This is a genomic window from Janthinobacterium sp. SUN100, from assembly GCF_030397705.1.
GTDB lineage: Bacteria > Pseudomonadota > Gammaproteobacteria > Burkholderiales > Burkholderiaceae_D > Janthinobacterium > Janthinobacterium kumbetense.
Window position 1 is genome coordinate 2,177,685 of record NZ_JAPUBU010000001.1, and the last position, 57,671, is coordinate 2,235,355.

Consider the following 57,671-nt stretch of genomic DNA (forward strand, 5'->3'; position numbering starts at 1 on the left):
CTTCCTCGCGGAAGTCGCTCTTCACGCGCAGCCAGGCGCGCGCCAGGATGGCGTTGCGCGAATCGAAGCGGTGATACACGGAGCCGATGGGCGCACCGGCCTTGACGGCGATGGCGGCCATCGAGACGGCGCCCACGCCGCACTGGGCGGCGACGGCAATCGCGCTGTCGATGAAGTTGTTTTCGTTGAATTTGGCTAGTCTGACCATTCAAATAGAATACAGATTCTATTTGAATCCGTCAAGCGGCTCCGTTCGCTGAAAAACGCGTCCAACGCGACTTGCCTTGCTGCCTTACAATGGTATGCACGAACCGCTACAAGGAGAATCCGCTTGCTTACGCCCCCCTTCATCGCCTCCTCCCGCTTCGATGATCCACGCCTGGCTTTGGCCCAAGTGCAAGCCATTTACCGCAGCAGCATCGAACACTTGCGCGATGCGCTGCAGCGCTTTGTCGCCGGCGAAGACATGCACGAACGGGTGCGCGCCTGCTACCCCTTCGTGCGCATCCAGACCGACACCGTGGCGCGCGCCGACTCGCCGCTGGCCTACGGCTTCGTCGCCGGCCCCGGCGTGTTCGAGACCACCCTGACGCGCCCCGACCTGTTCGGCGACTATTACCTCGACCAGTTCACCCTGCTACTGAAAAACCATAACAGCGGCCAGAAGGTGCACCTGGAAGTGGGCGTGAGCGCCCAGCCCATCCCCGTGCATTTCTCGTTCGCCGAGCATGACCATATCGAGGGCAATATGGATGCGGGCCGCCGCCTGGCCATGCGCGACCTGTTCGACCTGCCCGACCTGTCGGCCATGGACGACGGCATCGCCAACGGCACGCACGAACCGGCGCATGGCGAAGCGCAGCCGCTGTCGCTGTTCACGGGGCCGCGCGTGGATTACTCGCTGCAACGTCTGCGCCACTACAGCGGCACCTCGCCGCAGCATTTCCAGAACTTCGTCCTGTTTACCAATTACCAGTTCTACATCGACGAATTCATCCGCCTGGGCCACGCCCTGATGGACCGCGCGCCCGACGCCGCCGCGCCCTCGGACGACGACGGCTACATCGCCTTCGTCGAACCGGGCAACGTGGTCACGCGCCGCGTGGGACAGACGGTGGAAAGCGAGGATGCGCTGGGCGCCGCCCCGCCGCGCCTGCCGCAGATGCCCGCCTACCACCTGCTGCGCGCAGACGGCAGCGGCATCACCATGGTCAATATCGGCGTGGGACCGGCGAATGCGAAGACCATCACCGACCATATCGCCGTGCTGCGCCCGCACGCCTGGCTGATGCTGGGCCATTGCGCCGGCCTGCGCACCACGCAAAGCCTGGGCGACTACGTGCTGGCGCATGCGTATGTGCGCGAAGACCATGTGCTCGACGAAGACTTGCCGCTGTGGGTGCCGATCCCGCCGCTGGCGGAAATCCAGCAGGCGCTGCAAACGGCGGTGGCGGAAATCACCCAGCTGACAGGGCATGATTTAAAACACATCATGCGCACGGGGACCGTGGCCAGCACGGACAACCGCAACTGGGAACTGCTGCCGCAGCGTACGCCGGAGCGCCGTTTCAGCCAGAGCCGCGCCATCGCGCTGGACATGGAAAGCGCGACGATCGCCGCCAACGGCTTCCGCTTCCGCGTCCCGTACGGCACCCTGCTGTGCGTGAGCGACAAGCCGCTGCACGGCGAAATCAAGCTGCCCGGCATGGCCAACCACTTCTACCGCGAACGCGTCGACCAGCACCTGCGCATCGGCATCCGCGCCGTGGAACTGCTGCGCCGCCAGGGCGTGGACAGGCTGCACAGCCGCAAATTGCGCAGTTTTGCCGAGGTGGCGTTTCAGTAACTGTCAATCCGGATCGCATCATGGCTCGCCATGATGCGATCCGGGAATAGCTTAATGCTCAGGTGCGATCACGGAATGTTACAGTCGGTTCCGTATCTTCCACCGCACTTCTTGTCCCAAGTCCACTCCAAATCGTCTTTTTCCTGCAAATCAACAGAAAATGAAATGGCTGGCGAGGTCAGCGTCAACTTTACGATATTGGCGGTAGCGGACCATGTCTTCTCATCAGTCAACTCAGACAAGATGACGCCTTTGTCTATCTGCATGGTGATTTTACTGTTCGCCAGCAAATATGCCAGATTATCCTGAACGTATTGGCCGATAGGGAAACTTCCGCCGCCTGGCAAGGATACCGATTTATCTCGCGGTATCAGATTATTGAGTGCCGTCAGATAATTTTGATCGCGCTTGAAAAATGGAGTTGCGACACCGGCAATGCTCTGATTCAAGCCAGCAACGATGGCGTCATCTATCTTCGAACTACCAAGATTTACGATATAGTCTCCGATCACTGGCAATATCCAGCTAAGATTGGAGTCGCAATCGGTCGAAGAAGAAGGGTTTCCTGAAACTCCCATTCCTGGCAATATCTGCCCCGAGCCTTGCGGAGATCCCATCTGTGCATTGATGGTGAAATTATCAATGGCTGCACTATTAGTGCAGCGGAAACTGATGCCATATTTCTTACCGGAATACCCCATCAGAGTTTGATAACGTGGTGCCTGCACTGTGATACCAACAGTACCATCTGCCGCTGGTGCCAGCGTAAACAGCAAGCTACCTGTCACTTTACCGGAGTAAAACTGCACGCCATTATTCGTCGCCTGTTGTTTCAGAAAGGTATTCAGCGTTTTTTCCAAGCTATAGGGACCATTGGTAACCTGATCTGCAAATCTGGTTACCGGCCCTTGGTCCATCCGCTTCTCTGAATAGGCGACACTGCCACCTGCATAATGGACAGTGGCGATGTACGTCACGGCCGTTACCCGTGGCACCCATGCTGCATGCGCACTGCCGGCAATTAACAGGCAAGACAACAAAGCATATTTCTTCATTCAATTTCCTCAATGTGAAAAATTCATGAATTCAGGTCGCAAGCCGTATTCCCCATAGCCATACAGTCTCCGATAGAAAAAAGCGGCCTGCACTACATCACCTGACAGGATAAGTCGCACAAAATTTTAATGAATTGACATCCAATTCAAAGATAGAAATGTATCATGAAAATAACTCATCCCCTTTCTCGTGCATCTTATCTAATGAAATTTCAATGAACAGACGAATTGCAGTACCAGAGGAGTCAAAAAAATAAAAAGCCGAGGTCTGCGCAAGCAGCCCCGGCCCCTTTGAATATTTCGAGAAAAATAGAATAAATGAATTTTAGTGCATCAAGAAGTTTTTCGTTTACAGTATGCAGGCCTTGAATAGCACGAACAAATGATGTACTGCATGGCATGAAAGAGAAAAAGCATCAATTACCATATAGCAATTGATGCTTTTTTCACAGACGCCCCATGTCGGTGTTACAGGAAGCGATCCAAAATTTTCCGCGTCGTCTTGTCAATATTGAACATGTCGCGGATCAAAAAGTGAATGCCGTGGTTATCGGCGATCAAGAGCGACGCGGCGCCGATGCGGCGGATGTCTTCCTCGCCCTTCAGCACGAACTGCGTCTCGCCCCGGTCCGTGTCGACGTACCAGGTGCACGGCGTGGCGAAACTGGAGACGCTTTTCACGCGCGCGATCTCGGGCATGAATTCGCGCCCTTCCAGCTCTTCCTGCAGCAGGCTGCGCGCCGGCTCGGGCAAGGTGTCGACATGGTCGATCCACGCCACTTCCTTGCCATTGCCCAGCACCAACGAAATGCCTTCGTCGGGCGACTGGATGGGAAAGGCGCGCACGGGCGCCACGCCTTCAAAGACCTGGCCGTCCGCGTCCGTCATCACCAGCTTGCCGAAGGTGTCGCGGTGTAATGTAAAAGTTGTACTGGCCATGCTTATTCCTTGTCATCCAGGGCGAGTTCGTTGTTGCGCGCCTGTGCTTCGTAGAGGCGGAAATAGGCGCCCTCTTTCGCCATCAATTCATCGTGGCTGCCCACTTCGACGACCTGGCCGCGGTCCAGCACCACCAGGCGGTCGGCGCGGTGCAGGGTCGACAGCCTGTGCGCGATGGCGATCGTCGTGCGGCCCTGCACCAGGTTGTCCAGCGCCTTCTGGATTTCTTTTTCCGTTTCCGAGTCCACCGACGACGTGGCTTCATCCATGATCAGGATGCGCGGGTCGATCAGCAGCGCGCGGGCGATGGAGATGCGCTGGCGTTCGCCGCCGGACAAGCCCTGGCCACGCTCGCCCACCATCGAATCGTAGCCTTGCGGCAGGCGCAGGATGAATTCGTGCGCATGCGCGGCACGCGCGGCGGCGATGATTTCCTGGCGCGTCGCGTGCGGCTTGCCGTAGGCGATATTTTCCGCGATGGTGCCGAAGAACAGGAATGGCTCCTGCAGCACCAGGCCGATATTGCGGCGGTAGTCGGAGACGGCGAACGAGCGGATATCGACGCCGTCGAGCAAAATGGCCCCTTCCGAGACGTCGTAGAAACGGCAGATCAGGTTGACCAGGGTGCTCTTGCCGGAACCGCTGTGGCCCACCAGGCCGATCATCTCGCCGGCCTTGATATTCAGCGTGATGCCGCGGTTGACGGCGCGGTTGCCATAGCGGAAACCGACTTCGCGCAAGTCGATGCGGCCTTCGATCTTCTCCAGCTTGACCGGTTGCGCCGGCTCCGGCACGCTCGACACGTGGTCGAGGATGTCGAAGATGCGCTTGGCGGCGGAGGCCGACTTCTGCGTCACGGAGACGATGCGGCTCATGGAATCAAGGCGGCCATAGAAGCGCGTGCTGTAGGCGATGAAGGCGGTCAGCACGCCGACGGTGATTTCGCCGCGCGACAGCTGCCAGATGCCGAAGCACCAGATGACCAATAAACCCATCTCCGTCAGGAAGGACACGGTGGGCGAGAACAGCGACCAGACCTTGTTCAATTTGTCGTTGACGGCCAGGTTGTGCGCGTTGGCGTCGCGGAAGCGGGCCGCTTCGCGTTTTTCCTGCGCAAACGCCTTCACCACGCGGATGCCGGGAATCGTATCGGCCAGCACGTTGGTCACTTCGCTCCACACGCGGTCGATCTTTTCAAAGCCCGTGCGCAGGCGGTCGCGCACCAGGTGGATCATCCAGGCGATGAAGGGCAATGGCGCCAGGGTCATGATGGCCAGCCACGGGTTCATCGACCACAAAATGACACCGGTCATGATAATCATCAGCACGTCGGAAGCGAAATCGAGCAAATGCAGCGAGAGGAAGACGCAGATGCGGTCGCTGCCGCTGCCGATGCGCGCCATCAGGTCGCCCGTGCGCTTGCCGCCGAAAAATTCCAGCGACAGCTTCATCAGGTGTTCATACGTGGCCGAGCGCAGGTCGGCGCCCATGCGTTCGGACACCAGCGCCAGCACATAGGTCTTGCCCCAGCCCAGCAGCCAGGCCAGCAGGGCCGAACCGAGCAAGCCGCTCATGTAATACACCACCAGCCACGGATCGATGTGCTTGCCGTTTTGATATGGGATCAGCACATTGTCCATCAGCGGCGCCGTCAGGTAGGGCGGAATCATGTGCGCGGCCGTACTCAGCAGCATCAACAGGAAGCCCAGGGCCAGTTGTCCACGGTAGGGGTGGGCGAAGCGCCACAGGCGGAACAGGGTCCAGGTCGATGGCGGCGTGTACAGCACCTTGGCGCAGATCGGGCATTCTTCCTGCTCCGGCTCCAGCGGGGCCTTGCAGCTAGGACACACTTCCTGCTCCGCTTCCAGCACGGGCTGGCCCGTCAGGTGGCTGTCGAGGCGCTCGACGAACTGTTCCAGCACGCGGATGGCGTGCAGGTTCTGGCCCAGGGTGAAGCGCCACGAAGCCAGGCGGCCGTGGTCGTCGAACAGTTCCAGGTGGCCGACACCGGCGTGGTCATGGTGCGTCAGGCGCAATCCAGGGCGGAAAGACCAGCTTTTCCAGGCCGTATCGCCCGGCGAACGGGCCAGTAAACGCTTCTCGGTGACAACAATTATGCCTTTTGTGAAACGTAATCGCGCATCGAGGTCAACCTCAACGCTACTTAAAACGTTCTCCCCTGGAGAAAGGTTGCTCTCGACTTCCGCCAGCCAGTGTTCAGGCAGCGAGGTGAGGGGAATAGTTGTTGCAGGAACACTCAGTTCAGTTGTCATCGTAAAGCATACTCCGGCTCGAGGCCAAGCCCTTCAGGGCGGGATTTGGGGGATGGGGCAGACGCCCGATCAATGTTTGTGTACTGCGCGATGGCGAGGTGGATGCACCAGTGGCAATTTCCTGTATTGTATCGAATGGATGCCTGCCGGTAAGGAATGATGGCAAAACGGCGCAAAAAAAATGCGCGGCTGTCGCAGGAAGTGCCAGGCAGGCGCGGCGCTTTTGCAACGCGGCCGCGATACGGAGCAAGTATACAACAGCCCGCTGTTGCGCAAATGCTCCAGCTTAGCCCAGAGTCGGTATCTTTATAACAAGTATGGCAACAATTAGTAACAATTAGAATGACAACACCAGCAGAATACGAGAAGCAAACGCGACAAGAGGCCTCTAAAAGTGGCACACTGCGCATACCCGGGATAAAGAACCAAGCACGAGCCTGAAAAGACTCTGTAGAGCCAACATAAAGTATCTGGCGCCCAGACGCCTGGCTTGTTATCAAGAAACCACTTACATGATCAAGAAGAAGAACATCGAATTTGCCCGCGTCACCCACTTGCGCGGCCCCAACATCTGGACTTACCGCCCGGTGATTGAAGCCTGGGTCGACATCGGCGAACTGGAAGACTATCCATCCAATACCCTGCCCGGCCTGTACGAACGCCTGGTGGCGTGGCTGCCTGGCATGATCGAGCACCGCTGCGGCGTGGGCGAACGGGGCGGCTTTTTCGAGCGCCTGCGCGAAGGCACGTGGTCGGCCCACATCCTCGAGCACGTGGTGCTGGAACTGCAAAACCTGGCAGGCATGCGCACGGGCTTCGGCCAGACGCGCTCGACCAGCCAGCGCGGCGTCTACAAGATGGCCTTCCGCACGCGCGAAGAGCACGTGGGCCGCGCCGCCCTGGCCGCCGCGCGCGAACTGCTGATGGCCGCCATCAACGATGAAGCCTACGACCTGGAAGCGGCCCTGGCGCCCCTGCGCGACATGGTCGATTCGCGCTGCCTGGGCCCGAGCACGGCCAGCATCGTCGATGCCGCCACCGAGCGCCGCATCCCTTCCTTGCGCCTGAACGACGGCAACCTGGTGCAGCTGGGCCACGGCGCCGCGCAGCGCCGCATCTGGACGGCCGAAACGGACCGCACCAGCGCGATTGCCGAAGGCATCGCCAGCGACAAGGATCTGACCAAATTCCTGCTCAAATCGTGCGGCGTGCGCGTGCCCGAGGGCAGCCTGGTGCGCAGCGCCGAGGCGGCCTGGGAGGAAGCGCAGGACATCGGCGTGCCCGTCGTCGTCAAGCCGTATGACGGCAACCATGGCCGCGGCGTGTCGTTGAACCTGATGACGGAAGCGGACGTGAAGGCAGCCTACGACCTGGCCGCGCGCAAGGGCGACAGCTCGGCCGTGCTGGTGGAAAGCTTCATCACGGGCGACGAACACCGCCTGCTCGTCGTCGGCAACAAGCTGATCGCGGCCGCCAAGGGCGAATCGCTGTGGGTCGACGGCGACGGCGTTTCCACCGTGCTGGAACTGGTGAACACGCAGATCAATACCGACCCGCGCCGCGGCGAAGGCGAGGATTTCCCATTGGGTACCGTCAAGCCGCATGAATCGGGCGAAATCGTGCTGGAACTGCAGCGCCAGGGCATGACCGCCCTGTCCGTGCCGCAGGCGGGCCAGAAAGTGCTGATCCAGCCGAACGGCAACGTGGCCATCGACGTCACGGACGACGTGCATCCGTCCGTCGTGCATGCGGCCCTGCTGGCCGCGCGCGTGGTTGGCCTGGATATCGCCGGCATCGACCTGGTCACCACCGACATCACGCGTCCGCTGGAAGAACAGCGCGGCGCCATCATCGAAGTCAATGCCAGCCCCGGCCTGCTGGCGCACATCAAGCCGGGCGTAGGCCAGCCCCGCCCTGTCGGCGCGGCCATCGTCGACCACCTGTTCGCCGCCGAGGAAACGGGCCGCATTCCGCTGATCGGCGTGACGGGCACGCGCGGCGCCAGCCTGATCGTGCGCATGCTGTGCAAGCTGCTCAACCTGTCGGGCCTGCACACGGGCGCCGTCTGCAGCGAAGGCATGTACCTGGACCAGCGCCGCGTCGTCAGCAGCGATTGCGTGAACTGGGATGCGGGCCAGCGCCTGCTGCTCAACCGCACCGTGCAGACGGCCCTGTTCGAAAGCAATCCGCGCATGATCCTGGCCGAAGGCCTGGCCTACGACAAGTGCCAGATCGGCGTCGTCACGGACATGGGCAGCCTCGATAGCGTCAAGGAGTTCGACGTGCTGGACGAAGCGGGCCTGTACAAGGCCGTGCGCAGCCAGGTCGACGTGGTGGTGCCGACGGGCGTGGCCGTGCTGAACGCCGCCAACGCGCACGTGCTGGAACTGGCCGAGCTGTGCGACGGCAGCGTGACGCTGTATGCGCAGGATGGCAGCCTGGCCGCCATCGCGGCGCAACTGGCCGCCGGCCAGCGCGCCGTGTTCGTGCGCGGCAACCACATCGTGCTGGCCGAAGGCGGCATCGAAACGGTCCTGCTGTGCCTGGACCTGCTGAAACCGGCCACGGCCGGCAATGTCGACAGCGTGCTGGCCGTCGCGGCCGCCGCCTGGGCCCTGAACCTGCCCGTCGACCTGATTTGCGCGGGCCTGCGCACCTTCGACGCGGCCCCCGGCTGCATCGGGAACTGAAAACCAGAGACGTCAAACCAAACCTACTGCGCGGCGCGATTTGCGGCCTCCGATGCTCACTGTGCATCCGCACAGCTCCGCTTCTCGGCCACAAATCCCATCCGCTCGCTACGGTTTAATTTGACGTAAAAGCCCGGCTTCGGCCGGGCCCACAAGAACACAACAGGATTACGGTTTAATTATGGAAGTATCTCGCGTACGGGCCTTGCGGGGCCCTAACCTCTGGAGCCACGACACCGCCGTGGAAGCCATTGTTTCCTGCACCACGCAGGAACTCGACATCGCCCAGCTGCCCGGCTTCGAAGCCCGCCTGCGCGCGCTCTTCCCGCAACTGAGCCCGCTGCAACCGCTGGGCAACTACAACGCCGCGCCGATGGCGCAGGTGCTGGAACTTGCGGCGCTGGGCCTGCAGGCGCAAGCCGGCTGCCCCGTCACCTTCAGCCGCACCACGCCGACCCTGGAAACGGGCATCTTCCAGGTCGTCGTCGAATATTCGGAAGAAGCCGTCGGCCGCCTGGCCCTGGAACTGGCGCAGCAGCTGTGCCAGGCCGCCCTGGCCGATGCGCCGTTCGACCTGGCCGGCGCCCTGCACCAGTTGCAGGAACTCGATGAAGACGTGCGCCTGGGCCCCTCGACGGGCGCCATCGTCAACGCCGCCGTGGCCCGCAACATCCCGTTCCGCCGCCTGACCGAAGGCAGCCTGGTGACGTTCGGCTGGGGCAGCAAGCAGCGCAAGATCCAGGCCGCCGAAATGGACGGCACCAGCGCCATCGCGGAAGCCATCGCGCAAGACAAGGAACTGACGAAAAAACTGCTCGATTCTGCCGGCGTGCCGGTGCCGCACGGCCGTGTCGCCATCGACGCGGACGACGCCTGGGCCGCCGCCTGCGAGATCGGCCTGCCCGTCGTCGTCAAGCCGAAGGATGGCAACCAGGGCAAGGGCGTGACCGTCAACGTCACCACGCGCGAACAGCTGACGGCCGGCTTCCTCGCGGCGCAGGAATTCCGCGACGATATCCTCGTCGAGCGCTACCTGCCGGGCCACGATTTCCGCTTGCTCGTCATCGGCAACAAGATGGTGGCGGCGGCCCGCCGCGACCCGCCGCAAGTGGTGGGCGACGGCCAGCACACGGTGCGCGAACTGGTCGACCAGGTCAACCTGGACCCGCGCCGCGGCAGCGGCCACGCCACCTCGCTGACGAAAATCCGCTTCGACGACATCGCCCTGGCCAGCCTGGCCAAGCAGGGCTACGTGGCCGAATCCGTGCCGCCCGTGGGCCAGCGCGTGATCTTGCGCAATAACGCCAATCTGTCGACGGGCGGCTCGGCCACCGACGTCACCGTCGACGTACACCCGGAAGTGGCGGCGCGCGCCGTCGCGGCCGCGCACATGGTGGGCCTGGACATCTGCGGCGTGGACGTCGTCTCCGAAAGCATTTTGAAACCGCTGGAAGAGCAGAACGCCGGCATCGTCGAAGTGAACGCCGCGCCGGGCTTGCGCATGCACCTGGCGCCGTCGTTCGGCAAGCCGCGCCCAGTGGGCGAAGCCATCATCGCCGCCATGTTCGCCGAAGGCGACGATGGCCGCATTCCCGTCGTCGCCGTCACCGGCACCAACGGCAAGACCACCACCGTGCGCCTGATCGCCCACCTGCTGACGGCTTCCGGCCTGCGCACGGGCATGACGAACACGGATGGCGTGTACATCGAAGGGCGTCAGATCGACAGCGGCGACTGCAGCGGCCCGCGCAGCGCGCGCAACGTGCTGCTGCACCCTGACGTGGACGCGGCCGTGTTCGAGACGGCGCGCGGCGGCATGCTGCGCGAAGGCCTGGCATTCGACCGCTGCCAGGTCGCCGTGGTGACGAATATCGGCGCGGGCGACCACCTGGGCCTGAACTACATCACCACCGTGGAAGACCTGGCGGTCCTGAAACGCGTGATCGTGCAGAACGTGGCCGACAGCGGCGTGGCCGTGCTGAACGCCACCGACCCTGCCGTGGCGCGCATGGCCAAGAATTGCAGCGGCACGGTGACCTTCTTCGCCGCCGACAAGACGCATCCCGTGATGGCCACGCACCGCGCGCAAGGCAACCGCGTGGTGTACGTGGAAGACGGCAAGCTGGTCGCGGCGCAAGGCAACGAGCGCCACGAAATCGCCCTGTCGCAAGTGCCGATCACGCGCAACGGCGCCATCGGCTTCCAGGTCGACAACGTCATGGCGTCGCTGGCCGCCGCCTGGGCCGTGGGCCTGGACTGGAAAACCATCGCGCTGGGCCTGAAAACCTTCGCCAATGAAGCCGACAATGCGCCGGGCCGCTTCAACGTCTTCGATTATCGTGGAGCCACCCTGATCGCCGACTACGGCCACAATCCGGACGCCATCCTGGCGCTGGTGCAGGCCGTGGAAAGCATGCCGGCCAAGCGCCGTTCGGTGGTCATCAGCGGCGCCGGCGACCGCCGCGACGAAGACATCCGCCAGCAGACGGAAATCCTCGGCGCCGCGTTTGACGACGTGCTGCTGTACCAGGACCAGTGCCAGCGCGGCCGCGCCGACGGCGAAGTAGTGGCATTGCTGCGCCAGGGCCTGGACGGCGCCAAGCGCACCAGCCATATCGATGAAATCAACGGCGAATTCGTCGCCATCGACAAGGCCCTGGCACGCCTCGGCGAAGGCGATTTGTGCCTGATCCTGATCGACCAGGTGGAAGAAGCGCTGGCGCACATCGCCAAGCGCGTCGCCGAAGCCTGAGCGCTGTAACAGTGCACACAAGGGCGGCCTGCGGGCCGCCCTTTTTTTATCGTCCACCGTCTCCCGCCGCGCACCTGCATGGTGCAAAAGTCCCCTTGCAAGCTTGTAAATTCAGGCATGAAAATTGCTCATAAGAAAACATAAATGGGCTGACGAGAAGGTGGGGCACGCATGGTGGGCAGAATCTCGCGCATGATCGGGAAATTGACGGTGGGGCGCAAACTGGCGCTGATCTATTTGCTCGACCTGTCCGCCGTGATCTTCATTTCCGGCATCCTCATCAACGAAAAATACATCGCCATCGACTTCTCGCGCAAGGAGATGGCGGGCAATGACTACATTGCCACGATCCGCGATGCGCTGCTGCCCCTGGCGCGCAGCACGGCGCAGCCGGGCGCGCAGGCAGCGGCCGTGGAGCAGGCCGAAAGCCGCTTCGGCGCCGGCATGCGCAGCGCCGAACTGAATGCGCAATTTGCCGCCCTGCTGCGCCAGGCCGGCAGCATTTCCGCTACGCCGGACAGCATCGCGCCCTCGCCCGCCTTCGTGGCCGGGCGCGCACTGCTCACGCGCGTGGGTAACCAATCGAACCTGATCCTCGACCCGGACCTGGACAGCTACTACACGATGTCGCTGGTGATCCTGCGCTTCCCCGAACTGCTGGAAGTGATCAACAGCACGCGCGCCCTGGCCCTGCAATTGGCGACGGCCGAAGGCGCGCAGCGCCAGCGCCTGCAGACCCAGTTCCTGATACTGGAGGGGCGCATGGACGCCACCATGGCCGGCATCGGCAGCGACTACACGGAGGCGTTCGCGGCCAGCACGCCGCTGCTGCGCCAGCACCTGGACGGCTCGCGCGCGGCCCTGCGGCAGGCCGTGGCGCAGTTACGCGCCAGTACCCAGGCGCTGGCCGGCGCGCAAGCCAACCCCGCAGGCACGCAGGAACTGCTGCGCCGCGATGCGGTGGCCGCCGCGGCCCTGCAGCGAGCCTGGCGCGCGGCGGAAGGCCAATTGCACCGTCTGATCCAGCTGCGCGTGGACGGCTTCTTCACGCGCATGTGGCTGCACCTGGGCACAGCCGTGCTGCTGCTGGTGATGATACTGGGCCTGGTGTTTTTCGTCGCGCGCCAGATCGCCCTGCCCATCCGCCGCCTGGCGCGCGTGGCGCAGGAAGTGCGCGAAACGGGCGACCATAGCCTGCGCGCCGTCTGGGACAGCGAGGATGAAACGGGCCGCCTGGTCGGCGCCTTCAATACCATGCTGCAGCAGCTCGACTTCCAGCGCATGGCGCAGCAGGAGCTGGTGGCGCGCGCCAGCGCGGCCGATGCGCAGCGCCAGCTGGTCGACGCCATTCCCATCCCGCTGATGGTCACCTCGATTCCGCATCACCAGGTGCTGCACGCGAACCAGGCCGCGCACGCGTGGCAGGGCGGCCTGGAACTGGACCCGTGGGTGGGCGGCATGCATCCGCAAGCCCGTTCGCGCTTCTTCCAGCGCTTGAGCGACCTGGGCGCCGTCGATGAATTCGAGGTGTGCTGGAGCGGCGGCGGCACGCCCACGTGGGCCTTGATTTCCGCGCGCCTGATCGACTACCAGGGCCAGCGCGCCGTGCTGTCGACCTTCACGCCGATCAACAAGATGAAGCTGATGGAGTCGCGCCTGGAACTGTGGGCCAAGGTATTCGAGGCATCGGCCGAAAGCCTGATCGTGATGGACGCCGGCATGCGCATCATCACCGTCAACCAGGCCTTCCGCCGCCATTCGCTGTACGACATGGTGGAGCTGATCGGCAAGCGCCCGGCCTTCCTGCTCGCGCCGGAGAACCCGCCCGAGCAGCTCGACAGCCTGCGCCAGACCCTGGCGCGGCGCGGTTACTGGCAGGGAGAGATCCGGGTGCAGCGCAAGTCGCTGGAAAGCTATCCCGCCTGGCTGGTGATGAACGCCGTGCGCGACCTCGACGGCGTCACCACGCATTTCATCGCCAGCTCGCTCGACATCAGCGAACGCAAGGCCAGCGAGCGGCAGATCGAGCACATGGCCCACCACGATGCGCTGACGGGACTGGCGAACCGCCACGTGTCGAAAGTGCGCCTGGCGGCCGCCATCGCGCAGGCGCGCCGCAGCGGCGAAAAGGTGGGCGTGCTGTTCGTCGACCTGGACCGTTTCAAGCACGTCAACGACGCGCTGGGCCACCACGTGGGCGACGCGCTGCTGCAATCGGTCTCAAAGCGCCTGCTGCAGCTGGTGCGCGAAGGCGATACCGTCAGCCGCCTGGGCGGCGATGAATTCGTCGTCATCCTCAACGGCGTCGGCGATGCCGCATCCATCGCCGCCCTGCTCGACACGCGGCTGATACCGGCCATGCGCGAGCCGCACCAGGTGGAAGGCAACGAGCTGTATGTCTCGTGCAGCGTGGGCGTGGCCATCTACCCGGACCACGGCGGCGACATGGATACCCTGATGCGCCACGCCGATGCGGCCATGTACCAGGCCAAGAGCGGCGGGCGCGATCACGCGCGCATGTTCACGCCGCAGATGCAGGAACAGCAGCTGCAACAGCTGCACCTGGAAAGCGATCTGCGCCACGCCATCGAGCGGCAGGAACTGGTGCTGTACTACCAGCCGCGCATCGATGCGAAAAGCAGCCGCCTGAATGGCGTGGAAAGCCTGATCCGCTGGCTGCACCCGCAGCACGGCCTGATCGCGCCCGACAGCTTCATTCCCGCCGCCGAGGAATCGGGCCTGATCGTCGCCATCGGCGCGTGGGTCATCCGCGAGGCGTGCCGCCAGCAGCTGGCCTGGCGCGAGGCGGGCGCGGGCGACATCGCCGTGTCGATCAACCTGTCGGCCATCCAGCTGAAAAGCGGCGGCCTGGTGGCCACCTTGCGCGAGGTGCTGCGCGAGTTTCCCGTCACGCCGGGACAGATCGAATTCGAACTCACGGAATCGATCCTGATGGACAACGTGGACGACACCATCGCCACCCTGCACGCCATCAAGGCGCTGGGTTTCGCGCTGTCGATCGACGATTTCGGCACCGGCTATTCGAGTCTGAACTACCTGTGCCGCTTCCCGCTCGACAAGCTGAAAATCGACATGAGCTTCGTGCAGGACATCCACGGCTCGCCGCAAAACCTGGCGGTGACAAAAACCATCATCGGCCTTGGCCATACCCTGGGCTTGACGGTGACCGCCGAGGGCGTGGAAAGCGCGTCCGATGCGGACGTGCTGCGCCACGCCGGCTGCGATGAATTACAGGGCTACTATTTTGCCCGCCCCATGCCGCAGGCGCACTTCATGGCCTGGCTGGCGCACAGCGCCGCGCCCTGCGCCGCCTGACACTTGCTGTGGAGCGTCCGCAACGCGCCCGCGCCAGGTTCGACAACGCGCGGAGCGCCGCCAGGGCGCATGAATGCAGCAGGGATACCGGAATTGGTATTGACATCGCAAAAGAAGTCATTTGTGGGGCAAAGTCATTCCCACCTACCATGTTTCTGAGCAAGTTCCAGCTCTGGCGGCGACTGCCGCGGCGTTCTCAACATAACTAAAATACAGGTGGAGACAAGATGAAGCAATCGATGGCAACGGGCACCCGCACGCCCAAGCAAAACACACGGCTGACCTTGAAGGCCACGGTGGCCGCCCTGGCCGGCGCCGGCCTGCTGACTAGCGCTTCCGTCTGGGCGCAACAGGCGCCCGCCGTGGAAGCGGTAGCAACGGTGGAAACGGCAGCACCGGAGGCACCGGCGGCGGCTGACAATGCCGGCATCGCCGTCGTCGCCGTCACCGGCGTGCGCCGCGCCGCACAAAGCGCGCAAACGATCAAGAAGAACAACGACCAGGTGGTCGACTCCATCGTCGCCGATGAAATCGGCAAATTCCCCGACAAGAACGTGGCCGAAATCCTCGGCCGCGTGACAGGCGTGCAAATCCGCCGCGAAGGCGGCGAAGCGGGTTCCGTCATCATCCGCGGCCTGCCCGGCGTGGTGACCCTGCTCAACGGCCGTGAAATGTTCACCTCCGTGGGCCGCAGCCTGTACCTGGCCGACATCCCGACGGCCATGCTGCAGCGCGTGGACGTGTACAAATCGCAGGGCGCCGACATGGTCGAAGGCGGCACGGCCGGCGTGGTCGACGTGCGCACCAACCGCCCGTTCGACTTCAAGGGCTTTACGGCGTCGGGCAACGTGCGCGCCGAGCACCGCGACAAGTCCGGCTCGACGGATCCGAACGTCAGCGGCATGGTCTCGAACCGCTGGAAGACCGCATATGGCGAATTCGGCGCCCTGCTCGGCCTGTCCTACCAGCGCAGCAAATACTATGACGAGACGATCTGGAACGCCGAACCCGTCAAGCGCCCCGACGCGGGCAACATCACGGGACCCGATTCCGTCGGCATGATCCCCACCGTGGGCGACCGCAAGCGCTACGCGGCGAATGCCGCCTTCCAGTGGCGCCCGAACTCGCAGGTGGAAGTGTATGCGGAAGGCATGTCGACCCTGATCAAGCACGCGTTCGACAGCCAGTTCTTCGTCGGTTCACTGCCCTGGGGCCAGAACCCGGACATCACCCTGATCCCCGGCACCAATCAGGCGGCCACGGTGGGCAAGATCGACGGCCCCTGGTCGCCGTTCACGCTCGGTTCGACCCAGGCGCGGCGCGACCGCTCGATCGGTTCGCAAGGCGCCATCGGCGCGCGCTGGGACATCACGCCGCAGCTGCGCGCCACGACGGAACTGGCGCGCACGGTCAGCAACTTCGAGCGCGAATTTCCCATCCTCGACTTCCTCGCCCATCCGACCAGCGTGATCGGCAGCACGAACGTCAACGGCGGCGCGCAAATCAGCTACCCCGGCTACAACATGCTGGATCCGAAGAACTACACGCTGCTGGGCTTCTACGATAACCACAGCCACGACGAAGGCAGCTCGACCGACTGGCGCGGCGACGTCACCTACGACATGGACAGCACGGGCTTCTTCCGTGAATTTTCGGGCGGCGTGCGCCTGGCCAAGCGCAAGGCCGAATCGATCCGCGAAAAGAACGTGCAAGGCGGGCTGACGTCGATCATGACCGCGGACGCCCTGCCCGGCCTGGCATGCACCTCGCACAAGAACACGGGCAACTTCGGCCTGCAAAGCTGGCTCACGCCGTGCCGCGACTACATGCTCAACAACACGGACACCTTGCGCCAGTTGTTTACGGGCAGCAGCGAGCGCAGCCCGGACGATCCGATGACCCACTTCAAGGATGTGGAAAAAACCAATGCCGTCTACGGCAAGGCGCGCATCGGCTTTGATCTGGCGCAAGTGCCGGTCGATGGCACCGTGGGCGTGCGCGTGGTGCAGACCAAGCAGGACTTGCAAGGCAATTCTTCGCAAGATGGCATCGTCACGCCCGTGCGCGTGAAAACGTCCGATACGGACGTACTGCCCAGCCTGACCCTGAAAGCCATGCTGCGCCAGGACCTGGTCGCCCGCCTGACGGCCGGCAAGGCGGTGCAGCGCCCGAACTTCGCCGACTTCAACCCCGGCGTGACCTTGGGCAAGAGTCTGGAAATGGTGCGTCCGACGGGCAGCGGCGGCAATCCCGACCTCAAACCCGTGGAAGGCAAGAACCTCGATGCGGCGCTGGAATGGTATTTCGCGCAGACGGGTTCCGTCACGGCCACCGTATTCCGCCACAACTTCAAGAATTACATCCTGTCCGGTTCGGCCAAGGAAACGTATGACGGCATCGAGTACGACATCACGCGTCCGCGCAACACCTCGAAGGGCCATCTGCAAGGCGTGGAAATGGCTTACCAGCAGTTCTACGACAAGCTGCCCGGCTGGATGAGCGGCCTGGGCCTGCAGGCGAACGCCACCTACATGACGGGCGAGCTGGAAGAATTGAATGGCAGCGCGCATCCGTTCACGGGCATGTCGAAATGGTCGGCCAATATCGTCGGCCTGTACGAACAGGGACCGTGGTCGGCGCGCCTGGCCTACAGTTGGCGCGACAAGTACGTCGACGACTACAACTACCGCGGCAAGGGCATCCACCTGACCGTGGCGCCCACCAAGACCCTGGACGCGTCGGTCTCGTACAAGCTCAACCCGAATACCACGGTGACGCTGGACGCAAACAACCTGCTCGACTCGACCTACCGCGACTATCACGACACGCCGGACTATGTGCGCGATGTGCGGCGCTATGACAAGGTTGTAGGCCTGTCTTTGCGCTGGAGCTACTAAAAACGCCCAGGGCGTTGTTGCCGCGCCTCGCCGTACTGTGCGTACTGTCTTCGGCGCGGCGCCTAGCCCTGGACGTTTTTAGCACCGGCAGTAACGCCTGACCAAACTGGCTGCGCGGCGCGCTTTGCGGCCGGCGATGGTTTTGTCAGGCGTCGAAACGTCGTTGAAATACATATTTTTTCTTCCTTCGAGGGTTTTCAGCGCCAGCCGGCAACGGTTGGCGTTTTTTTTGCCTTGTGGAATCTATCCGACAGTGGAATTGATCTGGCGCAAAGTGGTGGCGCCGGGGCGCTTTTATGCTGGCAGCTTGACTAGCGAACCCGGCGGGGGACAGCATGCGCAATGCACGGCCCATCGACACACAGTTATTCCAACCCGACATCCCGGTACGGCTCGACATGCGTACGGCGGCGCTGGTCGAGCATGCGCTGGCCTTGCAGGAAATGGCCGGCACGGGTGCCGCCGCCCTGTTCCTGCACTGCCACGACGTGCCGCTGCCCACCGCCCTGCGCGTGCTGACAACGGGACCGCGCCGCAAACCGGCCGGGCCGCACCTGTTTGCCCGCCTGCGTCCACGCACGGCCGCCCGGGTGCAAGGCGCGCCGCTACCGGCGCGCTGACGAATCCTGTACCATCGCCGCAACCTATCAACTGAGGCACGGCGATGCAGGCAGCGACACCCCACGATTCCTATGCGGCACTGATGGACCTGATCAAGGCGCGCCATGCGCAGCTGAGCCCGCAATTCCAGGCCGGCGCCCGCTACCTGGCCGACCATCCGGACGAGGTGGCCGTCTCGTCGATGCGCAGCATCGCCGCGCGCGCCCAGGTGCAGTCGGCCGCCCTCGTGCGCCTGGCGCAGCAGCTGGGCTTTGCCGGCTGGCCGGAACTCAAGGCCATCTTCGTCGAACGCCTGCGCGCGGGGCCAAGCGGCTACGCGGCCAAGGCGGGCGCGCTGGCCGGCAAAGAGGGGAAAGAGCGCGACCTGGTCACCGAAGTGTTCACGGTGCAGCAGCGCAACCTGGCCGCCACGGAAAGCGCCAACCACGCGGCCCTGGATGCTGCCGCCAATCTGCTGCAGGCGGCGCCCCGCGTGCACGTGGCCGGCTTTCGCGCCGCCCACCCGATCGCCTACACCCTGCACTACCTGTACCGGCTGCTGCGCCCCAGCGTGCAGCTGCTGAGCGGCCAGGGCGGCACCCTGGAAATGGACTTGCGCGCCCTGCAGGCGGGCGAAGCCGTCGTCGTCGTCAGCTTCGCGCCGTATTCGAGCGAAGCGCTGCTGGTGACGCAGGCGGCGCGCCAGGCCGGCTGCCGGGTGGTCGCCATCAGCGACAGCGCCATGTCGCCGCTGGCCCTGCAGGCCGACGCCAGCATCGTCATCGCCGTCGACAGCCCCTCGTTCTTCCCCTCCATCGTGGCCGGTGTCGCGGCCGTGGAAAGCCTGGTGGAACTGCTGGTGGCGCGCGCGGGGCCGGATGCCGTCACGGCCATCGGCGCGGCGGAACAGCAATTGCGGGCGCTGGGCGCCTACGCAAAAACATCAAATGATGTAAATTAAATACAAATACATCAAACGTTGCAATATGACGTGGCGCATCCTATAATCGGCCATCTCCCCTGCCGATAAGAAAGCGACGCCATGAGCCATGTCTTCCACCGCAGCCTGACCGCCAGCTATCCCATCGCCACGGGCGGCGACGGCCCTTACCTGATCGATGCGGATGGCAAGCGCTACCTGGACGCCTGCGGCGGCGCGGCCGTCTCCTGCCTCGGCCATTCGGATGCGGCCGTGATCGCCGCCGTGCAGCAGCAGGTTGCCAGCCTGGCGTATGCGCACAGCTCCTTCTTTACCACCGAGCCGATGGAGCAGCTGGCCGATTTCCTCGTCGCCCGCGCCCCTGCCGGCATCGACAGCGTGTATTTCGTCTCGGGCGGTTCGGAAGCGGTGGAAAGCGCGCTGAAAATGGCGCGCCAGTATTTCGTCGAACGGGGCCAGCCGCAGCGCCGCCACGTCATTGCGCGCCGCCAGAGCTACCACGGCAACACCCTGGGCGCGCTGGCCACGGGCGGCAACGCCTGGCGCCGCCAGCAGTTCGAGCCCTTGCTGATCGACGTGACGCACGTGTCTCCCTGCTACGCCTGGCGCGACCAGGCAGCCCATGAAACGGACGGCGACTACGTCGCGCGCCTGGGCCAGGAGCTGGAAGAGCATATCGCCGCACTGGGCGCGGACAACGTCATGGCCTTCATCGCCGAACCCGTCGTCGGCGCCACGGCTGGCGCCCTGCCCGCCGTCGCCGGCTACTTCCAGCGCATGCGCGCCATTTGCCAGCGCCACGGCATCCTCCTGATCCTCGACGAAGTCATGTGCGGCATGGGGCGCACGGGCAGCCTGTTCGCCTGCGAGCAGGAAGGCGTCACGGCTGACCTCATCTGCATCGCCAAGGGCCTGGGCGCCGGCTACCAGCCCATCGGCGCCGTGATGGTGTCGCAGGACATCCGCGACACGATCCGCGCCGGCACGGGCTTCTTCCAGCACGGCCACACCTACATCGGTCACGCCACGGCCTGCGCCGCCGCGCTGGCCGTACAGCGGCAGATCGAGGAACGCGATCTGCTGGCCAACGTGTGCGCCATGGGCGCCTTGCTGCAAGAGCGGCTGCATGCGCGTTTCGACGGCCATGCGCACGTGGGCGACATCCGCGGCCGCGGCCTGTTCCTGGGCCTGGAACTGGTGCAGGACCGCAGTACCAAGCAGCCGTTCGACCCGGCCCGCCGCCTGCACGCGCGCATCAAGGCGCACGCCATGCAGAACGGACTGATGTGCTACCCCATGGGCGGCACTATCGACGGCCTGCACGGCGACCACATCCTGCTGGCGCCGCCCTACATCATCGACGCCAGCCATGTCGACGAGATCGTCGACAAGCTGGGCACGGCCATCGACACGAGCGTGGGCTAAGCGCGCCCGCTGTTGCCCACGGTAGACATCAGGCTGGCGCCGCAGCTGGTCTTGTGACCGTCGAAGGCCACGGGCACGCCGTCGATCAGCACCTGCGGATCACCCTCGGCGATCACGCAGCGCACGTGGCCCTTGATCGGGCAAACGCAAGGGTCGCCCTTGCGCGCCACGGCCACGCCCAGCACGGTACTCTTCGGCGCCGCGCCCACCACCTTGCCGCCATGGCTGGTGGGGTCGTTCAAGCGGATCACGCCACGCATACTGCCTCCTCTCACTGTCCAACGCATAGCGCGGCACCTGTCCATACGGGCCGCTCCCGCCTACATTATCGGATGCTACGCAACAGTCGTCATTGCGTTCGAACACATTGACGGCTTGCCGGGCGCCGAAATGGCAATCGCCGTCAATGGCAGCTTTTGTTCACTCCTTGTCAATATTAATTGACTTATTCGAAACAATCGTTTTAAATCAGGAAGTTACTCAAAATCAATCATCTTGAGCATTCCAACATCGCATTGCCCCTCTCGATGCTGGACGCCCACGTTGATGCACTCTGAAGCCAAGGTATATGGAACTGCTCGACTCCCTGCGTCAGACCCCGCCGCAAGACGACACGATCAGCGGGCACTATGAAGTGCGCCGCTTGCTGGGCGAAGGCGGTTTCGGCCATGTATTCGAAGCCTGGGATGCCAAGCTGTGCCGTAGCGTGGCGCTCAAGCGCCTGAAACCGCAAGCCGACGTGCTGCATCCGGAAAAACTCATCAATGAAGCACGCCTGGCCGCCTCGCTCAGGCATGCGGCCTTCGTGCGCATCTTCGCCATCGAGGGCCAGGGCACGAGCCAATCCATCGTCATGGAACTGGTCGAAGGCCAGACCCTGGGGCAGTTCATGCACAGCGGCAAGGCCGACTTGCAGGGGGCGCTCGACATCGCCTACCAGATCGCCGACGCCATGGACGAGGCGCACGCCATGGACCTCGTCCACGGCGACCTGAAACCATCGAACCTGATGCTGGAGGCGGACGGCAAGGTGCGCATCCTCGACTTCGGCCTGGCGCGCCACATCGACCCGCAAGCCACGCAAACGACCACCCTGTGCGATTTGCAGGGCACCATCGCCTACATGGCGCCCGAACGCCTGATGGGCCGCCTGCCCGACACGCGCGGCGACGTGTATGCCTTGGGCGCCATGCTGTACGAAATGCTGGCAGGCCAGCGCCACTTCGCCCACCTGAACGGCCTGGCCCTGGCCGCCGCCCACATGCAGGCGACGGAACCGTGGCCCGACCTGCCCGACTCCGTCCCGCCCGCCATCAATGCCCTCGTGCGCGCAATGACGGCGCACGACCCGGCCGAACGGCCGCGCACCATGCGCGACGTGCGCGAGGCGCTAGGGGCGCAGCGCGGCGAGCCGCCCACCCTGGCCACGCCCCTTGCCGACGAGATGCCTGCGAAGGAAGAACCGCCCGCCAGCGTCTCCATCCGCCTGCCCTTGCCTAGAAAACGCACATTAAAACTGGCCGCCGGGGCTATGCTGCTGGCACTTGCGGCATGGCAACTACCCAGGTCGCTGTCCACGGAACCTCGGGATGCCGCATATTCAGAAATCCAGGCCATGCAGAATGGCATGGAAAAACTCCGTCTATTCGATCACCAGGCCAGTCAACAACAGGCGATTGACTTGTTCAACAAAGTGCTGGAACACAATCCACGCAATGCAGCGGCGGCGGCCGGACTATCGTTGGCATATAGCCTACGTTATGTCGGTGATGGCCGGGATCCGACTTGGTTGCAACGCGCCGACGCGAGTGCACAGCAAGCCTTAGCTGTGGATGGCCAACTAGCCTTGGCGCATGTGGCCCAGGCATGGGTCTTGGAATTCCAAGGCAAACGCGTGACGGCATTACAGGCCGCGACGACGGCATTGAATCTGGATCCGCAAAACTTGCTGGGACTGTACGGCAAGATACGCAATCTAATTTATATGAAGCAGTTCGAACAAGCACTTCCACTGCTCGAAAACGCTACTAGTATTTATCCGCGGGAGAGATTATTCAGTTTGCAGCGAGGCATCATGCAGTTCCAGCAGGGTAACTACAAAAAAGCTGAACAGTCGTTCCGATACAGCATTCAACTGGATCCGCAGGCGGCAAACTCGTATGCCTACCTAAATGCGGCCCTGCTCCGCCAGGATCGCGGCGATGAGGCGCTGCGTGTATTGCAGCAGGGTTTGCAGATCCAACCGCACTGGGAGCTTTACACCAACTTGGGCACTTCGCTGTTTGCCCGTGGAGACTATATCGGTGCCGCCAATGCATTTGAAGATGCCGTTTCCAGCAGCAAAGGCAGCCCTGGAAATTATCTGCTCTGGGCTAACTTGGCAGATGCACAAAGGTGGATTCCAGCCCAAAAGGAAAAATCGCGGCGCTCCTACCAACGTGCAATTGATTTGCTGGCACCTCTATTAGAGGCAGCCCCGGATGAAATCACCTATAACTCGCGCATGGCGCTATACAGCGCGTATACCGGAGCACGTGAACAAGCACTGGCGATCATGCGAAAGGCGATCGCCTTGGCACCTGATACAGCCGATGTGCAGTTTCGTGCTGCCATGACACACGAACTCCTTGGAAACCGTGAACAAGCCTTAGCTGCGCTACGTCTTGCCGACAAGCGAGGCTATCCACTCAATCTGATTGAATCAGAACCGGAACTTTTAAACCTGCGACGAGATCCTCAGTACTTCAACTTCCTAACTGAAAGAGATAGTAAAAAATGACGCCTGTAAGCCCTTGGATGAAGTTATCCGTGCATTTTGATGCAGACCAGATCACCAATCAGCTCGACTACAGCTTCACCTCCTGTGACGGCACAGCAGACCCACGCCACGGCCCCTACATGGGCGGCGTGCACTTCCAGAAAGGCCAGCATGTGTACCTGGATGTCACTTGCTGCGGCTCCAGCGAGAGCGGCTTCACCTCATTCCAAATTGTCGACTGCTGCATTATCACCGTACCGCAACTGACGCAGATCGGCCCGAAAGTACCAACCATTTATTCGCCGCCATCGCCATTTTTGCAAGCTGTAGGCGCTACTTATCATTTGCCGCTGGACTTCGAGATCCAGCAGTTGTTGGGCGAACCCGATCAGACACCTCTGCACCGCATCCGCCAGGAGTGGAAACACAATTTGGACGTAGGCTATGCAGCAGGCCGTTGGGAATTGTCGTTCGTCATGACGGTACGCATCATGCGCGGCGAGGACGTCCAACCGGAACTACGCGTCTTCTCCTTCGATCCGGAAAGCTCGGTCGGCGGCTCTTCTGGCATGTAAGAACATTGGTGCGCAAATCCGTAGCGCACTTCCTCCTTCCATTGCCGCTGCATGCTTCCTGATACAGGCAATGGAAGGTACTCTACCGTCCCTGCACAATGCCCGCGCCACAGTCCCTTTGTTGATCATGAGCGGCTGTATCCATGGCAGATATTGCTCCAAGCCCTCACCCACTGCCCTATCGCTTGCGCCAACACTAGCACTCTAGATAGGAAGCAACGTACCTCCGGTCGATGCGGCTTTTTCACACCCGCACGCAATACGCCGCCCCACCCGCCGAAAGCGGTAAAATGACGGCCTTAACCCAAGCTGCGCCCACTGGCGCGGCCTGGCACGCACACAGCACCACCCACAGCCCGGCAGGCACGCATTTTCCGGCCGCCGGACCAACGACAAAGAACACATGACCACCGTCCCAAAAGAAATCAACGCCGCCGCGGCAAAGAAAAATTCGGCTGAAAAGCTTACGCCCATGATGCAACAATATATGGGCATCAAGGAAAACCACCCGACGATGTTGGTCTTCTATCGCATGGGCGATTTCTACGAACTGTTTTTCGAGGATGCGGAAAAAGCCTCGCGCCTGCTGGGCATTACCCTGACGGCGCGCGGCGTGGCCAGCGGCAATCCGATCAAGATGTGCGGCGTGCCGTTTCATTCGCTCGATGGCTACCTGGCCAAGCTGGTCAAGCTGGGCGAGTCGGTGGCCATTTGCGAACAGATCGGTGACCCGGCCACCAGCAAGGGGCCCGTCGAGCGCAAGGTCATGCGCGTCGTCACGCCCGGCACCCTGACGGATGCGGACTTGCTGCCCGAGAAGGCCGAGCGCCCGCTGCTGGCCATGTGCAGCATCACGCAGCGCAAGACGGTCACCACTGGCCTGGCCTGGCTGTCGCTGGCCAGCGGTGCTTTGAAGCTGATGGAGTTTTCCGGCGACAGCGCCACCGTGGCCGTACGCCTGCAGCAGGAGTTGGAACGCATCGTGCCGGCCGAAATCTTGAGCGGCGACAACGGCAACCTGTTCGACGATTACGCGGGCACGCACGTCAACCGCGTGCCGGACTGGCATTTCGACGTGGTGGGCGGCCACAAGGCCCTGCTCGACCAATTGGGCGTGGCGACCTTGACGGGCTTTGGCGCCGACGGCCTCGGCGCCGCATTCGGCGCGGCCGGCGCGCTGCTGCGCTATGCGCAATCGACGCAGGGCCGCGGCTTGCAGCACGTGCGCTCTTTGATCACGGAAACGGAAAGCGAATTCATCGGCCTGGATGCGGCCACGCGGCGCAACCTGGAATTGACGGAAACCATCCGCGGCCAGGAATCGCCGACGCTGTTTTCCCTGCTGGATCATTGCCGCACGGCCATGGGTTCGCGCATGCTGCGCCACTGGCTGCACCATGCGCGGCGCGACCAGAACGTGGCCCGCGCGCGCCATGAAGCGATCGCCGCGCTGGCACAAAGCGAAGCGGCCGGTCCGCTCGCCGCCACCTTGGCGCAAGTGCCCGACATCGAACGCATCACTACGCGCATCGCGCTGCTGTCGGCCCGTCCGCGCGACCTGGCCGCCCTGCGCGACGGCTTGCTGCAACTGCCGGCCCTGCGCGGCGACGTGGTCCGTTGTTATGGTCCCGGCCAGGGCGGCGAAAGCGGTTTGCTGGCCGCCATCCATGCTGCCCTGGCCACGCCGACCGCCTGCCTGGACTTGCTGGTGCGCGCCGTGGCGCAGGAACCGGCCGCCATGGTGCGCGACGGCGGCGTCTTTGCCACCGGTTTCGACGCGGAACTCGACGAATTGCGCGCGCTGTCGGAAAACGCGGGCCAGTTCCTGCTCGACCTGGAAACGCGCGAACGGGCACGCACGGGCATCGCCAACCTGCGCGTCGAATACAACAAGGTGCATGGCTTCTACATCGAAGTCACGCACGGCCAGACGGACAAGGTGCCGGACGACTACCGCCGCCGCCAGACCCTGAAAAACGCCGAGCGCTACATCACGCCCGAACTCAAAGTGTTCGAAGACAAGGCCCTGTCGGCGCAGGACAAGGCGCTGGTGCGCGAAAAACTGCTGTACGACCTGCTGCTGGCCGAACTGGCGCCGCACATCGGCACCCTGCAGACGATTGCGCAGGGTCTGGCCCAGCTCGACACCCTGAATGCGCTGACGGAACATGCGCAGCAGCACAACTGGGCCGCGCCGCAACTGGTCGACGAGCCGTGCATCAACATCGTCGAAGGCCGCCACCCCGTGGTGGAAAAGCAGATCGAACGCTTCATCGCCAACGATTGCCGCTTCGTCAACGAGCGCCGGCTGCTGTTGATCACCGGCCCGAACATGGGCGGTAAATCGACCTTCATGCGCCAGGTGGCACTCATCACCCTGCTGGCCTACGTGGGCAGCTACGTGCCGGCCGCGTCCGCCACCATCGGCCCCATCGACCGCATCTTCACGCGCATCGGCGCCACCGACGACCTGGCGGGCGGGCGCTCGACCTTCATGGTGGAAATGACGGAATCGGCCGCCATCCTGAACGGCGCCACCGAGCATTCCTTGGTGCTGATGGATGAAGTGGGCCGCGGCACCTCCACCTTCGACGGCCTGGCCCTGGCGTGGGCCATCGCGCGCCATTTGATCGACACCAGCCGTAGTTTCACCCTGTTTGCCACACATTACTTTGAGCTGACGCAATTGCCGGACAGTCATCCGAGCGCCGCCAACGTGCATTTGTCCGCCGTCGAGCACAAGGACAGCATCGTCTTCCTGCACGCCGTGCAAGCCGGTCCCGCCTCGCAAAGCTATGGCTTGCAGGTGGCGCAGCTGGCTGGCGTGCCGCAGCCCGTGATCAAGGCGGCGCGCAAGCACCTGGCGCGCCTGGAAGCGCAGGCGCTCGACGCCACGCCGCAACGCGACCTGTTCGCGCTGCCTTCCGCCGATCCGTATGCGCAAGAGGAAGAAGAGGAAGCGGCGGCGCCGCTGGCCGCGCTGAACGCGGCGCAGCAAGCCTTGCTCGACGCCATCGCCGACCTCGACCCCGATGCGCTCACGCCGCGCGACGCGCTGGAGCAGCTGTATCAATTGAAACGGCTGGCCGCCGCATGACCTTCCGGCGCAGCTCGATACGCTTGCTGGCCGCCGGCTTGCTCGCTGCCAGCCTGCCATGGCAAGCGGCGGTGGCGGCCCCCGCCGACCAGGCCGGCTTCGAGTTTGCCGTGCTGGGCCACTCCTTCAACGCGGGGCCGGACGATGGCCCCCTGAAAAAAGCCATCGCCGACACGAGCGCCTTCAATGCCTCCTTCGTCGTGGCCACCGGCATCAAGGCCGCCAGCGAATCGTGCAGCGACAAGCTATATGGCCAGCGCAAGGACTTGCTCGACGCCAGCGGCCCGCCGCTGATCGTCTCGCTGTCGGCAAGCGACTGGGCCAACTGCCGCAATTCGCGCGGCAGGGTCAACGCCATCGAACGCCTGAACCGCTTGCGCGACGTGTATTTCGCCGATGACCAGAGCCTGGGCCAGCACAAGCTGACCCTGTCGCGACTGTCATCGACGGCAAAATTCCGCAGCTATGCGGAAAATGCCCACTGGGAATACGGCGGCGTGCTGTTTGCCACCGTGAATCTGCCCGCGAATAACAACCATTTCCTGCCGGAAGCGGGACGCAACAGCGAATTCGAAGACCGCCTGGTCGCCAACCGTTCCTGGCTACAACGCCTGTTCGCCATGGCGCAGCGCAAGCAGCTCGACGGCATCGTGCTGTTTTCCGATGGCGACGTGGGCGTGCTGGACGAAGACGACAATTCGCTGCTGCCCAGCTTCAGTTCGAAACAGGATGGCTTTGCCGGACCGCGCAAGCAGATCCGCACTTTGGCCAAGAAGTTCAGCGGCAAGGTGTTATTGGTCGATACGCAGCGCGATGGCGACGCGGATGGCAAGGAGGGAAAAAGTAAAAAGGCCGCAGCCAGGGCAGGCGGGCCGAAAATCAGCTGGAAAGGCAACCTGGGCCACGTCAGCATCGACAACGACTGGTCCGCCATCGCCGTCCGGCCCGGCAAGACGCCCTTCTTTGAGGTACGTCAACGCGCCACGCGGCCATCGACGCAAGCGCGAACCAAGGCGTCGACTGTGCGCCGTTAATAACAGCGCACAAACGAACAGGCCGGCATAGAGCCGGCCTGGAACAAGCAGTATTAATGAATCGGATGCGTACGGAAGTGGTCGCCCTCTTCGCCTTCGCCTTCATCATCTTCATCGCCATGGTCATGGCCGTGTGCGCCATGCACGTGGCCATGGGCGATTTCTTCTTCGGTGGCTTCGCGCACGTCGGCGACGGTCAGCGAGAAGCGCAGCGCGATGCCGGCCAGTGGATGGTTGCCGTCCAGCACGACTTTGTCGTCGGCGATATCGGTGACCGTGAAGATCATCGCTTCTTCATCCGGCGAATCGCTTTCCGGCATGCCTTCGAACTGCATGCCCACTTCCAGCGGCTCAGGCAGGCGATTGCGCGGCTCGACCTTCACCAGGGCTGGATCGTATTCACCGAAAGCATCATCCGGTTCGATCTGGATCGTGTTGGAATAGCCAACTTCCTTGCCGTCGAGCTCTTCTTCGATCTTCGGCAGGGTGTTTTCATAATCACCGTGCAGGTAGACCATCGGCTGACGGCCGTCTTCGATCAGATTGTCTTGCGCGTCTGACAGTTTGTAGTTGACAGTCACGACCGTATTTTTGGCAATCTTCATTATGCTTCCTTTCATTGTATAAGCTGGCAAATTATACCTTCACGCCGCCAACGGCAGGCGCATTCCTGCATTTCCGGTTGTTATAATGGGCGCATGAAAACATTAACTCTCCTCGGCGATATCACGCCGGCGCAATTCCTGCGCGACTACTGGCATAAAAAACCCTTGTTGATCCGTCAAGCCGTGCCTGGCTTCAAGGCGCTGTTCGATTTCAAGGCCCTGGCCGAGCTGGCTACCCTCGATCACGTCGAATCGCGCCTGGTCAGCCATGCGGATGGCCACTGGAACATGCAGCAAGGCCCTTTGACCAGCCTGCCCTCGCTGAAACAGAAGGAATGGACCCTGCTGGTGCAGGGCGCCAACCTGCACAGCGCCAAGGCCGATGCCCTGCTGCGCCAGTTCCGCTTCCTGCCGGACGCGCGCCTGGACGACCTGATGGTCAGCTTTGCCACCGATGGCGGCGGCGTGGGCCCGCATTTCGATTCCTATGACGTATTCCTGCTGCAAGGCCAGGGCAAGCGCCACTGGCGCATCGGCGCGCAGAAAGACCTGAGCCTGATCGACGGCTTGCCGCTGAAAATCCTCAGCAACTTCACGCCCGATGAAGAATTCACGCTGGAACCGGGCGACATGCTGTATCTGCCGCCCCACTACGCGCACGACGGCGTGGCCATCGGCGATTGCCAGACCTATTCGATCGGCTTCCGCTCGCCCACGTTCCAGGAGCTGGGCGAAGCGTTCCTGCAATTCATGGCCGACTCGATCGACTTGCCGGGCATCTATAGCGATCCGGACTTGAAAGCGTCGGGCAAACCGGCGGAAATCCCCCGTGAAATGCTCAGCACCATCGCGGAAGAAATGAACAAGGTGCGCTTCACGGAAGAAGACGTGACCATTTTCCTCGGTGAACACCTGTCGGAACCGAAGCACAATGTATTTTTCACGCCGCTGTCCAAGCCGCTGACGGTAGGCCGCTTCGCGGACGCCGCACAGAAAAAGGGTGTCGTGTTGTCGCGCAAGACCCTGATGCTGTATCGTGGCAAGAATGTCTTCATCAATGGCGAATCGTTTGCCATTGGCAAGGCCGATAAAGCGGCCCTGGAAACCCTGGCCAACGAACGCGCCCTCGATGGCGCCGCCGTGGCCCAGGCTTCCGATGACGTGATGGATGCGTTATATACGTGGTATCAGGATGGCTGGCTCGAACTGGCTTGAATGGGGGCGGCGTAGCAAAGTGGTATTACAGTAGGTAAAATAACAGCATCTGCGTTAGCGCAATAAAACATATTATTTTTATATCGTTTTGTCGCGCTTTCGCAAATCGCTTACACTTGCTTGCAATTTGCTTCGGCAAATATTGCGATATCACAAAATAGTTGCGAATTTGCCTCTTGCTCCTATTGCGACGCACCAAAAATCGCTATAATATTCGGTTAGGAAGTTTCCGTTGTCTGGCAGGCACCACCTGGTACGAAAAGCCTTCGAAGACGACCTAACGAGCGATAATTACCGGTAATTATTCATCGCAACAATATTGATTTATTTTTTGAAATAATTAAGGAAAACAAATGAAAAAATCCCTGCTGATCGCCTCCCTGATGGTTGTTGCTCTGGCTGCTTGCAGCAAAAAAGAAGAAGCTCCTGCACCAGCACCAGTAGTTGAAACCCCAGCACCAGCACCAGCAGTTGAAGCTGCTCCAGCTGCTGCTGCTGACGCTGCTGCTTCGGCCGCTACCGACGCTGCTGCTGCTGCTTCGGCTGCCGCTTCGGCCGCTACCGACGCTGCTTCGGCTGCTTCGGCTGCTGCATCGGCTGCTAAGTAATTTAGCACCCTGCACTAGGAAAAGCCGACCTTCGGGTCGGCTTTTTTGCGTCCGGCGTTTTATCCGCAGGATATAACGCCGGACGCAGGCAATAAAAAAGGCTGCGCCGGTTTCCCGGATCAGCCTTTTTTATTGCGCGGCAGGTTGCGATACCCGCCGCAAATGCACCGCTTACTTCAGCTGCTCGTTCAGCAAGCCCAGGATCTTCTCGGCCACTGGCGAGACGTCGGGCTGGCCTTCGTTGCTGAGAATGCTGACCAGGCTGGTCGAGCCATTGCCGGCCTTGACCAGGACGCGGTAGCGCTGCGCTTCCTTGTCCTTGTCGGACGACGAACCCCAGCTGAACAGTTTCGAGAAGAAACCATCCTTCTTGACCGCGTCCGGATCGACGTAACGCACGAAATACGTGCCTTGCGTGCGGTCGCGGTCTTCCACGGTGAAGCCGACGCGGTCCAGCGCCAGGCCGACACGGCGCCAGGCGCGGTCGAAACCTTCATCGACTTCGATGGCGCGCGCCGGCGTGGCGGCGTCACCCACCAGCTTGGCGTGCAGCGGCTGCACGATGGCGCCATCAACGGCTGTCTTCGCTTGTGCTTCGTCGCTGGCCGCGCCCAGGCGCGTCATCAGCTTGGCCAGGAATTGCGCCTCCAGGCCCGGATCGTTGGGACGCGCGGTCCAGGTGGTGGTTTCCTTGTCGCGGCCCGTGACGACCTCTTCCACGCCACGGTGGCTGATGTAGATCTCGGTCGAACCATCGGCCAGACGCTCCACGCGGGTGCGGAACTTGTCTTTTTCACCAGTCGAGTACATCGAATCGAATGCCTTGCCGATGGTGTTGCGGATAAAGTCTTGCGGCAGCTTGGCGCGGTTTTCGTTCCATTCGGTTTCCATGATGCCAGCCGTAGGCTGGTCGATGGCGACGGTAAAGCCCGAATCTTCCCAGAATTGCTTGAGTTGCGGCCACAGCACTTCAGGCGACTGCTTGACGACCAGCCAGCGCTGGTTGCCCGCGCGCTCGACCTTCACGCCGCCGGCCGTGACGGGCACGACACCCACCACGCCGTCGGCGCCCACGATGACGGGCGTGCCGGCCGTGGCGTTGCGCTGCGCGTTGTAGCCGGAAGCCGTGGCCACGCCGTTTTTCGAATCCGGCAAGGAATAACGGTTGTCCTGCTGCAATTGCGTCAGGTCAGGCGGCACGTCCAGGGTGCTGGCTTTCTTGACCGACTTGTAGTCGACCTTGTCGCCGCCGACTACCGAACTGATCATGCCGCAGCCCGCGAGGCTGGCTGCGACGGCGCCGATGACGATGCCGCGGACGGCGATGGTGGCAGGCGCCGGTTTGGTTTTCTTGCAATTAGTCATGTCGTAACTGGATAAGAAGCTAAGTAGCAGCTGGAATCAGGAAAGGTCCGGGCTGGTCAAGCCCGGGCTTGAAGTTCGGCTTAAGACAGGATGCCAGCGTCGCGCAAGGCATCGCGCACGGTGGCATGGCAATTTTCAGCCAGCGGTACCAGTGGCAAGCGTATGCCGGCTGGCATCAGGCCCATTTCGGCCAGCGCCCATTTGACGGGCACCGGGTTGGGCTCGACAAACAATTTCTGGTGCAAAGGGAACACTTTGTTATTGATGGCAATCGCCGTGGCGCGCTCGCCCGCCATGGCTGCCACGCACAGTTCGTGCATGGCGCGCGGCGCAACGTTGGCCGTCACGGAAATGTTGCCGTGGCCGCCGCAGAACATCAGCGCCATGGCCGTCGGATCGTCGCCCGAGTACACGGCGAAGTCCGCTGGAACCAGGCGCAGCAGGTCGATGCCGCGGCCGATATTGCCGGTCGCATCTTTCACGCCGACGATATTCGGGATGGCGGACAGGCGCACGATGGTCTCGTTGCTCATGTCGGCAACCGTACGGCCAGGCACGTTGTACAGGATGACGGGAATGTCGACGGCTTCGGCGATGGCCTTGAAGTGCTGGTACATGCCTTCCTGGGTAGGACGGTTGTAGTACGGCACCACTTGCAAGACAGCATCGGCGCCCGCTTCTTTCGCGTAGCGCGTCAGTTTGATGGCCTCGGCCGTGGAGTTGCCTCCGGCGCCGGCGATGATAGGAATGCGTCCCTTGGCATGTTCGACGGTCAACTGGATCAGTTCACAGTGTTCTTCCACGCTGACTGTTGCCGATTCGCCCGTCGTGCCAACGATGACGATGCCGTCCGTACCCTCGGCGATATGCCAGTCGATCAGCTTGCGCAGACCTGGAAAGTCCAGACTGCCGTCTGCGTGCATCGGGGTGACGATTGCTACAATGCTGCCCTTGATCATAGTAAGTTTATAGCGCCGATAAATAAAACAACGATTGTAGCGGATAGCCCGCGCCTGTGGTGCATTCTGACATAGTATGGCCGCTCAAAACGTCGGCAGCAGGGCTGCCAACCGTGGAAAATCCGGCCGGACGGCGCAAATTCGTTGCACCAGAGCAGCTTTTGGCTGTTCCACGCGCCCATCCTCATACGCTACCACACGCAAGCCGTGCTGCACCGCCCAGGTCAGCATTTCGCCTTCCTTCAGCAGGAATTTCGGATTCGACGGTTTACCGAACTGCTCATTGCCCTCGGCAAACGTTTCATACAGCAGCACGCCATCGGGCGCCAGGCTGGCCACCATGGCTTCCAGCAGCGGCCGGTGCAGATAATTGGTGACGACGATGCCGGCAAAGCGGCCGGGAGCGAAAGGCCACACGGCGCCCGACGCTTCCAGGTCCACCAGCGAGGTAGTGATGCCCGTGCCAGCCGCCTTTTCCAGCATTTCCGGATCATGGTCGAGCGCGATCACGGGGTGGCCCAGGCTTACCAGGTGGCGCGCGTGGCGGCCTGCGCCGCAGGCCAGGTCCAGCACCTCGCCGCCCGGGATCAGGGGCGCCCAGCGGCGCAGCCAGCCGGAAATCGCTTCGGTTTCTAATATTGGTTCAGTTACTTGCATCGGTACTTCCATCAATTATGTGCGTACATCCAGTTGCGGGCATCAAGTCAATATCGCCGTCAGGGGCGTGACCAGGGTGACAAAAATGCCGATGACAAATTCGATCGCCGCCAGCAAGGCGCGGTTCAAGATGCCCGTGTACATCAGCAGCACCAGGGCGCCGAAGACATACAGGCTGTAGCGCTCGATGCTGGCGTAAGGGCGCGCCAGCTGCATCGGCAGCAAGCCCGTCATGATGCGTCCGCCATCGAGGGGCGGCACGGGAATCAGGTTAAAGACGAACATGGCCGCATTCACGCTGACGCCGGCGCCCGCCATCTTGCGGAAAAACATGCCCATTTCCGTCGGCGGCAGGACGCTGAGCACGACAAAGGCGATCATCCAGCCCAGGCCCATGACGAAATTGGCGCCAGGCCCGGCAAACGCCACCCAGGCCATCTGCTTCTTCGGATTGCGCAGGCGGCTGAAATCGACGGGCACCGGCTTGGCATAGCCGAACGGCACCTGGATCGTGAAATACAGCATCAAGGGCAGCAAGATCGTGCCGAAAGGGTCGATATGCCGCATGGGATTGAGGCTCAGCCTGCCCTCGTTCGAGGCCGTGGGGTCGCCGAAATAGCGGGCCGCGTAGCCGTGCGCCGCCTCATGCAGGGAAATGGCAAACAGCACCGGCACCAGGTAGACCGCAACGGTCTGGACTATCGTATTGAAATCGCTCATGACCGCGATTCTACCAGAGCAGTCCCAGCCCCTTTCTTACGTTGTCATTAAGAACAGGTGAAGACCGGCGCCGCAACGGGCGCGCCGTGCCCCTCTACAAACCCAGCACGGCCGGGTCGCCCCGTCCCACGCGCACCACTTCCGGCTCCGGCCCCGTCAGGTCGATCACGGTGCTGGGACCATGCGCGCAGACGCCGCCGTCGACGATCAGGTCGACCAGTTTTTCCAGCCGTTCGCGGATCGTGTCGGCATCCGTCAGGCTGTCTTCGTCGCCCGGCAAGGTCAGGGTTGCACCCAGCAGGGGCTGGCCCAGCTCTTCCAGCAGGCATTGCACGATGCGGTGCTGCGGCACGCGCAGGCCGATGGTCTTGCGCGAAGGATGGCTGAGGCGGCGCGGCACTTCCTTCGTCGCTTCCAGGATGAACGTGTAGGCGCCGGGCGTGGCCGCCTTGAGCAGGCGGAATTGGCGGTTGTCCACGCGGGCATACACGCCCAGCTCGCTCAAGTCGCGGCACAGCAAGGTCAAATGGTGCTTTTCATCCACGCCACGGATGCGGCGCAGGCGCTCGACGGCGCCCTTGTCGTCGAGCTGGCACACCAGCGCGTAGCAGGAGTCGGTGGGCAAGGCCACCACGCCGCCGGACTGGATGATCTGCGCCGCCTGCTTGATCAGGCGCAATTGCGGATTGTCGGGGTGAATATGAAAAAATTGACTCATGTGTAAGCGTTCTGGCGAACCAGCTTGTTAAGTTGGCATTATTGTACGCTGCGCAGCGCGGCGATGCGTTGTTCGAGCGGCGGATGGGTGGCGAACAGCGCGCCCCAGCCGCCATTGCCGCCGCTGATGCCCAGCGCCTGCATCGATTGCGGCAACTCGCCCGGCGGCACGCCGCCCAGGCGGGCCAGCGCATGCATCATCGGCGTGGGGCTGCCCAGCAGCTTGGCGGAACCGGCGTCGGCGCGGAATTCACGCTGGCGCGAGAACCAGGCCACGATGATGGAAGCGAGCAAGCCGAAGATCACTTCGCACACCATCACGGTCACAAAGTAACCGATGCCGCGTCCGCCGCCTTCGCGGTTGTTATTTTTCAACAGGACATTGTCGACAAAGAAACCCACCACGCGGGCAATGAAGACGACGAAGGTATTCACCACGCCCTGGATCAGGGTCAAGGTGACCATGTCGCCATTCGCGACGTGGGCGATCTCGTGGCCCAGCACGGCTTCCACTTCATCGCGGTTCATGCTTTGCAGCAAGCCCGTGGACACGGCCACCAGCGCCGAATTCTTGAAGGCGCCCGTGGCAAACGCATTCGCGTCGCCTTCGTACACGGCCACTTCCGGCATGCCGATGCCGGCCCGCTCGGACAGCGCGCGCACGGTATTGACCAGCCACAACTCCGTCGACGACGTCGGATTGTCGATCACGCGCGCACCCGTGCTCCACTTGGCCATGGGTTTGCTGATCAACAGCGAAAAGATCGAGCCCGTGAAGCCGACCACCAGCGAAAACACCAGCAGGCTGCCCAGGTTCAGGGTACTGCCGCGCGCCGGATTGCCCACGCCCAGCAAACTGAGCACGAGCGACAGCACCAGCATCACGGCCAGGTTGGTTGCAATAAACAGGACGATACGTTTCATGGGCGATGGCTCCGGATGACTATGTATAACAAGAATAACAAAAAGATATGCACGCTAACGCAGATTTCAAGCAGCGACACGACGGCGCATCGGCAGCCAGGAAAATCGTCGCGAGCGGCAGTGATTTGTGGCCGAGAAGCGCAACCGTACTGGAGTACGGTGAGCATCGCCGGCCGCAAAGCGCGCCGCGCAGCAGATTTGCCTGGCTGTCAGCTAAAACCAGTCGTGCCAGATTGGCGTGACATTCGATGGTAAAGGCGGCAACATGGCAAAATCCACGCGCGACTCGCCCGGTGCATGGAAATCCGTGCCGCGCGAGGCGAGGAAGCCGTAGGCGTTGGCCAGCTGCGCGTATTCCGGATACTGGTCCGGACTGTGGCTGCCCGTGACGACTTCGATGGCCACGCCGCCGAGTTGTTTGAATTCATCGAACAGCACGCCTTGCGCCATGTCGCTGAAGCGGTAGCGGCCCGGATGGGCGATGACGGCCACGCCGCCCGCGCCGCGGATCCAGCCGACCGCTTCGGCCAGGGTGGCCCAGCGGTGCTCGACGTAGCCCGGCTTGCCTTCCGACAGGTATTTCTTGAACACGTCGGGAATATTCGCGCATTTCCCCGTTTCCACGATGTAACGGGCAAAGTGCGTGCGCGACATCAGGTCCGGGTTGCCGACGAATTTCAAGGCCCCTTCATAGGCGTCGGGGATGCCGGCCAGGTCCAGCTGGCGGGCGATTTCGCGGCCGCGCGCGTCGCGTCCCGAACGCGTGCGGTGCAAGCCCTGCACGAGACCCGGATTGTTTTCATCGACTTGCAAGCCGACGATGTGCACGGTTTCGCCGGCCCACGTAATGGAAATTTCCACGCCGGCCACGAAGCGCATGCCCAGGTCCAGCGCGGCCGTGCGCGCAGCGGCGACGCCGGACACTTCATCGTGGTCCGTCAGCGCCCACACGTCCACGCCCGCCTTGCGCGCGTAAGCGGCCACGGCGGCCGGTGACAGCACGCCGTCGGAGATGTTCGAATGACAATGCAGGTCGACTTTAAGCATGTGAAAACAATACCCTGCACGGGCTCAGCATGGAAGAAGTTTTCATTGTACGCTGCTTGGCCAATCGCGCTGCAGCGTTCCCGACACACATCAGGCCAAAAAGGCTTCCACCAGGCGCGCCAGTGCCTGCGGCTGATCATGATGCAGCATGTGGCCCGCATCCGCCATCATCTCGCAGCGCACATCCTTGATGCAGGCCAAACGCCGGTCGATTTCGATGCGCGCCTGTTCCTTTGGCCCCATCCATTGCCACATATTCGTGTCATCAGCCTCCACCCACAGCACGGGCGCCGTGATGCGGCGCCAGCACGCCATCACTTCTTCCACCTGGTACAGGATGGGATTGACGCGCTTGTGCTGCGGGTCGCCCAGGATGTCCCACTCGCCCGCCTCGTTGCGCGCCGACCAGTGTTCGGCCAGGAAAGCGGCGCGCTCGTCCGGCAGGCGCGGATTGGTCTTTTGCAGGCGCTCGGCCACGGCGCGCTGCGAAGGGTAGCTGCGCATGGCGGGCGGCTCGCGCAATTCGTCCAGCCACTTGGCGTAGCGGCCCGGCGCCTGCTCCGGCTGCGTTGCCATCATGCCGAAGCCTTCCAGGTTGATGAAGCGGCTGATGCGTTCGGGGCGCACGCCCGCGTACAGGCCGGCCACGTTGGCGCCCATGCTGTGGCCCAGCAGGTTGACGGGTGCGTCCGGCGAATAGTGCAGCAGCATGGCGTCCAGGTCGGCCAGGTAGTCGGGGAACCAGTAGGTGTCCGATTGCGTGTAGTCGCTGAGGCCAAAGCCGCGCCAGTCGGGCGCGATCACGTGCCAATCGCCCTGCAACTCGTCGACGACGAACTGGAACGAGGCGGCCACGTCCATCCAGCCGTGCACCATGAACAGGATGGGCGCGCCTTCGCGGCCCCAATGGCGCACATGCGTACGGGCGCCGCGGATGTTGATGAATTCGGAACGGGAAAGTTTCATGGGTTTCATCGGATGCCTGCCTTGAAAGTGGCGCAGATGGCGCCACATGCTGTGTCTGTAGATAGGGCGCACATAAAAGTACGACCGTTCGATAATTATACCGGATTAGCGGCCGGCGCTCGGACTTGCCCTGCAACAGCGTAAAATAGCGCAAAACTTCCGCGTCCGGCCGTGCCCGGCGCTTCCACCACCGCCACAGGCTAACGATGACACTCTACCAATTGGGCGCCGATGCGCCGCTGATTGATGCTTCCGCTTTTGTTGCCGACACGGCCAACGTGATCGGCAAGGTGACCCTGGAAGCGAATACGTCCGTATGGTTCGGCGCCACGATCCGCGGCGACAACGAGCGCATCACCGTGGGCGCCAACAGCAATGTGCAGGAAGGCGCCGTGCTGCACACGGACCCGGGCTACCCGCTGGACATCGGCCGGAACGTGACCATCGGCCACCAGGCGATGTTGCATGGCTGCACGATCGGCGATGGCGCCCTGGTCGGCATCCAGGCCGTGATCCTGAACGGCGCGAAGATCGGCAAGAACTGCCTGGTCGGCGCGGGCGCGCTGGTCACGGAAGGCAAGGAATTTCCCGACAATATGCTGATCATCGGCTCACCGGCGAAAGCCGTGCGGGCCCTGACTGCAGACGATATCACCAGGCTACAAGGCAACGCCGTGAACTATGTGCAACGCGGCCAGCTATTTAATACGCAACTCAAGAAGATTGGATAAGAGAATGACGACTGAAACCACGGGCGCAATCAGCGCAGCCGTTAGCGGCCAGGATACCCTGCAAAAATTTATTTTCGACAACGCCGCCGTGCGCGGCCAGTTCATCGACGTTTCGACCACCTGGCAGGAAGTGGTGTCGCGCCACGCCTACCCGACGGCCGTGAAAAAAGTGCTGGGCGAAATGGTGGCTGCCGCCGCCCTGCTGTCGGCCAACCTGAAATTCAACGGTTCCATCATCATGCAAATCCATGGCGACGGCCCCGTGCGCCTGATGGTGGTCGAGTGCGACTCCGACCTGCGCCTGCGCGCCACGGCCAAGCTGGACCCGGACGCCACCATTCCCGACGTGGCCACCGTGCCGCAATTGCTCAACGCCACGGGCAAGGGCCGCTTCATCATCACCCTGGACCCGGCCGACAAGGTGCCGGGCCAGCAACCGTACCAGGGCATCGTGCCGCTGGACGGCGATGACATGGCCACCGTGATCGAAAACTACATGTTGCGTTCGGAACAGCTGGACACGCGCTTGTGGCTGGCCACGGACGACAGCGTCTCGCGCGGCCTGCTGCTGCAAAAGCTGCCCCATCATGGCGGCAAGGCCGAAGCGACGCCCGTCTCGGAAGAAGACGCGCTGGACACGTGGAACCGCGCCGTGATGCTGGCGTCGACCCTGAAAGAGGCGGAAATCCTGTCGACGGATATCGATACCCTGATGCAGCGCTTGTTCTGGGAAGAGACGATCCGCGTCTTCGACCCGCTGCACCCGAGCTTCCATTGCACTTGCACGCGCGAAAAAGTGGGCAATATGCTCAAGATGCTGGGCGAGGAAGAAGTCAACAGCACCCTGGAAGAAGTGGGCCAGGTGGGCGTGAACTGCGATTTCTGCGGCCAGCACTATGAATTCGACAAGGTCGATTGCGCGCAGCTGTTCATCACGGATGCGCCGGCCGAAGTCTTGATTCCCCCCGCGGCAAGTATTAACTAATTGTAATAATCCCCGCGCCGCCCCTCAGGCGGCGCAATTGTTTCTGCTGTCATCTTCCCGTCATCAGTTCGTCATCAGCCCGTCACGCGCCGCCGTTACGCTGCGCAGCTTGTATTACTTCCAATACTTTCCACAGGCTGATGATGAATACCCACTTGACGCTGGCCCTGCGCCGCCACTCCTTCCACGTGTTGCTGGGCGCTTGCGCCGCAGGCCTCTCCTTGCCGGCCCTGGCGCAAACGGCCGTCGCCGCCGCCGTGGCGTCCGCCGCCACCGACATGGCCGCCGCCCCCGCTGCCGACGACAATGCCCCGATGGCCACCGTGGAGATTTCCTCGCGCAAGACGCGCTCTTCCGTCGCCCTGAGCAAGAATGAAATCCAGAAAATCCTGCCCGGCACGAATCCCTTGAAAGCCCTGCAAACCCTGCCTGGCGTCAGCTTCCAGACGGCCGATCCATGGGGCAACAACGAGCAAAACCTGTCGCTGTTCGTGCATGGTTTTTCCGGCCAGCAACTGGGTTACACCATGGACGGCGTGCCGCTGGGCGACCAGCAATACGGCAACTACAACGGCCTGTCGCCGCAGCGCGCCGTGATCAGCGAAAACGTGCGCAGCGTCGTGCTGTCCTCGGGCGCGGGCGACCTGGCCACGGCGTCGACCAGCAACCTGGGCGGCACCATCGAAACCTATTCCAGCGACCCGCTGGCCACGCAAGGCGCCAGCGTGCAGCAAACGGTGGGCAGCCACCGCACGTCGCGCACGTTTGCCCGCTATGACACGGGCGCCTTCGGCGATGGCAGCAGCGCCTATTTTTCCGTCCTGCACCATGAAGCGCGCGCCTGGGACTTCGATGCGCGCCAGGGCGGCGACCAGTTCAACGCAAAATATGTCAACCGCAGCGAGGCGGGCAAGCTGACCCTGTTCTTCAATTACTCGGACAAGATCGAGCCGAACGAAGACAGCACCGTGCACGTGGCGGGCGAGACGAGCGCGCCGTACACGCGCCCCTTCCTGTATCCGGACTTCAAGGCGGCCCTGAATTACCTGTCGCCGACGGGCGCCACGCCTGCCGCGGACGGCAACAATTACCGCAACTACTACAGCGATGCGCAGCGCACCGATTACCTGGCCTACGCCAAGTTCGACGCCAACTTGTCCGAAGGCATGACGTGGTCGAACCAGGTGTATTACCACAAGGATGATGGCGCGGGCGTGGTGGCCGGCCCCATCGGCGTGGCCGGCTTGCCGGGCCTGTTCAGCGTGTACTACCCGAAACAGAACCTGAAACAGGTGTTCGGCAACTCGGGCTACGCCGTGCGCACGACGGAATACGACATCAAGCGGGGCGGCTTCCTTTCCACCCTGCACAAGGAAATCGGCAATCACCAGCTGGAAGCGGGCCTGTGGCTGGAACAGAACCGCTCGTCCGCCTACCGCCGCTGGTATGCGCTGGACGTCAACAACCCGACGTCGCCGTACGACCGTCCCAGCAATCCTTTGATCACGCAGTACGGCAGCGAGATCGACAACAAGGTGGTGCAGCTGCACTTGCAGGATGAATGGCGCATCCGCCCCGATATCGCCCTGCAAGCCGGCTTCAAGTCCAGCCTGCAATTTGCCGATGGTCAATTCCCCGTGCAGCCGGCCAAGGGCGCCATCGCCGGCGGCTCGACGGCATTGCCGGTCGGCACCATCAACACGAAAAAATGGTTCTTGCCGCAAGTGGGCGCGCGCTGGGATTTCACGCCGCAAGACCAGCTGTACTTCAATATCCAGAAAAACATGCGCCAGTTCGTCACCTATGGCGGCGGCGGCGCTTCGCCCTGGAGCTTGTCGAGCCAGGCCGCGTTTGATTTGTTCAAGCGCGACGCCAAGCCGGAAACGGCCCTCACCTATGAAGTGGGCGTGCGCGGCAGCCACCCATTGAGCCTGGGCGCCATCACGGCCATCGATGGCCAGGTCAACGTCTACCACGTCGATTTCAGCAACCGTTTGCTGCAGATCAGCCCGACGCCCGTGATTTCCTCCATCATTGGCGGCAACCCCGTGCTGGCCAACGTGGGCAGCGTGCGCACGGACGGCATCGATATCGCCGGTACCGTACACTTTGGCAACAATTTCTCGTTCTACAATGCCCTGTCGTACAACCGCTCGCAATACGCGGACAATTACAACAATGGCGCCGCACTGGTGCTGACGGCCGGCAAGAACGTGCCGGGCTCGCCCGAGTGGCTGAACAAGTTCGTGGCATCGGCCACCGTGGGCGATATCGAAGTGCAATTGACGGGAGACTATGTGGGCAAGCGCTACGCGACGTACACCAACGACTTGTCGGTCCCCAGCTATTTCCTGATGGGCCTGGGCGTGTCGGGCAAGCTGCCCGCCATGGCCGGCTGGCTGAAAAACCCGCGCTGGCGCGTGAATGTGAGCAACCTGGCCAACCGCGAAGGCGCGCTGAACGTGGTGGTGGGCGCGGCCGACAAGACGTACAACACCTTCCCCATCGCCCCGCGCCAGGGCTTCCTCACCTTGACGGCGGATTTCTGATGCGCGCGCCTATCCTTCCGCAACGGCACTTTTCGCGCCGCAGCTTCGTCCAGGCGGCCGTCGGCGGCCTGGCGCTGGCCGCCGCGCCCGGCTTTGCCGCGGGCCTGCTGGAAACAAAGCCAAGCCGTCCGCTCGTCTTCGCCCACCGGGGCGCCAGCGCCCTGCGTCCCGAGCATACCTTGGCGTCCTACGCCAAGGCCATCCTCGACGGCGCCGACTACGTCGAGCCGGACCTGGTCGCCACGCGCGACGGCATTCTCGTGGCCCGCCACGAAAGCAACCTGATCGACACCACCGACGTGGCGCGCCGTCCCGAGTTTGCGAGCCGGCGCGGCAAGAAGATGGTCGACGGCGAATGGCACGAAGGCTGGTTCGTCGACGACTTCACGCTGGCGGAACTGAAAACCCTGCGCGCCATCGAACGGCTGCCGAAAGTACGCACCGGCAACACCTTGTACGATGGACAATTCCAGATTCCGACCTGGGAAGAAATCATCGATTTTGTTGCAGCGCAATCAGCCGCCAGCGGACGCGTCATCGGCCTCGTGCCGGAGCTGAAAAGCTCCACGTATTTCCGCGATGCGGGCCTGGCGCTGGAAGACCGTTTCCTGTCGACCCTGCTGGCGCACGAGTACACGCGCCGCGCGCCCATCGAAATCCAATCCTTCGAAGTGGCCAATTTGAAATACTTGCGCGAGAAGCTGGGACGGCGCGCCAACGTGCGCCTGATGCAATTGGTGGTGGGCGGCGATATCCGCCCGATGGACGTGGCCAAGGCGGGCGGCAAGCTGACCTTCGCGCAGATGACGACGCCCGCCGGCCTGCGCGACATCGCCGCCTACGCGGACGTGGTGGCGCCGCCAACGCGAGGAATCATCCCGCTGGGCGCCGACCAGCGCCTGGCCAAGCCCTCTTCCATCGTCGACGATGCGCACCAGGCGGGCTTGCTGCTGCACACGTGGACCTTCCGTCCGGAAAACCGCTTCCTGGCGGCCGACTTCCGCGACGGCAATGGCGAGAATGCGCGCAACGAAGCGGGATCCGTGGCGGAAATGCGGCGCTATATCGAGACGGGACTCGACGGTTTTTTCAGCGACGATCCGGGTTTGGGACGCATCGCCGCAGGATAAACATTTCGTAACAAATTCATTTTCAGGGCGTGGCCGATGGCTACGCCCTTATTATGCGTTTCTTGAATTTCTGAAATTGGAATTTGAAATTGGACGCATATCGCAAACTCCATTATTGTGCAATGCAACAACAGACCATTCATGGAGGGCATATGTCCACTTTTACCAACACCTACAGCAACGACAACGACAATTACTTCAGCAACCTAGGCCGCGCCACGCGCGCCTTCCTGGGCGCCCTGCTCGCTTCCAAGCCGTACAGCGAACTGGCGCAGAAGGAAGTCATCGCCAGCAGCGTCAGCGATGAAGAGCAGCGCTATGTGCGCCCAAGCAAGCGCGATTTCGCCCTGCTGAACTCGGAAGCGAACCGCTACGAGAAGCTGATGCCGAATCTGGCCGCAGAACTGCGCTTCCTGGCGTCGCGCGGCTAAAAAAAGCCCGGGGCGGCGTTGCCCGCGCCTCGCCGTACGTTCGGCTGGGCGCCTGGCCCTGGACGTTTTTTACCTAAATAATTATTAACAAGGAAATTTTATGATGTTTCTCGAAACCGTACTGGTAAGTGTAGCCGTCGTGGTCACCGGCATCCATTTTTACCTGATCACGACCGGCAAGGCCCGTTTCTGATCAGCAAGCAGCAAGCAAACGCAGCACAGTTCACCCCTGGCCGCAGCGCGATAGTGCGACGCGAAGCCCAGGTGCAGTGCGTCAGCCTGGCGATTGGCCCAGGCTGACAGGGAAAGCTCCCTCCCCCGCCATGTCGCTTTTTTTGACAGTCACGCCATCTTCTGACGGCAGGACAAGCTCAAGCCCTTGATTCTCCAACATAAAATTCTCCTGGACTGCTTCTTGCTCCCTTGACGTCATGCCCTCTGGCATCGCCGCCAGGCAGCAAACCAGGCAAGACAAGGGAGAACGCAATGAAACCGTCCAGATCCTGGCGCGCGTGGCTGGTGCCCCTCATGGTATGCGCGGCGCTGACGGCATGCGGCGGCGGACGCACGGCGCAGGATGTGCCGCCACCGGCCGAAGAATTGCCGTCGGAAGTGCAGAATGAGGTGCTGCGCAGCGCGCTCGTCGCGGGCAACGGCGCGCGGCTCAGCGTGCCCGCCGACGCCGCAGGCGTGCCCGGCACGCTCATCGATATCCCGCCCGATGCCGCCATCGATGACGTGCAAGTCCAGGTGGGCTACGAAAATGCGCCGCCCGGCCCTTTCCGCGCGGAAGCGATTGCGGCCGGCACGCTGGCCGTCTCGAAAACCCTGGCCCTGAAGGTGGCGGGCGGCGGACCGACGCAATTCAATCTGCCCATTACCGTCACCATGCCGTATGACCATGCCGCGGCAGGCGACTTGCCGCCCGCGGTGCTCTACTGGGACGAGGCCGCCAGCCGCTACCGCACCGTCTCCGTCATCGGCGTCGACAGGAGCAAGGGCACGGTCACCTTCCGCACCTCGCACTTTTCGCACTTCATGGCTATCGTCGTGCGCGCGCTCGACCTGGGCATGCCGGCGGTCGACACGGAATTCCGGCTCGGCACAGATTCTATCCTGCACCGCAACTTCGGCTCCTATCTGTACGGCGGCCACTGCGCCGCCTTCGCCTCGCTCTCCACACATTATTTTTCCTTGGGCAAAACGAAGCGGCTGTATGCGCTGTCCAACGAAGGCCTGCCGGGGCAGCCGGTGGACGATGAACTGACCCGCACGGCCATGGCCATGACGTATGCCGTCATCGCCGGCAAGTGGAACAGCGTCGCCTCGAGCATCGTCATTCCGCAAGCCATCGATACCGGCCGCCTGATGCTGGAGTCGATGATCGCCACGGGCGATCCACTGCATCTAGTCATGCATAGCGGCACCAAGGACGGCGGCCATTCCGTGACGGTCTTTGCGTATGACGCAAATCAGGCGCGCTTTCGCATCTACGATTCGAATGCGCCCGATGTCGAAGCCACCTACGACTGGAACAAGCTGACGGGCTTTGGCACCTATTCGCGCGCGGCCTCGTACCCATCCTCGATGTTCGACCATATCGGCTACGCCAGCGACGACACGTTCGGCGCCCCGGCGCAGTTCCAGAAAATCATCGGCGAGTGGGAAAGCGGCAAACTGCAAGACTATTTTTCCCACCTGCAAGTAACCGACCAGCAAGGCAAGGCCCAGGCGCTCGAGTACGCCCGACCCGTGCGCGTGCAGATCGCGTATCAGAATGGACAAAGCCTGCAGGGGCGATTCAACCGCCCCGCCGGCAGCAGCAAGCCCGTCTATCTGCACGTGTTTTACGACGGCGTGCGCCAAGGTGCGAAGGGCGTGCTCCTCGATGCGACAGGCAACTACACACTGAACTTTTCCACCCGGCTGGAAAACAAGATCGACGTGATGCTGCTGGTGTCGGAACATGCGCGCAGCACGGAGCACGGCTTCTCGGCCTTTGGCAAATTCAGCGTACAGCCGGCGGGCGAAAACTTCTTTGTCAATTTCGGCTTTGAATCAGGTGACCTCAGCGGCTGGAACAGCCAGACCTCCCTGCTCAACACCGGCGCCGTGTTTACGCCGACAAAAATCGAGGTGGTCGGCGTCGGCTTCGATCCGATCGCCACCGACCTGACGACCAGCATCTTCGGCATGCATGCCGCCAGGATCAACGACCAGACACCGGGCTACCACACGACCTATGTCGCGCAAAAGGCGATCGTGCCGGCGGCGGCCGGCAATCCACAACTGGTGTTCCAGTGGGCGGCGGTGCTGGAAGATCCGCGCCACGAGCCATCCGAACAGCCGTATGTCGATGTCGTCGTGCGCAACCTCAGCAAGGGCCAGGACCTGTACCGCCGGCGCTTCTTTACCAGCGATCCCAGCTTCCAGGGCTGGAAGGACTATCAAGGCGGCAACTGGAAGGCCATTCCCTGGCAACCGGTGATACTCAACGGGCTGGGCACCAGCGCGGGCGATGAAATCGAATTGCGCATCACCGGTGCCGACTGCACTCTGGGTGGCCATGGCGGCTATGTGTATCTGGACGGGGAGGAATAAGGCGCGCCGCGCGTGGGCGCGCGCCGGGCCACCGGCGCCTGCAGCTTTGGCAGGCGGGGCAATACTAGTGTGGCGCCGCGGCGTCCACCGGCGTTTCCAGCAGTGGCGGGGTCTGGCCCTTGCGCACGATCTGCACGAAAATCTCATTCTGTTTGACCATGCCCAGCTCGTAGCGGGCACGCTCTTCGACGGCGCCCGTACCATCCTTCAGGTCGCGCACTTCGGATTCGAGCTTGGCGTTGCGCGCCTTCAATTCCATGTTCTTTTTATTGGCCACCGCCACTTGGGCTTCCATGTCGGCAACACGCAGCCAGCCGCCTTTACCCAGCCAGAGGGGAAATTGTATCAACAGCAGCAGGGCTGCCAGGGCGAGCGTAATGAGGCGCATGGGGCATTCAGTTAAAAAACCGGCCGGAACATCTCCGGCCGGCCAGTGGGTTTTACATCAGCTTACTTCAGATTATAGAACGCATCGCGGCCAGGGTAGCTGGCGATGTCGCCCAGGTCTTCCTCGATACGCAGCAGCTGGTTGTACTTGGCCATGCGGTCCGAACGCGACATCGAGCCCGTCTTGATCTGCAGGGCGTTCGTGGCAACGGCGATATCGGCGATGGTCGAGTCTTCCGTTTCGCCCGAGCGGTGCGAAATGACGGCCGTGTAGCCGGCGCGCTTGGCCATTTCGATGGCGGCGAAGGTTTCCGTCAAGGTGCCGATCTGGTTGATCTTGATCAAGATCGAGTTGGCGATGCCTTTCGAGATGCCTTCTTTCAGGATCTTGGTGTTGGTGACATACAGGTCGTCGCCGACCAGTTGCACTTTCTTGCCCAGTTCTGCCGTCAGGATCGCCCAGCCATCCCAGTCGCCTTCGTGCATCGCGTCTTCGATCGAGATGATCGGGTACTTGTCGCACCAGGTCGCCAGCAGGTTGGTGAACTCGGTAGCGGTCAGGCTCAGGCCTTCGCCTTCCATTTCGTACTTGCCGTTCTTGTAGAACTCGGACGCGGCGCAATCGAGGCCGATGGCGATCTGCGTGCCTGGCTCGTAGCCCGCTTCTTCGATGGCCTGGATGATCAGCTTGATGGCTTCTTCATGGTTGGCCAGCGATGGCGCGAAACCGCCTTCGTCGCCCACGTTGGTGTTCAGGCCCTTCTTGTGCAGGATCTTTTTCAGCGTGTGGAACACTTCCGCGCCGTAGCGGACGGCTTCCTTGAACGACGGGGCGCCCACGGGAATGATCATGAATTCCTGGATGTCCAGGTTGTTGTCGGCGTGTGCGCCGCCGTTGATGACGTTCATCATCGGCACTGGCATCTGCATGGCGCCCGAACCGCCGAAATAGCGGTACAGCGGCAAGCCGGCTTCTTCGGCGGCAGCCTTGGCGACAGCCATCGAGACGGCCAGGATGGCGTTGGCGCCCAGGCGCGATTTGTTTTCCGTGCCGTCCAGGTCGATCAGGGTACGGTCCAGGAAAGCCTGCTCATTGGCGTCCAGGCCCATGATGGCTTCGGAGATTTCGGTGTTGATGTTCTCGCATGCTTGCAGCACGCCCTTGCCGAAGTAGCGCTTGGCGTCGCCATCGCGCAATTCCACGGCTTCACGCGAACCGGTCGAGGCACCCGACGGTACGGCTGCACGGCCCATCACGCCCGATTCCAGCAACACATCGCATTCGACGGTCGGGTTACCGCGCGAGTCCAGGATTTCGCGGCCGATAATATCAACAATAGCACTCATGTCATTCTCCAAAGTTAAGCTTAACAGGGGGCTGCACACTGCGTTCTGATGCGCAATTGCACAAAGGGGGCAAAGAAACTCCCGGCGGGAACGATCTGGCCGGGAGCTGTCTTACGGGTAATACTGTCGCGATCGACCGCGTTATTCCGCAGCGGCGTTGGCTTCTTTGTGCGCCAGCGCTGCCTTGATGAACGACGTAAACAACGGATGGCCGGTGCGTGGCGTCGACTTGAACTCGGGATGGTATTGCACGCCCATATACCAAGGGTGGGAATTTTCACCCGTGCGCGGCAATTCCATGATTTCGCACAAATCTTCGCTCGGCGTGCGGGCCGACACGATCAGGCCAGCCGATTCGACACGGGCCAGGTAGTGATTATTGGCTTCGTAGCGATGACGGTGACGCTCGGTCACCACGCTGCCGTAGATCTCGGCGGCGAGGGTGCCCGGATTGACGGCGCAGGTCTGCGCGCCCAGGCGCATGGTACCGCCCAGGTCCGAGTTTTCATCGCGCAACTCGACTTTACCATCGTGGTTTTGCCACTCATTGATCAGTGCAACGACAGGTTGATCCGTATCAAGGTCGAACTCGGTCGAATTCGCGTTCGGCATGCCAGCCTTGTTGCGTGCGTATTCGATCAGGGCCACTTGCATGCCCAGGCAGATGCCCAGGTAAGGGATCTTGTTTTCACGGGCAAACTGGGCCGCCTTGATCTTGCCTTCCACGCCGCGCTTGCCGAAGCCGCCCGGTACCAGGATGGCATCGTACTTGGCCAGGTTGTCGCAACCGGTCGTTTCGATTTCTTCCGAATCGATGTACTCGATGTTGACGCGGCTTTCCGTGTGGATGCCGGCGTGGCGCAGCGCTTCGATCAGCGACTTGTACGACTCGGTCAGCTCGACATACTTGCCGACCATGCCGACGGTCACTTCCGCCTTCGGGTGCTCCATCGTGTAGATCAACTTGCTCCAGATCGACAGGTCGGCCGGTGCAGGATCGAGGTCCAGCGCGTCGCAGATAATCTTGTCGAGGCCCTGGTCGTGCAGCATTTGCGGCACTTTGTAGATGGTGTCGACGTCCCACACGGAAATGACGGCGTCTTCCTCGATGTTCGAGAACAGCGAGATTTTCGCGCGCTCGTCTTCCGGGATGGCGCGGTCGGCGCGGCACAGCAGCGCATTCGGCAAGATGCCGATTTCGCGCAGCTTTTGCACCGAGTGCTGGGTCGGCTTGGTTTTCAGTTCACCGGCCGAGGCGATGTACGGCACCAGGGTCAGGTGGACGAACGCCGTGTTCTTGCGGCCGGCGCGCAGGCTCAGCTGGCGTGCCGCTTCCAGGAATGGCAAGGATTCGATATCGCCGACGGTGCCGCCGATTTCGCACAGGGCCACGTCGTAGCCTTCGGCGCCACGGCGGATGTAATCCTGGATTTCATTGGTGATATGCGGAATCACCTGCACGGTCTTGCCCAGATATTCGCCCCGGCGTTCCTTGCGGATCACCGATTCATAGATCTGGCCAGTGGTGAAGTTATTCACCTTTTTCATGCGGGTGGAGATGAAGCGCTCGTAGTGACCGAGGTCGAGGTCGGTTTCGGCCCCGTCATCGGTGACGAATACTTCACCGTGTTGCATAGGGCTCATCGTGCCAGGATCGACGTTGATATACGGGTCGAGCTTGAGCATGGTGACTTTAAGGCCGCGCGATTCGAGGATCGCGGCGAGGGAGGCGGCGGCAATCCCTTTTCCAAGGGAAGACACAACGCCACCAGTGACGAAGACAAATTTGGTCATTGCAGATGGTGCCGAACGGCACGTGCGGGAAATTGAAATTATACACTAAAGCCCGCCTGCGTCGCTCCCCGCGCACGGAAATTTGCGCCAAATACCGACTATCCCTCCCCCTCCTGCTGTCTACGCGCAACAAAATTATCCAATAACAATAATTGAAATATTTCCAATTCCATATGTTGTGTGGGCGAGCGAACAGACCCTGCCGCGCCCCGGCGGCAGACTGGGATTTTTCAACAGGAGGTCCATCATGAGCTACGAAGAACGCGACGCCTACGGCATGTATGTCAACCGCGGCCACAAAGGCCCCGGCCCTGAACTGATGGGCGCCGACACCCTGATCGGCGACCATGTGCACAATGCCAAGGATGAACACCTGGGCGAAATCAAGGAAATCATGCTCGACATGCGCAGCGGCAAAATCGCCTACGCCGTCATGTCGCACGGCGGCGTCTTCACCATCGGCGAAAAACTGTTCGCCGTGCCGTGGGAAGCGCTGCTGCTCGACACCATCAACAAGCGCTTCACCCTCAACGTCGACAAGGAACGCATCGAAAACGCCCCCGGCTTCGACACGGATAACTGGCCGAACATGGCGGACAGCGCTTGGGCGACGTCGATCCATAGCTATTATGGAACGACGCCGCGCGAGTATTAATTAAGCCAAGGCAGCGGGGCTTGGGCCTGCTTTAAAAGCGGTACTCCAGCCCTGCCACATACGTCCTGCCCCGCGCCGTGCTCAGCGGCGTATTCTCTTGCGACTGCGACGGCATCGAGTTCAGGCGGTTCAGCGCTTCCGAGAAATCCTTGTTCATGGCGTTTTGCACGGACAGGCGCAGGAACAGGTTCTTGCTGACCTGGTAGCTCGCATACAGGTCGATCACGGCCGGGATCTTCGGATTGTCGGCCTTGAGCACTTCCCCCGTCGCTTCATCGGCGTCATTGTCCGGCGACAGGCGGCGGTTCGAGCCCGTGTGCTTGAGGATGGCGCCCACTTCCAGCTTGTTGTCCAGCAGGCGCGTGCCCACGTCGAGGTTGTAGTACACGCTGGGCAGTTCGCTGATGTCGGCCGCGCCAAACCAGGCGCTGGCGATCGACGTGGGCTGGCGCGTCGTTTCGCGCGTGTACGACAGGCGCGCATACGCCGGCCCCAGGTGATATTGCGCTTCCAGTTCCCAGCCGCGCGAATACACGGGTGTGGCCGAGTTGATGTAGATATACATATTGGTCACGTATTCATCCACATTCTGCCAGTCCTTGGCGATCACTTCCGCGATATTGCACTTGCGCCCGCTGTCGCATACGAGGAAAGACTGGCTGGTGATATAGCCGTCGATCTTGCTCTTGAAATACAAGGCCTTGAAATTCAGCGCATCGTTCTTGCTCAGCAAGCCATGCAGGCTGGAATTGAAACCCAGCTGGTAGGTGCTGGCCCGCTCGCCCTTCAGGAAGGGGTTCATCGAGGCCCCGCCGTCATTCGAGAAAAACACTTCCTGCGGATTCGGCCCGCGCATGGTGCGCTCGGCGCTGGCAAACGGCTGGAACCACGGCGTCACCTGGGCGGAAACGAGCAGCGAGGGATTGATGCCATGCTCCTTCAACGCAATATTGCTTGCCCCTTGCGGGAAGCACTGCACGCGCAAGTCGCAGGCGGGCTTGTGGCCCGTCAAATCAAAGTGCGTGTAGTTGAGGCCCGCATTGACTTGAACAATGCCGCGGTTGTATTGCAGGCCCGCATACAGGCTGTTGATCTTTTGCACGCCCTCGGGGCCGAACGTATTGTTTTCGATCGATTGCTGGTTCGCATCCGGGTTGTCCGGATCGTCGACCAGGCTTTCCACGTGCTTGCTGTATTTATTGCGCATCAGCTTGCCGCCGATGGTCACCAGCGCATCGCCGCCAGCCAGCCTGAAGCTGCTGGTGTTGTTGATGTCGACCGCGTCGGCGCGGTTGGCCGCATTCGTGTTGATGAAATTGGTCAGCGCCTCGGGCATGTATTTCTGGTTGCCGCGGCTGCTGCTGGCCACCACATTGAGGTCGATCAACTCGGAAAATGGCGTGTAGTGATATTTTACGTAGTAGTCATCGCTGTGGATGTCGCGGCGCGTAAACGTGCTGCGGTAATCGCGCGCCGACAGTTCCAGCGCATGGAAGTCGCTCAATTTGAGGTCCAGCTTGAGCAATTGCGACTTGGGCTTTTGCTTGTAATAGCGGTTGTAGCCGAAACCGAATTCCTCGCTGTTGACGCCCTTCGCATTCTTGTAGTTGTTGCCGATCACGCTCCCACTGGTGGCGGCCATGAAGCCCACGCTGCCGCCATCGAAGGCGGGGTTTTTCATGGCCACGGCCAGCATGGCGCTGCGGCCCACGCCGTTATTACCGGTCCACATCTTCGTGCGCGCCCCCGTCTTTTCCCCGGCGAAGACGACGTCATCGACGCCGATGGTGCGGAAATTGGCGCTGCCGGCCAGCGCATTGACTCCGTCGCCGCCGACGACATTGCCACGCGACACATCCACGCCGATGATGAAATTCGGGTCGATCAGCGCGCCGAACTGGCTGCTGGGCACGCCGCCGTGCGACACGGACGACGGCGCGCTGCCATAGTAATTCTGGCTCACGCCATCGACCATCATGTTGACGCGCCCCAGGCCCGACAAGCCGCGGATGTTGACGCTGACGGCGCCCTGCGCCGGATCGATCTGGGTAAACGTGCCCGGCATGCTGCGCACGATCTGGTCCACGGGCTGCAAGCGCGTATCGGCCCCGCGCGCGCTGACGGCGCCCGGTTTTTCCAGCGCCTGCCGTTCCGCAGGCACCGTTTCACCCGATACATTCAGCGGCGAAAATTCCACCTTGCCACTGTCTTGCGCCTGTTGCGCCCACGCCTGCTGCGCGAGCAAGGCCATGCAGATGCCCACGGCCTGCGTCATTGTCTTGATATGCATACACCCTCGATTTGTTATGTTATTGAAAAATTTAAAATTCAGCTGGCGTCGAGCTTGAACGACACGGGCAAGGTCACCGTCACCGTGCCCTGGCGCAATACGTTGTCGGGCGGCGCCGGCAGCGGCTGCGCGCGCTGCAGCACTTGCAAGGCTTCACGGTCGAGCAGCACCGTGCCCGACGACGTGACCAGTTCGCTGGCCAGCAATTTGCCGTCGCGGTCCACCTGGAAGCGCACCCAGGCGGCGCCAGCCCGCTTGCGCTGGCGCGCATCGCCCGGATAGCGCTTGAAGTGCGCCAGGTGGCCAAGCACCTGGCTTTGCCAGCTGGCCGGCGCCGCGCTGGTCGATGGCGTGTCGCTGTTGAACGGCGCCGCCTGCGGACCGCGCACGACGGTCGGCGCCGGCGTGGCGCTGCTGCTGGCCTGCGCAGGCACGGACGCTTCCTTCGCGGCATCCTTGCCCGGCTCCGCCGACGGATTCGCGGCCGCCTTTTCCTCTTTTTCCGCCGCGACGATCTCCGGCACGGCGGCGCGCGCCAGCACCGGCAGCGCCTCTTGCTTGATTGCACTCTTTGGCGGCCGGGCGGCGCTGGACGCGGCCGACTGGCGCGCGCCCACGGCGTGCGCCACCTGCGTCTCCGGCGACATCGCTTGCGCGGCAAAGACCACCATCACGCTGGCCGCCGGATTGACGGGCGCCACGGCGACGGGCTGCCAGCCGGCCCACAGCAGCAGCGCCAGCGCAGCGGCCACCACCAGCGCAGTAGCGATGCCCCAGCTCAATAGGGGGCGCGGCGCCGGCCCGGACTGCGGACTCACCCGCCCTCCCGGCCGACCAGGCCCACTTTCAGGTAGCCGGCCTGGCGCAGGGCGTCCATCACGCCCAGCATGTCTTCATACGCGGCTTGCTTGTCGGCCTGGAAAAACAGCGTGCGCTGGCGGTCGCCGCCCGTTTGCGCGTCGAGCAGGCTGCCCAGCTGCTCGCGCGCCACGGGAGACTCGCCCAGGTACAGGCTGCGGTCCGCCTTCAGCGACACGAACAACGGTTTCTCGGGACGGGGTTCAGGCTTGGCCGTGGCGGCCGGCAAGTCGATTTTCAAGTCGACCGTGGCCAACGGCGAGACGACCATGAAGATGATCAACAGCACCAGCATCACGTCTATGAAGGGTGTGACATTGATCTCGCTCAACTCCGGCATGTCGGCCGTGTCGTCGTCCTGGGAGGGAAACAGGGAAGCCATGGCTCAGGCCTGCTGGCGCGTGTCGAGGTCGCGGCTCAGCATCAGCAGCACTTGCGCGGAAGCGGCGCGCAGCTGCGCCTTGTACTGGTTGATGCCACGGCTCAAGACGTTATAGATGACGACGGCGGGGATCGCCGCCACCAGGCCCAGGGCGGTGGCCAGCAAGGCTTCCGCGATGCCCGGCGCCACGGTGGCCAGGTTCGTGCTCTGGCTGACGGCGATGCCGATAAAACTGTTCATGATGCCCCACACGGTGCCGAACAGGCCGACGAACGGCGCCACGGCGCCTATGCTGGCCAGCAAGCCGATGCCTTGCGTCATGGCGCGCACCTGCTGCGCAATGAACTGTTCCTGGCGAAAGCCGGCCCGCTCCTTCAGTGCCGCCGCCGGCGCGCTGGCGTGCGACAGACTCAGTTCTTGCTGTACATCTGCGAGCAACTGTTGCGCCAGCGAAATGCTGCCTGCGCCCTCCACTTTGACGGCCGCGTCCGGCAAGGAGGTGGCCGTCTTCAGCATGGCGACGGCATGCGCCGCCTCGCGCCGGGCTTGCAGCAAACTGGCGCCCTTCACCAGCAAGACCACCCAGGTGGCCAGCGCGGCGACCAGCAAACCGATGAGCACGCTTTTGACGACCTGGTCGGCGGCGAAAAACATGCCCAGCGGCGACATGTCATGGGGTAAGGCGGACGCTTGCGCGGTGGCATGCAACAGGGAAAGAACGACACCGCAGCTGACGGCTTTGATACGGAACAAGGGGATACGCATGAGAACTTTGACAGGTAACAGGCATGGCTGCGCCAACGGCGCGCACGCGCATGCAAAAAAAATCGGACGAACTACCTGGCTGCTATGGGGGAGCTTGCTGGGGGAGAGTGCCGGGCAGAACGCCCGGCGGCGATACAAGAAATTACTTGGCGCTGGCGACGGCGGGCGTTACGGGCGTGAACCAGACGAAATCCGCCTGCGGCGCCAGCACCGTGGCGCCCTGCTGTGCCAGGACCAGCACCAGCGGCGCCGGGCCGCCCGTCAAGTCCTGCACGTGCAGCGGCACGCCCAAGTCCTTGTGCGCATGGTAGGCGCCGGCGATCAGCACGGCCGGCGCGGGCGCGGCCAGCAGGCGCTCGGCCATGCGGCGGTCGCGCTGCTGCTGCACCGACAGCATGGCGGCCAGGCGCGGCTCGTCGATCTGGTTGTCATGCATGACGCGGATGATGTCCTTCAATTTGTCATGCACCTTGCCGTCGTTGGCCAGGTTCGAGTGCTTGCCCTGCACGGCTGGCTTGTCGATAAACAATTGCTTGATTTCGCTGCGGTCCAGGTTGGCCGACCAGACGGGATACGGCGCGCGCATCACGGTCATTACCAGGTCGCCATATTGCGCCCACTTCCAGCTGGGCTGCCAGGCCAGCAGCTCGGCCACGTGCTCGGGGCGCACGACGGGGTCCGTCTGCAGCCACGGCTTGACCTTGTCCACCTTGGCTTGCTGGTCCGGGTTCAGCATTTCCAGCAGCACGCTGCCTTGCGGGCGCTGGCCCTGCAATTGCTGCAGCAGCCATTGCTCGATCTGGTGATGGCTGAGCTGGTCATGCTGCTCGCCCACGATGACCCGCGGCGCGGCGGCCAGCTGGGCCAGCAATTGTTCGGCAGTCACGCGCTGGCCGCTGCGCAAGTCGACGATTTCGCCCAGCTGGCGCACGTCTTGCGCGGCGGATGCCGCGGCGGCGCCGGTGGCAGCGTCAGTCGCTGGCGCCACGCTGCTGCAGGCGCTCAGCGCCAGCACACAGGCGGGCAGGACTGCGGAGAAGGACAGGGGGAATTTCATGGCATGGCCTTTCGGGGTCTGAGCTGCGGGTCAAACTGTTGCAAAATAGGTATAGGCGGGCATTCTAATAGAAATGATTCTCATTTACAACCAAAGCGCGGCGAACCATGCAGGTTTTTTTACAACTGGCAAAAAATCAACAGGCTGCGCCGGTGAAATCCCCGGGCGCGGAGTAGAATAAAAAAAACGGAGGACTTGCGTGAATCAAACTGACCAGTTGGCGGTACTGAAAAAACCGCTGCCCGTATCCCTTGCTGCCGTACTTTCCCTGATCTTTGCCGACCGTTTTTCCATGACGCAAGCCATGCGCGCACACCATGGCCGCGACGAGTCGAGCTATCCCCCCATGCTGCCGGACGCCGTCATTTTCGCCCATTCCACCGAGGAAGTGGCGGCCGCCGTCAAGCTGTGCAGCGCGCACGACGTGCCCGTCATCGCCTACGGCAGCGGCACTTCGCTGGAAGGCCACGTGCTGGCCCTGCATGGCGGCGTGACGATTGATCTGTCGCAAATGAACCAGATGGTAGCCGTGCATAGTGAAGACTTGACGGCCACCGTGCAGGCGGGCGTGACGCGCAAGCAGCTGAACGAAGAGCTCCGCGACACGGGCCTGTTCTTCCCCATCGACCCGGGCGCCAATGCCTCGCTGGGCGGCATGGCCGCCACGCGCGCCTCGGGCACGAACGCCGTGCGCTACGGCACCATGCGCGAAAACGTGCTGGCCCTGACGGTGGTGACGGCCGATGGCCGCATCATCAAGACGGGAACCAGGGCAAAGAAATCGTCGGCCGGCTACGACCTGACGCGCCTGTTCGTCGGCAGCGAAGGCACCCTGGGCATCATCACGGAAGTGACGGTGAAACTGTATCCGCTGCCGGAAGCGATCTCGGCGGCCGTGTGCTCGTTCCCCGGCACGGGCGAGGCCGTCAGCGCCGTGATCCAGACCATCCAGATGGGTATTCCCGTGGCCAGGGTCGAGTTTCTCGATGAAAACGGCGTGAAAGCCATCAACGCCTACGACAAGATGGCCTTGCCGGAAAAACCCTTGCTGCTGTTTGAATTCCACGGCACGCCGGCCAGCGTGGCCGAGCAGGCGCAGCTGGTGCAAGCCATCACGGCGGAACACGGCGCCAGCGATTTCGAGTGGGCAAGCCGCCCCGAAGACCGCTCGCGCCTGTGGGCCGCGCGCCACAACGCATACTTCGCCCTGCTGCAGATGCGCCCCGGCAGCCGCGCCATTTCCACCGATTGCTGCGTACCCATTTCGCGCCTGGCCGAATGCATCCTCGCCACCCAGGCCGATTGCGAAGCGCAGGGCCTCGTCTACGCCATCATCGGCCACGTGGGCGACGGCAACTTCCACGTGCAGATGCTGGTCGACCCGGACGATCCAATCGACATCGCGCGCGCGGAAAAGGTCAACAGCGACATGGTCACGCGCGCCATCGGCATGGACGGCACGTGCACGGGAGAACATGGCGTGGGCATGCACAAGATGGCCTTTCTCGTGGAAGAACATGGCGAAGGCGCCATCGACACCATGCGCGCCCTGAAACACGCGCTGGACCCGAAGAACATCATGAATCCGGGCAAGATCGTGCGCTGGTAATCAGGCTATCCACTCCATGCGCATCGGCACGAAGGCGATGCCGCCCGTCTCCACCTTCGGCCCCGTGGCGACAAAACCCAGGCTTTCGTACAGGGGCAAG

General features: G+C 62.4%; 45 protein-coding genes (2 of these 45 cut by a window edge). 22 read left to right on the forward strand and 23 right to left on the reverse strand.

Going from position 1 to position 57,671, the window contains the following annotated elements:
• A protein-coding gene (locus O0881_RS09610; RefSeq protein ID WP_034783384.1) for a TetR/AcrR family transcriptional regulator crosses the window boundary here: on the reverse strand, positions 1–208 show its 5' portion. Its footprint begins 389 nt before the window's first position; 208 of the gene's 597 nt are visible here — the first part of the coding sequence; it begins with the start codon at positions 206–208; its stop codon lies beyond the left edge, outside the window.
• 123 nt (positions 209–331) lie between these two features.
• On the opposite strand from O0881_RS09610, the gene O0881_RS09615 reads away from it, so the two are divergent.
• Entirely contained in the window at positions 332–1,846 is a 1,515-nt protein-coding gene (locus O0881_RS09615) for an AMP nucleosidase (protein ID WP_251350403.1), read from the forward strand.
• A gap of 68 nt (positions 1,847–1,914) precedes the next feature.
• On the opposite strand, the gene O0881_RS09620 is transcribed toward O0881_RS09615, so the two are convergent.
• The 3 genes from O0881_RS09620 to O0881_RS09630 form a co-directional block, all read right to left on the reverse strand.
• Entirely contained in the window at positions 1,915–2,901 is a 987-nt protein-coding gene (locus O0881_RS09620) for a hypothetical protein (RefSeq protein ID WP_289911063.1), read from the reverse strand.
• 468 nt (positions 2,902–3,369) lie between these two features.
• The gene (locus tag O0881_RS09625; RefSeq protein ID WP_099666965.1) at positions 3,370–3,840 is read right to left on the reverse strand and encodes a DUF1854 domain-containing protein; all 471 of its coding nucleotides are present in this window, start codon (positions 3,838–3,840) and stop codon (positions 3,370–3,372) included.
• A 2-nt stretch (positions 3,841–3,842) separates the two neighbouring features.
• Positions 3,843–6,113, reverse strand: a complete 2,271-nt coding sequence (locus O0881_RS09630) for an ABC transporter ATP-binding protein (protein ID WP_289911065.1) — start codon at positions 6,111–6,113, stop codon at positions 3,843–3,845.
• 512 nt (positions 6,114–6,625) lie between these two features.
• Here O0881_RS09630 and cphA (O0881_RS09635) point away from each other — a divergent pair.
• From cphA (O0881_RS09635) to O0881_RS09665, 7 genes are all read left to right on the forward strand, one after another.
• Positions 6,626–8,803 (forward strand): cyanophycin synthetase, encoded by a 2,178-nt coding sequence (cphA, locus tag O0881_RS09635; RefSeq protein ID WP_289898584.1) that lies wholly within the window; start codon positions 6,626–6,628, stop codon positions 8,801–8,803.
• Between the two features lie 181 nt (positions 8,804–8,984).
• The gene (cphA, locus tag O0881_RS09640) at positions 8,985–11,555 is read left to right on the forward strand and encodes a cyanophycin synthetase (protein ID WP_099666962.1); all 2,571 of its coding nucleotides are present in this window, start codon (positions 8,985–8,987) and stop codon (positions 11,553–11,555) included.
• A gap of 192 nt (positions 11,556–11,747) precedes the next feature.
• On the forward strand, positions 11,748–14,891 hold the full coding sequence (locus O0881_RS09645; protein WP_289911067.1) for an EAL domain-containing protein: 3,144 nt from the start codon (positions 11,748–11,750) through the stop codon (positions 14,889–14,891).
• 227 nt (positions 14,892–15,118) lie between these two features.
• Positions 15,119–17,788: a TonB-dependent receptor gene (locus tag O0881_RS09650; protein ID WP_289911068.1), complete on the forward strand. Its 2,670-nt coding sequence runs from the start codon at positions 15,119–15,121 to the stop codon at positions 17,786–17,788.
• Positions 17,789–18,123: 335 nt separating this feature from the next.
• Positions 18,124–18,408 (forward strand): hypothetical protein, encoded by a 285-nt coding sequence (locus O0881_RS09655; protein WP_077407612.1) that lies wholly within the window; start codon positions 18,124–18,126, stop codon positions 18,406–18,408.
• A 44-nt stretch (positions 18,409–18,452) separates the two neighbouring features.
• Positions 18,453–19,349 (forward strand): MurR/RpiR family transcriptional regulator, encoded by an 897-nt coding sequence (locus tag O0881_RS09660; RefSeq protein ID WP_289911069.1) that lies wholly within the window; start codon positions 18,453–18,455, stop codon positions 19,347–19,349.
• An 81-nt stretch (positions 19,350–19,430) separates the two neighbouring features.
• Positions 19,431–20,753 (forward strand): aspartate aminotransferase family protein, encoded by a 1,323-nt coding sequence (locus O0881_RS09665; protein ID WP_289911070.1) that lies wholly within the window; start codon positions 19,431–19,433, stop codon positions 20,751–20,753.
• Here O0881_RS09665 and O0881_RS09670 read toward each other — a convergent pair.
• A complete protein-coding gene (locus tag O0881_RS09670; protein WP_289904035.1) occupies positions 20,750–21,013 on the reverse strand; it encodes a PAAR domain-containing protein in 264 nt (87 codons plus the stop codon). The genes O0881_RS09665 and O0881_RS09670 overlap by 4 nt on opposite strands.
• Before the next feature lie 308 nt (positions 21,014–21,321).
• Here O0881_RS09670 and O0881_RS09675 point away from each other — a divergent pair, with 308 nt between their 5' ends.
• The 4 genes from O0881_RS09675 (at position 21,322) to O0881_RS09690 (ending at position 28,217) form a co-directional block, all read left to right on the forward strand.
• Positions 21,322–23,532 (forward strand): serine/threonine-protein kinase, encoded by a 2,211-nt coding sequence (locus tag O0881_RS09675; protein ID WP_289911073.1) that lies wholly within the window; start codon positions 21,322–21,324, stop codon positions 23,530–23,532.
• A gap of 29 nt (positions 23,533–23,561) precedes the next feature.
• Positions 23,562–24,086 carry a hypothetical protein gene (locus O0881_RS09680; protein ID WP_289911074.1) on the forward strand — a complete coding sequence of 175 codons (525 nt, stop codon included), beginning with the start codon at positions 23,562–23,564 and terminating at the stop codon, positions 24,084–24,086.
• A gap of 403 nt (positions 24,087–24,489) precedes the next feature.
• On the forward strand, positions 24,490–27,183 hold the full coding sequence (gene mutS, locus O0881_RS09685; RefSeq protein WP_289911077.1) for a DNA mismatch repair protein MutS: 2,694 nt from the start codon (positions 24,490–24,492) through the stop codon (positions 27,181–27,183).
• Positions 27,180–28,217 (forward strand): hypothetical protein, encoded by a 1,038-nt coding sequence (locus tag O0881_RS09690; RefSeq protein WP_289911078.1) that lies wholly within the window; start codon positions 27,180–27,182, stop codon positions 28,215–28,217. Before mutS ends, O0881_RS09690 begins: the two co-directional genes overlap by 4 nt.
• Before the next feature lie 53 nt (positions 28,218–28,270).
• Here O0881_RS09690 and O0881_RS09695 read toward each other — a convergent pair whose 3' ends face one another.
• Entirely contained in the window at positions 28,271–28,822 is a 552-nt protein-coding gene (locus O0881_RS09695) for a peptidylprolyl isomerase (protein WP_099666953.1), read from the reverse strand.
• A gap of 93 nt (positions 28,823–28,915) precedes the next feature.
• Here O0881_RS09695 and O0881_RS09700 point away from each other — a divergent pair, with 93 nt between their 5' ends.
• Together O0881_RS09700 and O0881_RS09705 are read left to right on the forward strand one after the other, a co-directional pair.
• Complete coding sequence (locus tag O0881_RS09700) at positions 28,916–30,037, forward strand: cupin domain-containing protein (protein WP_251350385.1); 1,122 nt, start codon at positions 28,916–28,918, stop codon at positions 30,035–30,037.
• A 353-nt stretch (positions 30,038–30,390) separates the two neighbouring features.
• Positions 30,391–30,645 (forward strand): hypothetical protein, encoded by a 255-nt coding sequence (locus tag O0881_RS09705; RefSeq protein ID WP_034783358.1) that lies wholly within the window; start codon positions 30,391–30,393, stop codon positions 30,643–30,645.
• A gap of 171 nt (positions 30,646–30,816) precedes the next feature.
• Here the strand turns inward: O0881_RS09705 and bamC are convergent, their stop codons facing one another.
• From bamC to O0881_RS09745, 8 genes are all read right to left on the reverse strand, one after another.
• Positions 30,817–32,010 carry an outer membrane protein assembly factor BamC gene (gene bamC, locus O0881_RS09710; RefSeq protein WP_251350384.1) on the reverse strand — a complete coding sequence of 398 codons (1,194 nt, stop codon included), beginning with the start codon at positions 32,008–32,010 and terminating at the stop codon, positions 30,817–30,819.
• A gap of 80 nt (positions 32,011–32,090) precedes the next feature.
• Complete coding sequence (dapA, locus tag O0881_RS09715; RefSeq protein WP_099666950.1) at positions 32,091–32,969, reverse strand: 4-hydroxy-tetrahydrodipicolinate synthase; 879 nt, start codon at positions 32,967–32,969, stop codon at positions 32,091–32,093.
• Positions 32,970–33,053: 84 nt separating this feature from the next.
• Positions 33,054–33,626, reverse strand: coding sequence for a class I SAM-dependent methyltransferase (locus O0881_RS09720; RefSeq protein ID WP_289911079.1), 573 nt, complete (start codon positions 33,624–33,626; stop codon positions 33,054–33,056).
• A 42-nt stretch (positions 33,627–33,668) separates the two neighbouring features.
• Positions 33,669–34,346 (reverse strand): site-2 protease family protein, encoded by a 678-nt coding sequence (locus tag O0881_RS09725; RefSeq protein ID WP_289911080.1) that lies wholly within the window; start codon positions 34,344–34,346, stop codon positions 33,669–33,671.
• A 94-nt stretch (positions 34,347–34,440) separates the two neighbouring features.
• Entirely contained in the window at positions 34,441–35,064 is a 624-nt protein-coding gene (locus tag O0881_RS09730; RefSeq protein ID WP_077407642.1) for an L-threonylcarbamoyladenylate synthase, read from the reverse strand.
• 38 nt (positions 35,065–35,102) lie between these two features.
• On the reverse strand, positions 35,103–35,987 hold the full coding sequence (htpX, locus tag O0881_RS09735) for a protease HtpX (protein WP_289911081.1): 885 nt from the start codon (positions 35,985–35,987) through the stop codon (positions 35,103–35,105).
• Positions 35,988–36,200: 213 nt separating this feature from the next.
• Complete coding sequence (locus O0881_RS09740) at positions 36,201–37,034, reverse strand: 3',5'-nucleoside bisphosphate phosphatase (protein ID WP_099666946.1); 834 nt, start codon at positions 37,032–37,034, stop codon at positions 36,201–36,203.
• A 90-nt stretch (positions 37,035–37,124) separates the two neighbouring features.
• Positions 37,125–38,000 (reverse strand): alpha/beta hydrolase, encoded by an 876-nt coding sequence (locus O0881_RS09745; RefSeq protein WP_251350382.1) that lies wholly within the window; start codon positions 37,998–38,000, stop codon positions 37,125–37,127.
• 206 nt (positions 38,001–38,206) lie between these two features.
• Here O0881_RS09745 and O0881_RS09750 point away from each other — a divergent pair, with 206 nt between their 5' ends.
• From O0881_RS09750 to O0881_RS09775, 6 genes are all read left to right on the forward strand, one after another.
• The gene (locus O0881_RS09750) at positions 38,207–38,731 is read left to right on the forward strand and encodes a gamma carbonic anhydrase family protein (protein WP_070260363.1); all 525 of its coding nucleotides are present in this window, start codon (positions 38,207–38,209) and stop codon (positions 38,729–38,731) included.
• A 4-nt stretch (positions 38,732–38,735) separates the two neighbouring features.
• Entirely contained in the window at positions 38,736–39,716 is a 981-nt protein-coding gene (gene hslO / locus O0881_RS09755) for an Hsp33 family molecular chaperone HslO (RefSeq protein ID WP_099666943.1), read from the forward strand.
• Between the two features lie 140 nt (positions 39,717–39,856).
• The gene (locus O0881_RS09760) at positions 39,857–42,265 is read left to right on the forward strand and encodes a TonB-dependent receptor (protein ID WP_289911082.1); all 2,409 of its coding nucleotides are present in this window, start codon (positions 39,857–39,859) and stop codon (positions 42,263–42,265) included.
• Positions 42,265–43,395, forward strand: coding sequence for a glycerophosphodiester phosphodiesterase (locus O0881_RS09765; RefSeq protein WP_289911083.1), 1,131 nt, complete (start codon positions 42,265–42,267; stop codon positions 43,393–43,395). Before O0881_RS09760 ends, O0881_RS09765 begins: the two co-directional genes overlap by 1 nt.
• Before the next feature lie 152 nt (positions 43,396–43,547).
• Positions 43,548–43,826 carry a hypothetical protein gene (locus O0881_RS09770; protein WP_099666941.1) on the forward strand — a complete coding sequence of 93 codons (279 nt, stop codon included), beginning with the start codon at positions 43,548–43,550 and terminating at the stop codon, positions 43,824–43,826.
• A gap of 486 nt (positions 43,827–44,312) precedes the next feature.
• On the forward strand, positions 44,313–46,427 hold the full coding sequence (locus O0881_RS09775) for a hypothetical protein (protein WP_289911085.1): 2,115 nt from the start codon (positions 44,313–44,315) through the stop codon (positions 46,425–46,427).
• A 64-nt stretch (positions 46,428–46,491) separates the two neighbouring features.
• Here the strand turns inward: O0881_RS09775 and ftsB are convergent, their stop codons facing one another.
• The 3 genes from ftsB to O0881_RS09790 all read right to left on the reverse strand — a co-directional run bounded on the left by ftsB (position 46,492) and on the right by O0881_RS09790 (position 49,955).
• Entirely contained in the window at positions 46,492–46,815 is a 324-nt protein-coding gene (gene ftsB / locus O0881_RS09780; RefSeq protein ID WP_035821182.1) for a cell division protein FtsB, read from the reverse strand.
• Positions 46,816–46,877: 62 nt separating this feature from the next.
• Positions 46,878–48,161: a phosphopyruvate hydratase gene (gene eno, locus O0881_RS09785; protein WP_034750709.1), complete on the reverse strand. Its 1,284-nt coding sequence runs from the start codon at positions 48,159–48,161 to the stop codon at positions 46,878–46,880.
• A 141-nt stretch (positions 48,162–48,302) separates the two neighbouring features.
• Positions 48,303–49,955, reverse strand: coding sequence for a CTP synthase (locus O0881_RS09790; protein WP_099666940.1), 1,653 nt, complete (start codon positions 49,953–49,955; stop codon positions 48,303–48,305).
• A gap of 247 nt (positions 49,956–50,202) precedes the next feature.
• Here O0881_RS09790 and O0881_RS09795 point away from each other — a divergent pair, with 247 nt between their 5' ends.
• On the forward strand, positions 50,203–50,610 hold the full coding sequence (locus tag O0881_RS09795; protein ID WP_289911089.1) for a PRC-barrel domain-containing protein: 408 nt from the start codon (positions 50,203–50,205) through the stop codon (positions 50,608–50,610).
• Positions 50,611–50,641: 31 nt separating this feature from the next.
• Here the strand turns inward: O0881_RS09795 and O0881_RS09800 are convergent, their stop codons facing one another.
• The 5 genes from O0881_RS09800 to O0881_RS09820 all read right to left on the reverse strand — a co-directional run bounded on the left by O0881_RS09800 (position 50,642) and on the right by O0881_RS09820 (position 55,962).
• Positions 50,642–52,900 carry a TonB-dependent receptor gene (locus tag O0881_RS09800; protein ID WP_289911091.1) on the reverse strand — a complete coding sequence of 753 codons (2,259 nt, stop codon included), beginning with the start codon at positions 52,898–52,900 and terminating at the stop codon, positions 50,642–50,644.
• A 38-nt stretch (positions 52,901–52,938) separates the two neighbouring features.
• On the reverse strand, positions 52,939–53,718 hold the full coding sequence (locus O0881_RS09805) for an energy transducer TonB (RefSeq protein ID WP_289911093.1): 780 nt from the start codon (positions 53,716–53,718) through the stop codon (positions 52,939–52,941).
• Positions 53,715–54,140: a TonB system transport protein ExbD gene (exbD, locus tag O0881_RS09810; RefSeq protein ID WP_289911096.1), complete on the reverse strand. Its 426-nt coding sequence runs from the start codon at positions 54,138–54,140 to the stop codon at positions 53,715–53,717. The genes O0881_RS09805 and exbD overlap by 4 nt, the downstream gene beginning before the upstream one ends.
• 3 nt (positions 54,141–54,143) lie before the next feature.
• Complete coding sequence (gene exbB / locus O0881_RS09815; protein WP_289911098.1) at positions 54,144–54,905, reverse strand: tonB-system energizer ExbB; 762 nt, start codon at positions 54,903–54,905, stop codon at positions 54,144–54,146.
• Positions 54,906–55,047: 142 nt separating this feature from the next.
• Positions 55,048–55,962: a ChaN family lipoprotein gene (locus tag O0881_RS09820; RefSeq protein WP_289911099.1), complete on the reverse strand. Its 915-nt coding sequence runs from the start codon at positions 55,960–55,962 to the stop codon at positions 55,048–55,050.
• A gap of 292 nt (positions 55,963–56,254) precedes the next feature.
• Here O0881_RS09820 and O0881_RS09825 point away from each other — a divergent pair, with 292 nt between their 5' ends.
• Entirely contained in the window at positions 56,255–57,571 is a 1,317-nt protein-coding gene (locus tag O0881_RS09825; protein WP_099668406.1) for an FAD-linked oxidase C-terminal domain-containing protein, read from the forward strand.
• On the opposite strand, the gene O0881_RS09830 is transcribed toward O0881_RS09825, so the two are convergent.
• Positions 57,572–57,671, reverse strand: partial view of a GNAT family N-acetyltransferase gene (locus O0881_RS09830; RefSeq protein ID WP_289911101.1) — the 3' portion only. The gene runs 380 nt beyond the window's last position; the window shows 100 of its 480 coding nt (coding positions 381–480); the start codon falls outside the window, past its right edge — the gene reads right to left on this strand; it ends in the stop codon at positions 57,572–57,574. It abuts the gene before it with no gap.

Bases quoted from the DNA above. Each gene is read 5' to 3' on its own strand.
- O0881_RS09620 (WP_289911063.1), bottom strand. From the start codon at position 2,901: ATGAAGAAATATGCTTTGTTGTCTTGCCTGTTAATTGCCGGCAGTGCG.
- O0881_RS09625 (WP_099666965.1), bottom strand. From the start codon at position 3,840: ATGGCCAGTACAACTTTTACATTACACCGCGACACCTTCGGCAAGCTG.
- O0881_RS09630 (WP_289911065.1), bottom strand. From the start codon at position 6,113: ATGACAACTGAACTGAGTGTTCCTGCAACAACTATTCCCCTCACCTCG.
- cphA (WP_289898584.1), top strand. From the start codon at position 6,626: ATGATCAAGAAGAAGAACATCGAATTTGCCCGCGTCACCCACTTGCGC.
- cphA (WP_099666962.1), top strand. From the start codon at position 8,985: ATGGAAGTATCTCGCGTACGGGCCTTGCGGGGCCCTAACCTCTGGAGC.
- O0881_RS09645 (WP_289911067.1), top strand. From the start codon at position 11,748: ATGATCGGGAAATTGACGGTGGGGCGCAAACTGGCGCTGATCTATTTG.
- O0881_RS09650 (WP_289911068.1), top strand. From the start codon at position 15,119: ATGAAGCAATCGATGGCAACGGGCACCCGCACGCCCAAGCAAAACACA.
- O0881_RS09655 (WP_077407612.1), top strand. From the start codon at position 18,124: ATGCGCAATGCACGGCCCATCGACACACAGTTATTCCAACCCGACATC.
- O0881_RS09660 (WP_289911069.1), top strand. From the start codon at position 18,453: ATGCAGGCAGCGACACCCCACGATTCCTATGCGGCACTGATGGACCTG.
- O0881_RS09665 (WP_289911070.1), top strand. From the start codon at position 19,431: ATGAGCCATGTCTTCCACCGCAGCCTGACCGCCAGCTATCCCATCGCC.
- O0881_RS09670 (WP_289904035.1), bottom strand. From the start codon at position 21,013: ATGCGTGGCGTGATCCGCTTGAACGACCCCACCAGCCATGGCGGCAAG.
- O0881_RS09675 (WP_289911073.1), top strand. From the start codon at position 21,322: ATGGAACTGCTCGACTCCCTGCGTCAGACCCCGCCGCAAGACGACACG.
- mutS (WP_289911077.1), top strand. From the start codon at position 24,490: ATGACCACCGTCCCAAAAGAAATCAACGCCGCCGCGGCAAAGAAAAAT.
- O0881_RS09690 (WP_289911078.1), top strand. From the start codon at position 27,180: ATGACCTTCCGGCGCAGCTCGATACGCTTGCTGGCCGCCGGCTTGCTC.
- O0881_RS09695 (WP_099666953.1), bottom strand. From the start codon at position 28,822: ATGAAGATTGCCAAAAATACGGTCGTGACTGTCAACTACAAACTGTCA.
- O0881_RS09700 (WP_251350385.1), top strand. From the start codon at position 28,916: ATGAAAACATTAACTCTCCTCGGCGATATCACGCCGGCGCAATTCCTG.
- O0881_RS09705 (WP_034783358.1), top strand. From the start codon at position 30,391: ATGAAAAAATCCCTGCTGATCGCCTCCCTGATGGTTGTTGCTCTGGCT.
- bamC (WP_251350384.1), bottom strand. From the start codon at position 32,010: ATGACTAATTGCAAGAAAACCAAACCGGCGCCTGCCACCATCGCCGTC.
- dapA (WP_099666950.1), bottom strand. From the start codon at position 32,969: ATGATCAAGGGCAGCATTGTAGCAATCGTCACCCCGATGCACGCAGAC.
- O0881_RS09720 (WP_289911079.1), bottom strand. From the start codon at position 33,626: ATGCAAGTAACTGAACCAATATTAGAAACCGAAGCGATTTCCGGCTGG.
- O0881_RS09725 (WP_289911080.1), bottom strand. From the start codon at position 34,346: ATGAGCGATTTCAATACGATAGTCCAGACCGTTGCGGTCTACCTGGTG.
- O0881_RS09730 (WP_077407642.1), bottom strand. From the start codon at position 35,064: ATGAGTCAATTTTTTCATATTCACCCCGACAATCCGCAATTGCGCCTG.
- htpX (WP_289911081.1), bottom strand. From the start codon at position 35,987: ATGAAACGTATCGTCCTGTTTATTGCAACCAACCTGGCCGTGATGCTG.
- O0881_RS09740 (WP_099666946.1), bottom strand. From the start codon at position 37,034: ATGCTTAAAGTCGACCTGCATTGTCATTCGAACATCTCCGACGGCGTG.
- O0881_RS09745 (WP_251350382.1), bottom strand. From the start codon at position 38,000: ATGAAACTTTCCCGTTCCGAATTCATCAACATCCGCGGCGCCCGTACG.
- O0881_RS09750 (WP_070260363.1), top strand. From the start codon at position 38,207: ATGACACTCTACCAATTGGGCGCCGATGCGCCGCTGATTGATGCTTCC.
- hslO (WP_099666943.1), top strand. From the start codon at position 38,736: ATGACGACTGAAACCACGGGCGCAATCAGCGCAGCCGTTAGCGGCCAG.
- O0881_RS09760 (WP_289911082.1), top strand. From the start codon at position 39,857: ATGATGAATACCCACTTGACGCTGGCCCTGCGCCGCCACTCCTTCCAC.
- O0881_RS09765 (WP_289911083.1), top strand. From the start codon at position 42,265: ATGCGCGCGCCTATCCTTCCGCAACGGCACTTTTCGCGCCGCAGCTTC.
- O0881_RS09770 (WP_099666941.1), top strand. From the start codon at position 43,548: ATGTCCACTTTTACCAACACCTACAGCAACGACAACGACAATTACTTC.
- O0881_RS09775 (WP_289911085.1), top strand. From the start codon at position 44,313: ATGAAACCGTCCAGATCCTGGCGCGCGTGGCTGGTGCCCCTCATGGTA.
- ftsB (WP_035821182.1), bottom strand. From the start codon at position 46,815: ATGCGCCTCATTACGCTCGCCCTGGCAGCCCTGCTGCTGTTGATACAA.
- eno (WP_034750709.1), bottom strand. From the start codon at position 48,161: ATGAGTGCTATTGTTGATATTATCGGCCGCGAAATCCTGGACTCGCGC.
- O0881_RS09790 (WP_099666940.1), bottom strand. From the start codon at position 49,955: ATGACCAAATTTGTCTTCGTCACTGGTGGCGTTGTGTCTTCCCTTGGA.
- O0881_RS09795 (WP_289911089.1), top strand. From the start codon at position 50,203: ATGAGCTACGAAGAACGCGACGCCTACGGCATGTATGTCAACCGCGGC.
- O0881_RS09800 (WP_289911091.1), bottom strand. From the start codon at position 52,900: ATGCATATCAAGACAATGACGCAGGCCGTGGGCATCTGCATGGCCTTG.
- exbD (WP_289911096.1), bottom strand. From the start codon at position 54,140: ATGGCTTCCCTGTTTCCCTCCCAGGACGACGACACGGCCGACATGCCG.
- exbB (WP_289911098.1), bottom strand. From the start codon at position 54,905: ATGCGTATCCCCTTGTTCCGTATCAAAGCCGTCAGCTGCGGTGTCGTT.
- O0881_RS09820 (WP_289911099.1), bottom strand. From the start codon at position 55,962: ATGAAATTCCCCCTGTCCTTCTCCGCAGTCCTGCCCGCCTGTGTGCTG.
- O0881_RS09825 (WP_099668406.1), top strand. From the start codon at position 56,255: ATGACGCAAGCCATGCGCGCACACCATGGCCGCGACGAGTCGAGCTAT.